The sequence below is a fragment of the Veillonella sp. 3310 genome (assembly GCF_003999875.1).
Taxonomy (GTDB): domain Bacteria; phylum Bacillota; class Negativicutes; order Veillonellales; family Veillonellaceae; genus F0422.
Map to the genome: position 1 here is coordinate 1 of NZ_RQVJ01000003.1, position 57,671 is coordinate 57,671.

Genomic DNA, 57,671 nt, shown 5'->3' on the forward strand with positions numbered 1-57,671 from the left:
AAAGACATCGAACGTGGTCAAGTATTGGCTAAACCAGGTTCCATCAAACCTCACACTAAATTCAAAGCAGAAGTATATGTGTTGACAAAAGAAGAAGGTGGCCGTCATACTCCATTTTTCTCCAACTACCGTCCACAATTCTACTTCCGTACAACCGACGTAACTGGCGTTATCAACTTACCAGAAGGTACAGAAATGTGTATGCCTGGTGATAACATCACTATGAACATCGAGCTTATCACTCCAATCGCTATCGAAGAAGGTTTACGTTTCGCGATCCGCGAAGGTGGCCATACAGTAGGTGCTGGTGTTGTTACAGCTATCGAAGCATAATTGAATCCTAGATTCTAAATATGAAAAGCGACCGTAAGGTCGCTTTTTTGTGTGTTAATGATCTTTATATAGATATGATTCCAAAAGCGTGCAACTAGTCCAGCAACGCATGTATCTTTATCATATTATATGTATTTACACTTACGATAGTTATATCTTATCACATGGTGTTTGTTGTTATAATGATAGAATAGATGTATAGAATACTAGAATCATAAGTAAGTATAAGCGTTTAAGATGTATAGTTTTATAGATTTTGTTGCCATAGGCACAGCATAGGAGCTTATTGTATAGTATAATTAAAATATATGAATTGATAATTTATATCATATATAATTTTAGGAATATCATATATAATAATAGTAGTCATATACATGTAAATTATATCTAGCCTACTAGGTATACAGTTACAAGGAGGTTTTCATGAGTACAATCACAACAATGCCTGTTTCTATGGAAGGTTGGCAAGAAGAGCAACAATCTTGGAATCAAACGTCTAAGTTCTTCGTCAATATGCACAAGCGCGAGGATCGTGTGGCGCAAGTGGTGGATTTTGTAGCACGATTACAAGAGTTAGGCATCCATCCAACAGAAGGAGAAACTGCACTTGATGTAGGTTGCGGCACTGGTGACTATGCTATGGGACTCGCTCGTAATGGGGTGAAAGTAACTGGCGTCGATCTGTCCACGGGCATGCTAGAAGGTGGTAAAGCAATTAGTGAAAGTGAAGGGCTTTCACTAGATTTATGGTTAGGACCATGGTCCGAAGAGGCACGGCAAGCCTTGGGATGGGATAAGCAATTCGATTTGGTATACAGCATTTTCTGTCCTATCATGTCGGACACAGCGAACCTACATGCCTTGCATAGAGCTAGCCGTAAATATTGTTTGTGTATCATGTTCGCCGATAGAAAAGATGAATATTTAGATGCTATCTATTCTGAGCGATATGGTGTAAGTGGAAGTCCTTGGGAATCCATGCTACAAGATTGCTTGGGCACAGTTAACAAAATTGGAAAAGATGTAAACATTACTTACAAAACGGTGGAAGAAGTAGAAACTTTAACCGTCGATGAGGCGGTGGATTATTTCTGTTTACGAGTACATCGCAAAGTGGGCGGTGATTTAGAAGTTATCAAACAAGAAATTCGTAAATTTTTATCGGAGAAAGCTGTAGATGGCAAATTAGAAAACCATACAACAGATACCATTGCATGGATTTCGTGGCGTATCTAATTTTCTGCACTTGTAAGATACAGAATTTATGGGGATATGATAGCATATGCATAATCTATAGGGATGTACGTACTTTAGCAGTATAAATATAGTGTTCAAGAATGCTAGCTCTATCGCCATAGACAGAATACATAATCATATAGTATCTATATAACAATAAAAGACTGTAAACACATGGGAATATAGCCCTGAGTTTACAGTCTTTTGTGTTGTCAGTTACGATGAACTGTAGTCGTAAAATGATATTGGACATATGCCAATCTATTGTATGGTAATATTCTTAAGAATCTTGAGATAAAGCTTCGCTACGTTCTACGAACTTACGCAAACTACCATATCCTTCTTCCTCAAGTTTTTCTAAAGGGATAAAGCGCAATGCAGCGCCGTTGATACAATAGCGGAGGCCGCCCATAGATTGGGGCCCATCTTCAAAGACATGTCCTAAATGAGCATCGCCAATGCGACTGCGCACTTCGATGCGACGATGTCCTAAACTATCATCTTGATAGTAACGAATCACATCGCTGTTGATAGGCTGCGCAAAGCTAGGCCAACCGCAACCGGAGTCAAACTTTTGAGCAGAGATAAAAAGAGGCTCTCCAGAGGTAACATCTACATAGATACCGGGACGAAACTCATCTGTATATCCATGAGAGAAAGGTCGTTCTGTAGCACTCTGTTGTGTTACAGAATAGGCTAAGTCGCTGAGTTCTTCTCGTAAAACAGAGTCAGATTTTCGTTCGTAGTCGCTTTCATCAACCAAAGGTTCATAAGCTTTGGACACATTAATGTGACAATAGCCGTTTGGATTTTTGTCTAAATAATCTTGGTGATAGGTTTCAGCTGGATAAAAGGAGGCTAGCGGTAAGACTTCGATGGCAAAAGGCTCTTTGTAGTGGCTGTTAGCACGTCCCAAAGTAGCTTCGATGATGGCTTTGTCATCAGGAGTTTCATAATATACACCGCTGCGATATTGTACACCCACATCGTTACCTTGTTTATTGATGCTGAAAGGATCGATGATGCGCAAGAAATACTGTAGAATTTTAGGGAGGGAGATCACGGATGTATCATAGGTGACTTTTACAGTTTCTACGTGACCACTGCCACGGCATACGTCCTCATAACTTGGATTTGGCTGAGTGCCGTTGCTGTAACCTACCTCAGTATCTACAACACCTGGAATGCGTTGAAAGTAGCTTTCAACACCCCAGAAACAACCGCCGCCTAGGTAAATAATTTTGTTCATACTATCACTCCTTTTTGTTGTCTATATTAGTGATGATGCATATGATGTATTATTTTTATATTACTAGAGAAAATAATGTGATGTTATTGATTAGATAGCATTAGTATATACTTGATTTTAATTATAGCATGCGTTTGTATAAAAGCGTGTATAAAATAATGTTATTACAGGTATAAGATATATGATGCAATGATGAACAGAGTAATAACATTCCTCATAAGATTGTTTATAAAGGTGAAAGCCACCTAACTCGTATGGGGCCGAGTAGGTGGCTTGTTTGTGATAACTATAGGTGTGTATGGGAAGTCACCGTTATCACATATGTAAGTAGTTTGAAAGGCTGGAACTTATGAGGTTTCATAGTTCCTGTCGAGTATCACATCGACAAATATAGTATAGCAAATAGGTAGGAATAAGTAAAATAAGAATAAAATGTAACGGCTTATAGCAGAGAACTATTAAATACACTGATGTTTATCAAGAGGGTGTATAAGTATGAATAATTATACTATACTATACTATACTATACTATACATACTGTTTATAAAGAATGGTTATTAAGTGGTTTTTTGCTAGTGTGGGGAGATAGTTATTTTCATGAAGCTTCATGAAAAATTCGTTTGACATTTATAAGTAAGAATTGTATAATTGTGGCATAAATTGAGATGCATAGTGAAATTATATGAATTATAGTGCAACTATGTGGTAGGTTATGAAAAAAATTTTCGTTTAAATTTGCACCTATCAAGTGCATTTTGTTCACTCATATGTCATCTTAATCGTGTAGTATAGTAAGTCAATAATGTGTTTCAATCTTTAAGGAAAAGGAGAATCATGAAAAAACGTAATGAAATTGTTCGAACAAATGCAGCACATGCACAAAGTCAACAAAAAGTAAATCGTTTAGCTGCTATGGCTGCTATTTTAGGTGTGACGGCATTTAGCGTAGCTGGTATGACTACTACATTCGCTGTAGATAATGTAGCAGGTACAGGTGAAGGTACTGCGTTTGGCACCAATAGTAAGGCTGTACAAGAAGGGTCTATTGCTGTAGGTCATTTAGCAGTGACTAATGCCAAAGCTGGTGTGGCGCTTGGTAAATCTAGCTTAGCCGGTGTCAGTGAATCAGCTATCCCAGAAGCAGATCAAGAAAAGCATACAGCAAATACAGTGGCTATTGGTAGGAATGCCTATGCGTCCTATACTGATACGGTTGTTATTGGTACAAATGCATCTTCGTTACGTGACCATGGTGGCGTGACATACCAATCGGGTACTGGTGCGATTGCTATCGGTAGAAATGCAAAAAGTGATTATAAAGAATCTGTAGCCATTGGTCCAGAAGCTCGTACGAATTTCACTCAATCCGTAGCGGTAGGTTACCAAGCGGAAACAACAGGTCAACAAGGTGCGGCTACGGCAGTAGGTCCAATTGCAAAAGCCTATGAAGTAGGGGCAGCTGCCATTGGTAATATTTCAAGAGCAAGTGGGGCTTACTCTACGGCAGTAGGTACTACATCAGCTACTTATAATCCATTTGCTACAGCAGTAGGTAATAATGCAACTACGCGAGCAGCAAGTGATACGATTGTAGGTACAGAGTCTGGTACAGGTGTTAAAGCAGGACGTGCCGTAGCGGTAGGTTTTGGATCTCATGTAGCAGAAACGTCTGGCGTTGCTGTAGGTGACCGAGCTCGTGCGTTTACAGCAGGTGGAATGGCTATCGGTCGTGCTGCTACGTCTTATGGAGCACAAGCCATTGCAATTGGTAATGGCGGCAAAGCGGACGGCAAAGCTGGGGAAAATGCCTTTGCTACAGGACAAGGTGCGATTGCCTTAGGTACAACAGCTCGTGCTATGGGTACACATGGTTTTGCCTTTGGTAATGACTCTGTAGCAGGTGGTAATGCAGACTTAGCAACCACTGTATCTACAGCATTGAATACGTATAATACAGCGTATAGTACTTATATTACAGCTCAAGATGCGAAGTTAACAGCAGAAAGCGACAGTAAAGCAACTCAAAAACGTTTGGCTAGTGATGCTCGTGACTTTGGGATTTCTCTATATACATTAACTAATGAAGAAAAGCAATTGCTTCAAACATTAGGGGTAGATAATGCAGCTCTACAAGATGAGTTTTTTGGAAAAATACAGTCCAATAATAACTATGATAGTGCTAAACCAGTTGTAACAGCTCAATTGGCTGCGTTGAAAAAAATAGCGGCACTTGATGAAAATGCAGCTAGTACAACAACAGCGGATGTAACACGTTTGATTAAACGCGCTCAAGATTTGATTGCAGAAAATACAAGTGATGAAGCTTTAAAACAAAAAGTAACAGATACAACAGCTGCTGCAACAGCAGAAGAAACTAAGTTAAATACAGCTAAGGCAACATTAGAAGCGGCTTATAAAAGTGCGAAAGAATCTGCGTTAGCCATTGGTACACGGGCTGTGGCAGAAGGTAAAAAATCTATTGCCATCGGTACTGATGCAAATGCAACAAATGAAAACTCTGTAGCCATCGGTACACAAGCTAAATCTACTGCTGACCATGCGGTAGCCATCGGTGTAAAAGCACAAGCTACAGTGGATAATGGTGTTGGTTTAGGTTCCTACTCCGTAGCAGATACAGAAGCGCGTAAAGGCTATGATCTTAACGAAAACCGTATGAATACATATGCTGGTTTACGAGGTAATGCATTAACTGCATCTACAGCAGCTGTGGCTGTAGGTACGCCTCGCATGACTCGTCAAATTAATTATGTAGCAGCAGGTACAGATGATACTGATGCAGTAAACGTAGCGCAACTTCGCTCTGTGAATTTAAAAATCGCTGGTGATACAGTAGATCAAGCTGCACCGACAACTGATGGTACATCTAAAGCTGACGTATTATTAGATAGTCAAACATTAAAAGTGGTATCTGCTAACAAAGATGTATTGACAACAGATGCTACCAATAACACAATTACTATCACTCCTGTTACAGCTGAACTTGAAAAAGACCCAGCTACAGGTCAAGTAAAACCTAAAGATGAAGCGAAAGGCAATGCCTTAACAACAGCTCAAAACGTAGCTGATATGATCAACAATGCATCTCCAAAAATTGGCAACGGTTTAACTAATAGTGATGACGGTAAAATCGTAGTAAAACCTGCAGATAAATCTATTAGTGTAACAGCAGATGGTGTAAAAGTTAAAGCTGACGGCACTACAATCACTGTAGGAGACAAGGGTTTACAAGTTAACACTGGTAATATTACTAATGTAACAGAAGGCGACAAAGCTGGTACTGTATCTGTTCCTGAGGCAGATAAAGGTAAAGTTGCTACTATCGGTAATGTAGCAGAGGCTATCAACAGTGCAGCTTGGAAAGCAACAAGTGATAAAGAAGACTCTGGCGAAGTTGAAGGCACAACAGAAGAAAAAGTTAAAGCTGGTGACAAAGTTACGTTAAAAGCTGGTAATAACTTAAAACTTAAACAAGCTGGTAAAGAGTTCACATATTCCTTACAACCTGAGTTAAAAGGTATCAAATCTATCACTGGTGAAGGTGAAGGTGCTGGTAAAGTATCCTTTGGACCAAATGGTGTTGTTACTGTAGGTGGAGATAACCCTGTAGCAATCGATGGTAAAGATGGTAAAGTAACTGCAGGTGATGTAGTTCTTTCCAAAGATGGCTTAGACAATGGCAATAAAACAATCACTAATGTTAAAGCTGGTGAAAAAGATACTGATGCAGTTAACGTAAAACAATTAAAAGATGAACTCGGTAAATCCACTGTTAAAACAAGCGATGGATTGGAAAAAGATACAGATGGTAACATTAAGGTAAAACCAGCTGATAAATCTATCGAAGTAACAGCTGAAGGTGTGAAAGTTAAACCAGCTGATAAATCCTTAGAAACTACTGAGGAAGGCTTAAAAGTAAAAGCTGACGGCACTACAATCACTGTAGGAGACAAGGGTTTACAAGTTAACACTGGTTCTATTACTAATGTAACGGAAGGTGACAAAGCTGGTACAGTATCTGTTCCAGATACAGATAAAGGCAAAATTGCGACTATCGGTAATGTAGCAGAGGCGATTAACAATGCAGCTTGGAATGCAACAAGTGGTGAAGAGGGAACTGGCAAAGCTGAAGGCACAACGAAAGAAGCTGTAAAAGCTGGTGACACTGTTACTTTAAAAGCCGGTAATAACTTAAAACTTAAACAAGCTGGTAAAGACTTCACATATTCTCTAAATCCAGAATTGAAAGATTTAACAAGTGCATCTTTCAAAAATACTGCAGGTGATACAACTGTAATCAATGCAGATGGTATGACTATCACTCCTAAAGCAGCGGATAAAAAACCAGTTTCCTTGACAAAAGATGGCTTGGACAATGGTGGTAATCAAATTAAAAACGTTAAAGAAGGTACAGATGGTACAGATGGTGTTAACGTAAATCAATTAACTGGCGTTAAAAATGATGTACAAGATCTTAAAGATGAATTAGAGAAACATATTAATTCTTCTGGATTCTCCATTACATCTGATGTTGAAGGTACTGGTAAAAAAGCAAAAGGTAATACTACATCTACTGAAGAAGTTAAAGATGGCAACAAAATAACGCTTAAAGCTGGTAATAATCTTGAAATCAAACAAGATGGTACAAACTTCACATATTCCTTGAATCCAGAGTTGACAGGTATTACTTCTATCGCTGGTAAAGGTGCTGCACCTACTGTTATTACCTTAAAAGAGAGCGGAGACGTAACAATAGGTAAAAAAGATGAAGAAAAACCTGTTACTATTACTGCTGATAAACATATTACTAATGTTGCAAGCAACTTGCCTGAAACTAAAAATAAAGATGATAAAGGTGAAGCTACTAAATCTCAAGCAGCTCCAACAATGGGTACTGGTGAAAATGAGGTTAACCCAAATAACGCAGCTACTGTAGGTGATGTACTAAATGCAGGTTGGAACTTAAAAGGTAATGATAAGGATGTAGATTTTGTAAAACCATACGATACTGTAAACTTCGTAGATGGTGTTGGTACAACAGCTACTGTGGAAAGTAAAGATGGAAAAACATCTACTGTGAAATACAGTGTAAACATTGGTAATGGCTTAGAAGTAGGTAAGGACAACAAAATCACTGTTAAAGCAGATGGAGATACGATCACTGTAAGTGATAAGGGTATTAAAGTAAATCCTACATTTGTAAAACAAATAAAAGATGAAATCGCTAACTCTGCTGTAAAACCTGGTAAAGGTTTAGAAAAAGATAAGGCAGGCAACATCGATGTAAAACCAGCTGATAAATCTATTGATGTCTCTGAAGCTGGCGTGAAAGTTAACACTGGCACAATTACTGTTAACGCTAAAGACGGTAAAGATGCAGCTGGTAAGGATGTAAAAGCTGGTACTGTATCTGTTCCGGAAGCAGACAAAGGTAAAATTGCTACTATCGGTAATGTAGCTGATGCGATCAATAATGCAGCGTGGAACGCAACAAGCGGTGCAACTGGCACTGGTGAAGTGGAAGGTACAAGTAAACAAGCTGTTAAAGCTGGTAACACTGTTACTTTCAATGCTGGAAATAACTTAAAACTTACACAAGATGGTACAAACTTTACATACTCTTTAAAACCTGTATTGAAAGATATTACATCTATTTCTGGTAAAGGTGATACTGCTGGTAAAGTAACATTCGGTGATAACGGTGTTGTTACTGTAGGTACTCCTAATGATGCTAATGCTATCTCCTTAAATGGAAAAGAAGGAAAAATTAGCATGGGTGAAGTATCTCTTTCCAAAGAGGGCTTGAACAACGGTGGTAAAAAAATCACTAATGTAGCTCCTGGTGAAAAAGATACTGATGCAGTTAATGTAAGCCAATTACGTGATGCAGCAGGCAATATGCAAGCAATTACTAACCAATTACAAGGTCAAGTGAACCGTGTTGGTTCTCAAGCAGCTGCGTTATCTGCCTTGAAACCTATCCAATACGATCCATTAGAACCAACTCAAATCATGGCTGGTGTAGGTCACTACCAAGGTCAAAACTCCTTAGCATTAGGTGTGGCACATTATAAAAATGAATCTTTGATGTTCCATGCAGGTGCTGCTATTGGTGGTAACCGTAGCCAAGTGATGGCAAATGCTGGTATTACTTGGAAAGTAGGATCTAAAGCAGACGAAACAGCTGTAGCAGATGTATACAGACAAGGTCCAATTAGCTCCGCATACGTATTGCAAGATAAAATGGGCGCTTTAGAAGCTCAAAACCTTGAACAAAAAGGTGAAATCAATGCATTACGTGAAGAAAACAAATCTCAACGTGCAGAACTTGATGCTGTAAAAGCTCAATTAGCAACAGTATTAAGCCGTTTACAAGGTTAATATAGACTCGTAAGCGTAATCTAAGCGTTATATAGAAAAGACTGTAATCAAATGAATCCTATCATTCTGATTACAGTCTTTTTTTGTATTTGGTTGACAACTCTTCTTTTTTTGAATGTATCTAAGTGTAAGCACTTGGTACTAGGAAAGGAGAACATTATGGCAGCAAGTACAGTAGTGAAAAAAGAATTACATTTGGTTTTTACCGACACATCTAAAGAAGAAGTGAATATTGTGGTAGCATTCCCTAAAGAAGGTATTACAAAAACTGAAATTGACACAGTAGGTCAACTGATGGTGGAGAAAGATGTACTTCGTGGTCGTAAAGATCAACGTTTGACTAACTTTCAACATGGTGCATTAGTAACTACAGAGTCTACAGTGGTAGAATAAGGAGGATATAGACTATGACAACAACAATGGTAACCAAATTACAATTGCAATTTAAAAAAGGTGAAGGCATTCATAATCTAAAAGTGGCTAATTTTGCTTATGTCAATGAAAGCGCCACCGATGAGGATGTAAAAGCTGTAGGTGATGCATTAGGTAAGTTATATGCCTATCCATTGGTAGGGGTTGTGCGTAATAATGCCATCGCTTTAGAGGCGTAATATGGAAAAGCTTGAAAAAGCATTAAAAATTATTAGAATCACCCTTTGGGTATTAAAGTGGTTGAAACGATAAGGTAGGATAGACCTTTAGACAGAAATGAACCACATATCTCAGAGGGACATGTAAATCAATCGTATATATGACCTTAGTGCCGAGGATTACCGTAGCCATCTTGCTAATGCATAGCAGGATGGCTATTGTTATGCTATATGTAAAAAACATACCTAGAAAGCAGGGTGTTGATGATGACAAAGCTATATCATAGAAACGGAAAAACCTGAATCTCGAAAGTGGAGATTCAGGTTTTTTATGATAAGTCCTTAGTCCTTAGTTAAATTAATCTTTAGATCGTTCTAACTCTTGTTGTACCAAAGCGATAGCTTTTTTATATTTTTTGTGCATTCCTTGGCGGCTCATTCCATATGATTCAGCCATATCACTAATGGATTTACCTTGAAATAAAATCTGCTCTAATAGGGCGGCATGCACGGTATCAATCCGTGAAAGTGCCTCTTTCAACGCTGCCATTTGTAAGTGAGCAAGGGCCTCCTGCTCTGTATCATCTTCGGCAGGGATGTGGATAATTGGATTCGATTCATCCTCTTCATGAAGTAAAGATTCATGATTCCATTGATGAACGCTTTTACGGAAAAGATTCATTTCCGTATAATGGATGCGAGATTTTACAAACCCTGCAAAGGGGACCTTCCCGTTCAGATCGTACGTTTGGATAGAGACTAAGAACGTCTCCCATAATGTAGCTTCTAAATCGCTTTCCATACTGCGAAGTTGACGCACATGAGAATAGCGGCTGATAAGTGGTACGTAGCGATGACATAGAATAACAGTAGCCGATGTATGCCCTGCTTGGGCTAAGGCGACCAGTTCTTCATCGGTATAATAATCGTCCCCGCAATCGGGACATACATCTTGAAGGCCTTTCGAAATATAAGATTTTGTCATAGTAATCTCCTTTTTGAAAGGACTTATCATTGTTGTACTTCTGAATACGTTATCTGTCCGCAAGTTCTGGAATCACCTCCTTGTTCCTACGTATTTAAATTGAGAACTCGATTCTGTTACAAGCGCTTGTGCTATTAATTAGAATTATAAATCAAAAATTGAGAAAAGTCATCATTAAAATGGTCAAAATTGCTCATATATGCCAAATTAGCATATAGAATTTAAAATTTATAATCAATATGCTTGTTGTTTCTAATAGAATATAAAAGGATCAAAAAGTGGCTATAACTAAAAGATACTCACTTGTTATATTATGCAGCCTTGTGGCGGTCTTAATTGAATATGATAAAGGGAAGCCCATGGCATACTCCTTCACAAACGGTATTTAATAATGTTTGTTCAGGAGCACGCCATGGGCTTCTTGCTTTTGTTTGATTTAGTCAGTAAGAAGCGCCACAAAGGCTGCTACGCTTAACGGCGTTTTTTAGGGATAATTATATCCAATTATATTTTTTTAAGTAGTTGGTAATTATTATCAACGATATGTGTGATTTGTACTATAATAAAATTAAAGAGTCATCAACGTGAGTTGGGCTCATCTCTTCCCAATAAGGGAGGGGGTGGTTTCTATGAAATTTTTGAAAAAATTACTTGTATTAGTAAAATTTTTAAAATTAATTATAGATTTGTATCGTTTCTTTAACTAGAAATGATAAAGCCTAACGTAAAAGATAAGTGTTGGCAACACTTATACACGTTAGGCATCATCAAATTTTTAAACTTTTGAGATGAGCCTAACGCCGTTCACACGTTGATGGCTCTTCTTTTTATGTCTATATTCTAGCACAGTTCCAGAAAAAATACTACTTATTTTACTAAGGTATATATAATTGTGATATGAGTAAATGTGACAAAGGATTAGTACGCGCTGGGGTATTTGCAATTTTAAGGACTTGCTATTTCGTTATAGGTAATGGCTATATATGATAATATGTATCCTATATAAGGATAAATGTACGTATATTGTTGACATATGATGGACATCCTAGTATACTTAATTCATCGTTAATCGATAGGTTTTACTGGAAAGAGAGGTGGATTGAATGCCTATACGAGTAGTGAAAGGATTACCAGCCATAGGGAAACTTTCAGAAGAGAATATATTCGTCATGGATTCGGAACGGGCAGAGTCACAAGATATTCGGCCACTCCACATTGTGGTTGTGAACTTGATGCCACGGAAAGAAACGACGGAAATTCAACTGCTTCGTGCTTTGAGTAACACACCGTTACAAACAAAGGTCACCTTTCTTTACACGGCGTCTTATACAGCGAGTAACACAAGCCAAGAATATTTGGAAACCTTTTACAGGACTTTCGAGGAAATCAAAGATCAATACTTTGATGGCTTGATTATCACAGGTGCTCCGGTAGAGCAAATGCCCTTTGAGGAAGTGAACTACTGGGATGAGCTTTCAGAAATTATGGAATGGAGCAAAACCCATGTGTGTTCTACTCTCTATATTTGTTGGGGAGCTCAAGCTGGGATTTATAAGCACTTCGGTATCCACAAGGAAGATTTGCCTACCAAGTTATTCGGTGTATATGAACAAGAAGTGCAGAACAGTAAGCCCATGCTTATGCGTGGTCTAGATGAACTCTTCTATATGCCTCATTCACGGCATACGACGGTGAGTGAAAGCGAAATCAACGCTCACCCTCAGTTAGAAGTACTAGCCCGCGCGGATAAGACAGGTGTTGGTATCGCCCGGTCCTATGATAATAAACATGTGTTTATCTTTGGACATCCAGAATATGATCGAGATACTTTATACCAAGAGTATGATAGGGATAGAAAGTTAGGATTAGAGATTGAAATTCCAGAAAATTATTTCCCTGATGATGATCCGACGAAAGAGCCCATCATTCGATGGCGATCTGCATCGACCATACTCTATTCAAACTGGTTAAACTATTATGTGTACCAAGAAACACCGTATGAGGTCAGTGAATTACAATCGAGACCGATTGAAGAAGCATATATACAAGACTGGGTCATTTAATCCTAGTCAATAGATAGTAAAGATTTAAGAATGATGAGGAGTTTAACATGAGCAATTACAAATTTGAAACATTACAATTACACGCAGGACATACAGTAGACGCAACAGGTTCCCGTGCGGTGCCAATTTATCAAACAACTTCCTATGTATTCAAAGATGCAGAGCAAGCGGCAGGCCGTTTTGCCTTAACGGATGCAGGCCCTATCTACACTCGTTTGGGTAACCCTACGCAAGACGTATTGGAAAGCCGTGTGGCACAATTAGAAGGCGGTGCTGGTGCGATTGCTGTGGCATCCGGTTCTGCAGCGGTTACGTACGCCATCCAAAACGTAGCGTCCGCTGGTGACAACATCGTGGCGGCATCCACATTGTACGGTGGTACCTACAACTTGTTCAGTGCAACATTGCCACGTTTCGGCATCACTACAAAATTTGTGAACCCAGACAACTTAGATGAGTTCAAAGCAGCCATCGACGACAACACGAAAGCTGTTTATGTAGAATCCGTTGGTAACCCTGGTGCGAACCTTGTGGACTTAGAGGCTATCGCTGAAATCGCCCACGCACATGGTATCATCGTCATCGTGGACAACACATTCGGCACTCCGTACTTGTTCCGTCCATTCGAGCACGGCGCAGACGTGGTGGTGCACTCCGCAACGAAATACTTAGGCGGTCATGGTACAACGATCGCAGGTGTTATCGTTGAAAGTGGTAAGTTCGACTACAAAGCAAGCGGCCGTTATCCTGGATTCGTAGAAGGCGACGTACATTACAATGGTTTAGTATACGGCGATCTTCCAATTCCTTTCACTGTGAAAGTACGTGCTCAATTATTGCGTGACACTGGGGCAGCCATTACTCCACTAGCAGCATGGTTGATTATTCAAGGCATTGAAACATTGTCCTTGCGTGTAGAACGCCATGTAGAAAACACTCGTAAAGTAGTAGATTTCTTGGTAAACCATCCAAAAATTGCTTATGTAAATTATCCTGAATTGCCAAACAGCCCATATAAAGCGTTGGCTGACAAATACTTCCCAAATGGTGTTGGCGCAGTGTTTACATTTGGTGTGAAAGGTGGCAAAGAGGAAGGTATCAAATTCGTTGATGCTCTTGAAATCTTCTCTAACCTTGCAAACGTGGCGGATGCTAAATCCTTGGTTATCCACCCAGCAAGTACAACACATGCCCAATTGAGCCCAGAGGAACAATTGACAGCAGGTGTAAAACCAGAACAATTACGTGTATCTATCGGTATCGAAAATGTAGATGATATCATTGCTGACTTAGCACAAGCATTGGATAAACTGTAAGATATAGCAACTGTATAGTAGTATATAAGGGAACTCACAATAGTGGGTTCTCTTTTTGTTGTGCGGATAGTAATGAACACGTTTTATGGTTATGGGACAAAATAATCTTTAGATAGGGTGTGATAAGAATTATGACCAATGTAATAGTGGAAAGTTGATTAAAGACGCCAATTTTCCTATATGTTAGGGTTTTATCATATATGATTTTATACTATATTTTGCGATATCTATGATGATAGTCACTCCTAAGTATATTTATATAGTGATTATGAGAGTATCCTCGGAACCAGTGCCGATATGCATGAATGGCAGTTTGGGTATATACAATGCAAGCTATGGTATACTAGATATATAGTTATATTAGATAAAAGCACGATGATACGGTAATAACCTATTAGGTGGTTATCTAGATATCGAGATGGAGTCAACTATAGACATATATAGAAATTGCATAGGGTGTATAAAGGAATTAGTAAGAAAGGAAATCAACGAATGAAAAGCAAACTAGTTAAAAATACGTGGTGGAAATCTGTGGTATGTGGCATGGCGATGGTTACTTTCACCGGTTTTGTAGGTATGGCGTATACTATAGAGGGAACACCGGTGAGGACTTTCACAAAGGAGTTAGATAGTGTACAAACAGTAGATGCTCAAGGAATAGATGGGGAACACTTCGTATTACAAAAGGAGAATGCTGCACCAGAGAAGAGGGGGCTCTATATTAGCCACCGACCAGCTCATTTTCGGGTGTCTATGTTTGGCACTGTGAAAGATATTCATTGGATTGATAAGGTTGTTCCTACAGATAGCGGACATATAGAGGGATTTTTGCTAGATTTTGACGAGAATACGACTATGATGATCACGAGACGAGATAATACACCAACGCAAGGTGTTTCTCAGGAGAGATGGAATACGACCTGGTATGACCAACCAATCCAAGGGATGACGGATGAGGAGTATATGGCAATTTGGCGACGTGAAGATCCACATTTATCTGAAAAATATACACAGCTTGAAGGGGGCTTGTTGTGGAGAGAAGAGATGACGGCGGCTCGTTGGGACCGATCTGTGCAAATGACAGCAGAAGGTTCGAAAGTACGTTTTACGGTAGACATGATTTTGAAAGACGACCCTACGCATCGGTATGTGATTACTTTCACCTATGATGATATCCAAAAGTATAGTATAGAATCATTGAAACACTTAGTGGATATTCTGGAGTATTTGCCAGATGAAAGTGATGCAGATGCTCAGCAAAACGAAAAACAACAGACTAAGAAGCAGAGAGCCCCTTTACTGGCAGGCGAAGAGTATAACCTACCATCTGCGTTGCTGTCAGACATGTGGATGGAAACGAAGGATGTAACGGATCTTGAAGATTTATACCATCAGGAGTTAAGCCAAAACAAGCCATCGGTGCGCAAAGAGCAGGAATTAAGAATTACAGAAGAAGGGATTACGTCCCAATCCACCTGGGAAGATACGAGTAAGACGAAGGCTACCATCCAACGGTCTGGTCGAATAGGGCTAGAGAAAGAATGAGTTAGCGAAAATAGTTGGTGAAAATTGGCATAGACTAAGGGAGAACATTACTAGGAAGAGAAAAGAGGGAGGAATGATGCAACAATGGGTAAGACATTTTGGAAGGCTTTAGCATGTGGCATAGCGATTGCAACTTTCACAAGCACTGTAAGTCTAGCAAATGATATACAGGTAAAGCCTATGGTTACAGTCATAGACCAGGGAAGAATGAAAAAAGGAGTACCATTTTTTATAGGAGACCACTATTTAAAAAATAGTTTGATAGAAAACAATAAAGAAACAAAAAATATACCACATTATACGTACATCAATAGTCGTGAAGGGCATTTTCGCTTTGCGATTCCTTGGGCAATACAAACGATGGTATGGATTGATACGACCGAACTTAAAGGTAAGGGACATACAGTAGGAGTTCTGTTGCATTTGGATAAAGATGTAAATATGACGGTAACTCGTATAGATAATGTAGCACCGAAAGGAGAATCCCAGGAACAGTGGAATACTACATGGTATGACACACCAATTCAAGGAATGACGGATGCGGACTATATAGAAGTTTTGCGTCGAAAAAGTCCCGAAGTTTTTAAAGAGTTCACAGTAGTAGAAGTGGGGGCATTATCTCGAGATGATATGACAATGGCTCGCTGGGAGCGATTCGAACAGCCTACACCAGATGGACCCTATGTAACGTTTACCTTGGATATGATTATGAAAGCTGATCCTACGCATCGATATTTGATAGAGATTGAATATGATGATATTCATAGATATGATTTGCAGACTTTGTTGCACTTATTAGATAATTTTGTGTATACAGGGGCTGATGAAAGTCGAGATGCATCTGTCTCATTATTTTAGAATGATATTTTAGAAAACCAGCGTATCAGATATGTTCTTGATTTATGAATTTCACCTGTATATAATGTGAGTAGAGCAGTTCGGTCGTATACTTTTGGAATGAGGTGTATAGATATGGGAACGCATTTACAATCGATGGAATCAATGCCAGAGTATGAAGAGTTTTGTATTTGTTTAGGCAGAAAAATTGCTTGGGTTAGACGTTGTCAGGGACTTTCACAAAAAGAGTTATCTAAACGATGTGGTATTAGTCCAAGTTATTTAGCAAAAATTGAAGGTGCTAAAGGTTCCTTAGGGACATCTGTGCAGGTATTGTATTTGATCGCCAAGACTTTGCAGGTTGATGTGGCAACTTTGGTGTGTCATGATGAAATCGATCACCAGCGGGTACGGATGTATAAGATTAAGCAACGAGTCATGGGATATGAATCGAATCAGTTGCACTAACTGGATGGAAACTAGTTTGTGTTCTTAGATATCTAATTGATAATATAATTATTATCAAAAACTATATTGAGAAGTAATAATTGAGAATATAGGCGTCTATAGTTATTTTTTGTATATATAGCTAAATACAAATGATAAATTCTATCAAATAGCGTAATATATAGGTTCAGCGATACAAAAAATGCAACATCAATTGTAAAAATTGGATACAAAAAGTATAGACAAGTATTTGACAAGACAAAAAAAACGTGCAATAATGAGAATGTAAAAAAGGTAAGTACCTTAGTAAATGATAATCATAAAGTTAGCGAATTTCTATTTTTTATGGAGGTGTCTCATGCGCGTTATTGGTGATGCATGCATTAAATGTGGTTCTTGTGCTTCTGTTTGTCCAGTAGGAGCAATTGCTGAAGGCGAAGTTAAATACGAAATCAATGAAACTTGCATTGATTGCGGTTCTTGCGAATCCGTTTGCCCAGTAGCAACAATCACAGCTGAATAATTTAAGCTAATAAAAAACCCCGTAAACATACGTGTTTACGGGGTTTTCTCGTTTTCTATTTACTCTAATTTTAGGCGTTTTCGATTCGGTTGCTCAACCGTTGCTCAACCTTTTTGAGGCTCTCATCATGTTACTCGTTTTGCTTGTGTATGATTCTGTCAAAATCAGAGAATACTTTCTGCGTACGATTAAATTCTTTATACTCAGTAACTGCTTTCTTATCAGCTTGTAGTTTTGATATATGCCCTTTATTAGTGAGCACTTCGTATTCGTTGAAAGATAGGAATTTATCTACGCTTTCAGCAAAGGCTTTCATGGTGAAAGTATGTTTCGAGTTCTTTGAAATAGTTTTGACCGAAGGGAGTTCCGTTCTTTAACATATCGTCATTAAGGGCAAAACCTTTCACAATATATTCACGCAATACCTTGGTAGCCCAAATACGGAATTGTGTAGCTTCTTTTGAGTTTACACGGTAGCCAACAGCGATGATGGCGTCTAGGTTGTAGAAGTTAGTGCTATAGATTTTTCCATCTCTGGCAGTTATTTCCATTTTGGAAATAACTGAATTTTCTGAGAGCTCTTGTTCAGCAAAGATATTTTTTAAATGCTTGTTGATAGCTGGTACTTGGACGGAAAATAACGTCGCCATATCTTTTTGTGTCATCCAAAATATTTCGTCTTTAAATAGAACATTGGTAGAAATATTTTCTTGTCCTGATTGGTAGATGATTACATCTTATAAGAGGGGCAAAGTCAAGAAGAAATGGGATAACATTTATATAGAGGCAGAGATATCTAAAGTATTAGGGGGTAGAGTGATATTGAAAATCTATTAAATCTATGGGATAATAGAGTAAATAAAAAATCGCTGTTGGTCTACTGGCACGATGATAGCATATTGTTATAAAGGTGCGGTTCAAATCAGTATACAGCACTTTTTAGCACTTTAGTTTATAGGGTGCTTTTATATTATAATTCATAAGGAGATACGATGGAACGCATTTTTAAACTACAAAATTTGAATTGTGCCAATTGCGCTAGCGTGATTGAAACAAAATTAAATCAACTAGAATCTGTGTCAGCAGCAACTTTCACGCTTGGCACCCAGCAATTGCGCATTACCTCTAGTATAGAAGATACAGATATGTTACGAGATCAAATCCAAGCGGTGTGCGATGCTACGGAAGATGGCGTAGTAGTGGTACCATTTGTGCGTGCACCTAAAAAAGCACAACAAGTAGAGGATGACCATGAGCATAATTCTAGTTTAACGGGGATTATTATAGGCGCTATCGTGATAGTGGTAGCAGAGTTTACAAATTGGGTGCCAGAGCAATACCTGACCCCATTATTAATTGTAACCTTTATTGTACTAGGTTGGCGCATTGCATGGGCAGCGATTAAAAATGTTATGAAAGGTAAATTATTCGATGAAAACTTCTTGATGTCTGTTGCTACTATTGGTGCGTTAATCATCGGTGAATATGTAGAGGCTGTTTGGGTTATGTTGTTCTTCCAAATGGGTATTTATTTTGAGGAACGTGCTACAGAACGCAGTCGTAATGCGGTTATGGATGCAGTGGATCTTCGTCCAGAAGAAGTGCGTTTAATCGTTTGTGATGGTAGCGTGCAGGTGGTGAATCCAGAAGATGTACAAGTAGGGTCTCATATCGAAATTCGTCCTGGTGATCGTATTCCATTGGATGGTCGTATAGTAGAAGGTACTACGCGTATCGATACAGCAGCGGTAACTGGTGAACCAGTTCCAGTGAGCGCTACCGTAGGTACAGAAGTGATGTCTGGGTGCATCAATGTGGATGGGCGTATTGTCTTAGAAGTAACGCATGAATTAAAAGATTCCATGGTTATGCGCATTCTTGATGCTGTAGAACATGCAGCGGCATCGAAACCAAAGATTGATCGTTTCATTACTCGTTTCTCTCGCGTATATACTCCAATCGTAGTGGCATTGGCGATTATCGTTGCCGTAGTACCTCCTCTATTCACAGGAGAATGGCAATATTGGATTTATACAGCGTTAACATTCTTAGTAGTGTCTTGCCCATGTGCTCTTGTATTGTCTGTGCCTTTGGCATTCTTCTCTGGTATCGGTGCTGGTTCTAAACAAGGTATCTTGTTCAAAGGTGGTAAAGCGATCGAGGCTATGAGTCGTGTGAAAGCGATTGCTTTCGACAAAACTGGTACTATCACAACAGGTACTTTCAACGTACAAACAGTAGAAGTAGCTGGTACTTATACAGATAATGAAGTGTTGCAATATGCAGCGGCTCTAGAAGCTGGTTCTACACACCCGATTGCTATGTCCATTGTAGAAGAAGTACAGCGTAGAGGAGTAGAGTTTAATACGGCTAAGGATGTAAAAGAAATCTCTGGTCATGGTATGGTAGGCATTGTAGAAGGCCATACCGTATTGGTTGGTAATGGTCGTTTATTAGAAACAGAACATGTAACGGTACCAACTATTGAACATGTATATGGTAGTGAAGTATTCGTAGCTATTGATGGTCAATATATAGGTCGTATCGTCATTGCCGATGCTGTGAAAGCAGATTCTAAAGAGGCTATCCGTCGTATGAATGGAAAAGGATATCATACAGTGATGCTCACAGGTGATGTGGCATCCAGTGCGAACCATATTGCCCAAGAAGTAGGTATCCAAGGTGTGCGTGCCGAGTTGTTACCACAAGATAAACTGGAGGTTGTCCAATCTCTTCGTAATGACTATGGCTCTGTCATGTTCGTAGGTGATGGTATCAATGACGCGCCTGTGTTGACAGGTGCTGATGTAGGCGGGGCTATGGGTAGTGGTGCAGATTCTGCCATCGAAGCAGCAGATGTAGTATACATGAACTCTAACCTAGATTCCGTATGGCGTTCCTTAAGTATTGCAGAACGTACCTTGTCCATTGCATGGCAAAATATTTTCTTCGCTATTGCTGTAAAAATTATCGTTATGGTGGCTGGTGTATTTGGCTTTGCAAATATGTGGGTGGCAGTTTTTGCAGATACAGGGGTATCCATTCTTTGCATCTTTAACTCTGTCCGTATTTTCTACAGTAAATAATATACGTCCTCCTACTAGCATGTACGTCCAACTATGTAGCGGGAGGCATTGTGATATCTTCCCCCTTTTTTTGTAGTTATACAAGGTATATATCACTACATAACAACTATACAGCGAAGAGGACTTGGCCATTAGGCTAAGTCCTCTTTGTCGTGTAGGGACATAGTCTACCAACTCATTTTGTCCTATAACCCTGAAAGCCAGCAGAACATAGGGACTGCTGGCTTTTGTGTATAGATCTACTTGTGTTGCTTTAGAAGTAATTTATCGTTTTGTGTCATCCAAAATGTTTCGTCTTTAAATAAAACGTTAGTTGAAATATTTTCTTGTCCTGATTGGTAGATTTGGTTATAAAAACGATTTATTTGCAAGTCTATTAAATCTATAAGATAATAGAATAAATAAAAAATCGCTGTTGGTCTACTGGCACGACGATAACATATTGTTATAAAGATGCGGTTCGAATCCGCATACAGCGCTCTAAGTACTAGGGTGCTTTTTTATTATCGAAATGAGATAAAACTAGGGAGATAAAAAAATAAATGAATATGTAATCATATGTTGACAAAATAGAATTTTGTAGATATAATAAATGTATGAATGAATACTCAAGTACAAAATATATGTAATATATCAATAAAAAGGAGTTACTATGGAACGCATTTTTACATTACAAAATTTGAACTGTGCAAATTGCGCTAGTGTCATTGAAGAAAAATTAATTCAACTAGAATCTGTGTCGGCAGCGACTTTCACAATTGGTACGAAACAATTGCGTATTACATCTACCGTAGAAGATACGGATGTTTTGCAAGAACAAATCCAAGCGGTTTGTGATGCTACGGAGGATGGTGTGGTAGTTGTACCATTTGTACGAGTAGCGAAAAAAGCAAAGCAAGATGACCATGACCATGAGCATAACGCAAGCTTATCTGCCATAATCGTCGGAGCCATCGTGATGGCAGTAGCAGAGCTTACGGATTGGGTACCAGATCAATATATGATACCATTGTTGCTGGTAACCTTTGTTGTATTAGGTTGGCGTATTGTATGGGCTGCTATTAAAAATGGCATGAAAGGCAAATTCTTTGATGAAAACTTCTTGATGTCTATTGCTACCATCGGTGCTTTAATCATTGGTGAATACGCAGAGGCTGTAGGCGTTATGTTGTTCTTCCAAGTAGGGATTTATTTTGAAGAACGTGCTACAGAACGCAGCCGTAATGCCGTAATGGATGCAGTAGATCTTCGTCCAGAAGAAGTACGTTTAATCGTTTGTGACGGCAGTGTGCATGTGGTGAATCCAGAAGATGTACAAGTAGGATCTCATATCGAAATTCGTCCTGGGGACCGTATTCCATTGGATGGTCGTGTAGTAGAAGGGACCACGCGCATCGATACAGCAGCGGTGACAGGGGAACCTGTACCTGTAAGTGCTACAGTAGGTACTGAAGTGATGTCTGGTTGTATCAATGTGGATGGACGCATTGTCTTAGAAGTGACACATGAATTAAAAGATTCCATGGTTATGCGTATTCTAGACGCTGTGGAAAATGCAGCGGCATCGAAACCAAAAATCGACCGATTCATTACTCGTTTCTCTCGCGTATATACGCCAATCGTAGTGGCATTGGCGATTATCGTTGCCATAGTACCTCCTCTATTCACAGGAGAATGGCAATATTGGATTTACACAGCTTTAACATTCTTAGTAGTATCTTGTCCATGCGCCTTAGTATTATCTGTGCCATTGGCATTCTTCTCTGGCATTGGTGCTGGTTCTCGACAAGGTATCTTATTCAAAGGTGGTAAAGCAATCGAGGCTATGAGCCGTGTGAAAGCTATTGCATTTGATAAAACTGGTACCATCACAACTGGTACTTTCAACGTACAAACAGTAGAAGTAGCTAGTGGCTATACAGAAAACGAAGTGTTGGAATATGCAGCAGCCTTAGAAGCCGTATCTACACACCCAATTGCGATGTCTATCGTAGAAGAAGTAAAACGTAGAGGGGTAGAGTTTACTACAGCCAAGGATGTAAAAGAAATTTCCGGTCACGGCATGGTAGGCACCGTAGAAGGTCATACTGTATTAGTCGGCAATGGTCGTTTGTTGGCGAAAGAAAATATTGCAACGCCATTGATTGATTATGTGTATGGTAGTGAAGTATTCGTAGCTGTTGACGGTCAATACGTAGGCCGTATCATCATCGCTGACGCTTTAAAAGCTGATTCTAAGGAAGCCATTCGTCGCATGAACGGCAAAGGATATCAAACAGTGATGCTTACAGGTGATGTGGCAGCTAGTGCGAAGTACATTGCTCAACAAGTAGGTATTCAAGGAGTACGTGCTGAGTTATTACCACAAGATAAATTAGAAGTGGTACAGTCTCTACGTAATGATCATGGTTCTGTCATGTTCGTAGGTGACGGCATCAACGATGCGCCTGTATTAACTGGTGCCGATGTAGGTGGTGCTATGGGTAGTGGTGCAGACTCTGCTATCGAAGCGGCAGACGTAGTGTACATGAACTCTAACCTAGATTCTGTATGGCGTTCTTTGAGCATTGCAGACCGTACATTATCCATTGCATGGCAAAATATTTTCTTTGCCATAGCTGTGAAAATCATCGTTATGGTAGCAGGTGTATTTGGTTTTGCAAATATGTGGGTAGCTATCTTTGCAGATACAGGGGTATCCATTCTTTGTATCTTGAACTCTATCCGTATTTTCTACAGTAAGTAAGACATGCTCTCCTGCTAGCATGTACGCCCTACTATGTAGCAGGAGGATCGTGATATCTTCCCTCCTTGTAGTTATACAAGGCATATCACTCATAACAACTATACACAACAAAGAGGACTTAGCAAGTGAGCTAGGTCCTTTTTGTTGTGTAAAGGTATGTATGTACTCCTATACATTGAGGGAGGGGAAATAGAAATATTGTTAGAAACTTTCATAATAAATCATAAAAAAATTGACGAATTGACGTTGATTGATTAAGATAAAGGGTAGGGTTATTAAGACGTTAAGGAGGTGTCACATGTTAACGGTACACAAACACGTAGAGGGGGAGCTATTTACGGATTCCACTGTACAAGATGCGACAAAAGGTTCATGGATAAATTTGGTGAACCCAGACCCCGATGAGTTGGCTATCGTCAATATGATGACACAGATTCCAACGGATGTACTGAAAGCAGCTTTGGATACGGAAGAACGGTCTCACGTAGAAATTGAAGATGAATACATTTTCGTCGTTATTAACATTCCAGTACTGCGTGGTTCTGATGTATATGATGCAGTACCTTTGGGTGTATTTGTGACAGAAGATTTCTTTATTACCATCTGTTTAGAAGAAGCAGAAGTGCTCTATCCGTTCTTGAGCAATCAAATGCCAACCTTCTATACTTTTAAAAAGACAAGATTTCTGTTCCAAATCATGTATCGCACAGCGGTACTATATTTGCGATACTTACAACAAATCGACCGCCGTACGGATGACATTGAAAAAACATTACGACATACGACACGGAATAAAGATTTGTTCCAATTGTTGGAATTACAAAAATCCATGACCTATTTTACCTCTGCACTGCGTGGTAATGGTACGGTAATGGAACGTATTTTGCGCATTCGTCGTCATGATGATGTACGCTATTTGTTGAAAATCTATGAAGAAGATGAGGATCTATTAGAAGATGTGATCATTGAGAACAAGCAGGCTGTGGAAATGGTTGAAATGTATTCTAATATTTTGATGAATATGATGAATGCCTTTACATCCATTATTTCTAACAATTTAAACTTAGTTATGAAATTATTGGCAGCCATGACAATTATGCTAGCGGTACCAACGGCCATCTTTAGCTTGTGGGGTATCAATGTACCGGTACCATTTGCTGATACGGAATATGGCTTTGAGTATGTGATTGGTATTGGCATAAGCTTTGCAGCGCTGGCAGGCTATTGGCTTTGGAAAAACGATTTCTTTTAATTGCATAGTAAAATGGAACACACCTAAGGGGACTCCCGGGGGTGTGTTTTCTTATGTCACGATTCAGGTTAATTATGAAAGTTTCTTATATCTATCTTTAAAAGTCATGAATATTATACAAAATGAATAAAATTACTATATAGATATTTTTCAATTTGTGTAAAAATAATGATTTAAAATGATATAAATCACAGATAAATAGCTAGAAATGTACACTTTCAAACAAGTATGCATTCCGTGTCTTGCAATATTCACATTAGTCATTTGACTTTTTTGATAAAAGAAATTAACATATTTATGTAATATCTATAATATAGTTGGGCGTAGATATTGACTATGAATACCTTAAATAAGGGAAGAATATTTTGGGGGAGATATTGCTAAAAGTTGTATAGGGTTATGGGCAAGATGGAGCAAGGTTGTCTAAGCTGTAGCCCTTGCTGACTTTGTGTAGCAGATCCACCTCAAAGGTGGCTTTTTTTATGACTTGATGTTTCATAGCGGTAGAGGGTAGGCCCAAAGTCTATTTAGAAGGGATGTGGATGATTGAAAACTATACTGAGTAAGGTGTCACAACTGTTAATCACATTAATTGGGGTTACGTTTTTGACGTTTTGCTTGACCTACATTGCTCCTGGTGATCCAGCTTTGATGGTATTGGAAGCAGGAGACACCATTGTGTCACAGGAAATGATTGATGCTACACGAAAAGAGATGGGCTTGGATCGTCCATTTATGGAACAGTATGTGCGATGGGTATCAGGTGCTGTACAAGGTGATCTAGGAACGTCCTATTCAGGGAAAAAACCAGTGACTGACAAATTATTGGAAGGCTTGGGCGGTACAGCTTTATTAGCAGTGTCAGCATTCTTGTTGAATGTGTTGCTGTCGATTCCATTAGGGATTTATTCGGCGGTAAAAGCCAATAAGCTACCAGACTTTATTATTCGATTCTTCGCATTCATTAATGTGTCCATGCCAAGTTTCTGGTTAGGTATGCTGCTGCTATATATCTTCGGACTGAAATTGCACTGGGTACCGATTGCGACCTCTGTGATTAGCTTCAAAGCACTCATTTTACCGGCTATCACATTGTCACTAGTGATGGCTGCCAAGTTTACACGCCAAGTACGGACGGTGATCATCGAAGAATTGCACCAAGACTACGTGATGGGTGCCAGAGCTCGTGGCATGAGTGAATCTCAAATTTTATGGAAACATGTCTTACCAAATGCCTTATTACCTTTGATTACCATCATGGGTATGGGTATCGGTTGGCTCTTAGCAGGGGCTGCGGTTATCGAAATCGTATTCTCTTGGCCAGGGATGGGTAAAATGGCGGTCTATGCCATTGCTATGCGTGACTATCCACTCATCGAGGGCTTTGTATTGTGGGTAGCCCTCATCTATACAGCTATCAACTTCTTGGTAGACCTGTCCTACTCTATATTAGATCCACGATTGAAAGCGAGGGGATAAGATGAAAGAATTTATTCTGCAACACAAGCGCTTTTCTTTCTACTCCCTTTTAGTGGCTATCGTAGTAGGAATTGCTATATTTGCTCCCTATATCACACCGCATGATGCGTTCAATGCAGATATGTCAAAAGCTTTCTTAAAACCGTCTGCACAGCATTTAATGGGGACAGATAAATTGGGACGTGATACGTTTTCTCGTATTATTTACGGCACACAAACTTCCTTGTTCATGACCATCATCCTTGTTATCTTAACCGCTGTTGTTGGTACAGTAGTAGGGATTTTGTCTGGTTTCTTTGGAGGTAAAGTAGAGCTGGTATTGATGCGCTTTACAGATATTATGTTATCTTTCCCAGGGGTGGTATTGGCCATTGCCATTGCCGGTATCTTGGGTGGTAGTGCCATCAATGCGATCTTGGCTCTCGTTGTGGTGAGCTGGGCTAAGTATGCACGATTGATACGGTCTGCGGTGATTAAACTTCGCCATAATGACTTTATAGCGGCAGCCAGAGTGAATGGAACAAAACAAATGACCATTTTATGGCGCCACATTTTACCGAATGTATTGCCTTTGATTGTCATTACAGGGGCGATGGATATCGGTACTATGATGATGGAAATTGCGGGACTTTCCTTCTTGGGATTTGGTGCACAGCCGCCAACGCCAGAATGGGGCTTAATGCTCAATGAGAACCGTCAATATATTTTATCGTCTCCAGAATTGATGTTATATCCAGGGATGGCCATTTTCATTGTGGTTACCATCTTCAATTTATGGGGAGATTCACTACGGGATATTCTAGATCCACGTAGTACAGATTCACATTAATAGCGTAGTAAGTTTTGTAGAAAGGAACTTAAGATGAAACAAAGTTGGAAAAAATGGCTTCGTAATGCTACATTTGGTGTTATGGCAGTAGCGGCATTAGGCGTGATTGCAGGTTGTAGTAGCGATAATGCAGGCCCAGCTGACAAAAGTGTAGTAAAATTTGGTGTTACAAACTTTGCAGACACATTAGAGCCAACACAAAACTATTTCGGTTGGGTAGTTATGCGTTACGGTATTGGCGAAACATTAGCTAAATTCGACGAAAAAATGAACACGCAACCTTGGTTGGCAGAAAGTTGGTCTGTATCTGCAGATAAATTGACTTGGACTTTCAAAATTAACGACAAAGCGAAATTCTCCAATGGCAATAAAGTGACCGCAGAAGCAGTAAAAGAATCCATTGAGCGTGCCTTCGAGAAAAATAAACGGGCCGCTACATTCTTCAAATACACAGATATCAAAGCAGATGGTCAAAATTTGATTATCACTACTGATAAACCATATCCAAACGTGCCTGGTTTCTTGGCTGACCCATTATTCATCATCGTAGATGTAGCTGCTGAAAAAGCTGGCCGTGACTTCGCTAAAGAAGGCCCTATCGGTACTGGCCCGTACAAAGTGAAATCTTTCACGAAAGAAAAAGCAGTCGTAGAAGCGAATGAAAACTACTGGGATGGAGAAGTTCCTTTTAAAACAGTAGAAATCCCATCTATCGATGACCCGACAACTCGTGCGTTGGCATTGCAAAATGGTGATGTAGACTTCGCTGTTAACATTGGCGCTGGCGACCTTGAGTCCATGCGTAATGACAGCAAATTCAAAGTAGATGAAATCGCATCTTTACGTACTGTATTAGCTCGTATTAACCAAAAAGGTGTATTAGGTGATGAAAAAGTTCGTGCTGCATTCATTAGCGGTACTGACCGTGAATCCTACAACAAAGTATTGTTAAAAGGCACTTTCATTCCAGGTAAAGCACCAATTCCACCAAGCTTGGATTATGGTTTTGATGGCTTGAAAGACCCTAATGCGTATAATCCTGAGCGTTCCAAACAATTATTGGCGGAAGCAGGTTGGAAAGATACTGATGGAGATGGTTACGTAGATAAAGATGGCAAAAACTTAGAAGTACGTTTCGTAGTATACAATAGCCGTCAAGAGCTTCCTATCTATGCAGAAGCTGTACAATCCGACATGAAAAAAATCGGTATCAAAGTAAATATCGAGTCCGTTGACTATAACTTAATCGACAAAATGGGTATCGATGGCGACTATGACTTGTTGATCTCCAACATCGTAACAGCGAACACTGGTGACCCAGAAATCTTCTTAAAATGGTACTGGAAAACTAACTTAAACGGTGAAAACCCTCAAAATGGTTCTGGTTACAGCAACCCTAAATATGATGCCATCATGGATCAATTGGCAGTTGAATTCGACAAATCTAAACGTCAAAGCTTAATTATCGAAGCACAACAAATCTTATTGAATGATGGTGCTGCATTGTTCTTAGGTTACCCTAAAACAAATATCGTTAATAACACTTGGTTAACAAATGTAGTAATGTACCCAACAGACTACTACTGGTTGACTAAAGACGTAAAACCAGCAAAATAATCCTTTGCAGATGTCCGCAACAATCGGGAGGCACTTGGCCTCCCCTTGTTGTATATATGAAGATAGTAACTTTCAGTGCAGTAGTTACAAAATAGGCAGAAAGGATAGTTATGTTACTTAGTATTAAAAATTTAGCTGTTACCTACGGCAACAATCCAAACCCTACTATTGCAGGGGTTAACTTGGATTTGGCAGAAGGGGAGATTGTCTCCATCGTAGGGGAATCTGGTAGCGGTAAGACTACCGTTATCCGTGCCCTTTTGGGAGTGCTGCCTAATACAGGTCGCGTATCGGAAGGAAGCATTACCTTCGATGGAAAGGATTTGCTAGCATTTTCTACAAAAGATTGGTTGGATTTACGGGGGAATCATATTGCTATGATCTTCCAAGATAGTGGTAACATGATGAACCCTATTCAAACCATAGGTAAGCAATTTGTAGAATTTATTCAGTTGCATAGTACTATGTCGAAACAAGAGGCAGAGGCGAAGGCTATCGAAATGTTGGCACTTACAAATTTGCCACACCCAGAGGCGATTATGAAGTCCTATCCATTTGAACTCAGTGGTGGTATGCGCCAACGTGTAGGCATTGCCATGGCGATTACATTCTCTCCGAAATTATTATTGGGGGATGAACCTACATCGGCTCTAGACGTAACGACGCAAGCACAAATTGTAGAAGAATTATTACGTATCAATCGTGAAAAGAAAACATCTATGATTATCGTAACGCACAATATCGGGGTCGCAGCGCATATGTCTGACAAAATTGTAGTCATGAAACAAGGGGCTGTGGTGGAATATGGTCCAGCAGAAGAAGTGATTCGCAATCCACAAGCGGACTATACGAAGCAATTACTCGATGCAGTGCCGGAAATCGGAGGAAAACGCTATGTCTGATATTATTATGCAAATTCAAGATATTGTGAAAGAATTTCCTCTCGGTGACGGTTCTACCTTGCGTGCTTGTAATGGCATTTCCATTGATGTAGAGCGAGGAGAAACCTTAGCCATCGTAGGGGAGTCTGGTTGTGGTAAATCCACCTTGGTGAAAACCATCATGAACATGCATGAACCTACATCTGGATCTGTTATCTTCCGTGGGAAAGATATTACGAAATTGAAAGGTGAAGAAAAGCGCCAAAATTATCGTCATATTCAAATGGTATTCCAAGATCCTACGGCGGCTTTCAATCCGAAGATGAAAGTGCGAGATATCATTTGTGAACCGTTACGCAATTTCGGATTGATTAACAAAGCTGATGTGGATGCAAAAGCTCGTGAACTTTTACAAATGGTTGATTTACCTGAAGATTTTGCTGGCCGCTATCCAAATAACATGAGTGGTGGTCAACGTCAGCGTGTGGCTATCGCAAGAGCCTTGGCGTTGGAGCCGGAAATCATTGTTTGTGATGAAGCGACGAGTGCTCTGGACGTATCTGTGCAAGATACGATTATTGAGTTATTAGTGCGTCTGCAAAAAGAAAAAGGCATTACCTACTTATTTATCTGCCACGACTTGGCATTAGTCCATTTATTCTGCCATAAAGTTGTGGTCATGTATAAAGGGGAAGTAGTGGAACGTCTGAACGGAGATGCCTTAGCAGAAGCTCAGCATCCGTATACGAAACAATTATTGAGTGCTGTCTATAACTTAGATCGCTAATCGGTTTGTAGTTGTATTTTTCAATAGCTGAATACATTGTTTTGCAACGTAACACAAATTGTATGAATAAGATATATTTGTGTTATATGAACAAACTTTGATACAATGTTTGTATCAAATGGTGTATGAAAATGTTTCAAGGGGAGCACCTCAGGGGGCTCCTCTTTTTTGTGAGGGTAAGATGGAAGAACGATTGACCTACAAAGACTATTTAAAAGTGACAATTCCATTTATGATTTCTACGGTGACCCAGCCTTTATTGGGGGCTGTGAATACTGCGATTATGGGACATATGGATAATGCTATGTACATCGCTGCCGTAGCACTAGGGGTTATCTTATTCAACAATATGTATTGGCTTTTTGGATTTTTGCGGGTGGCAACGACGGTATTTTCCGCACAAGCTTTGGGGGCACAATCGAAGGAAAGTACATCCTTAAGTTTCTTCCGACCTCTCATCATTGCCTTACTGATTAGCGCAGCCTTTATCGTGGGATACCCTTGGATATTTGATTACTATGCAAGCTTTATGCATCCCGATCCAGAGGTGATTGCTTTGATGGCGGACTATACAGATATTTTAATCTGGGGCGCGCCTTTCGTATTGGTCAATTACGTCACCTTAGGGTGGCTCATGGGGCAGATGATGATTCGTGCTACTATGATTATGCAAATCTCCATGAACTTGCTGAATATTGCTTTGTCCTTCCTCTTTGTGTTTGGCTTTGATTTTGGTGTAAAAGGTGTGGCTTGGGCCTCTCTGATTTCTCAAATCTATGCGTCCTTAGTCGGACTAGGGGCTATGTACTTAGTGCGTGAGCGATTAGATCTAACACAACAGATATGGGCTACGTTGAAACAGGTGAAACCATTTCTATCCATTATGAAAGTCAACACGGACCTTATGCTTCGGACCTTGTGCTTGCTGACTATTAATAATTTGTTTGCCAAAGCAGGCAGCGCTATGGGCAGTGATGTATTAGCGACGAATGCGGTGATTTTGGAGATTATTTTCATTATGGCATACTTCACAGATGGACAGGCTAACGGAGTCAGTGTATTTACAGGAAAAGCATTTGGCAAACGAGACTTGGTGCTTTGGAAAGATACTTTGAAAATTTCTTTAGTCTGCTTAGCTGTATTTGTCGTGATAGTAGAAGTTGTACTAGGTCTATTCCGAAATGATTTAATTATGGTTATGACTTCGGTACCAGCGATTTATACGATGGCTATGGAATACTCTCATTATTTGCTCTTCTATCCTATTTGTGCAGCCGTAGGCTTACTCCTCTACGGTATGTATAATGGCATTGGTCAAACCGCATCTATTCGAAACATGATGTTCATTGCAGTGGTCTTCTTTGTAGGCATGCAAGAATTGCTCATCCCTCCATTCGGTAATGATGGCGTGTGGATGACCTATGTGCTTACGTACCTATTAGAATCCATCATCTTAGTGTTGTTCCTGCCATTGGCAAAGAAACGGTTTTCCTTAGCGGTCTAATATGTTTCTAATGAAAATTGCTGTTTTACAAAATAGCGTAATCGATAGTAGATTGAGATTTTACATTCTAGGCGGCACACAATATGCCATAAAGAATATCTTAATGATATTTAAAAACATATACAGTTGATGTTACTATAAAAAGGCGCTACCGATGAGCGAGTATGCTCAAGGTAGCGCCTTATTGTATCTGTACAATTATCAGTGTTGATGTTCCAAAATCAATGGTTCTGTAATGTGGTAAAAGTATCGTGACATATCTTCGATGGAGTATTGACGATCATTTTCTAACCACCACAGTACCATTTCTACAAAAGATCCGGCAATGTGATTAGAAATAAAATCGTGAGGGATATTATTGTGAGGACAAGTTTGATTGTTTAAGAAATGGCTTTGGATAAGTTCTTTCAAACTGTTTTTAAAGTGTCGAAGAAAAAGTTCGTTACTTTCACAGGAAAGAAGACCTAAAATATTATTGTCGTTATCCTCTAAATGCTGCAAGATGTGAAGGAAGATGGCTTCCTTGATGTGACTGTTTTTATATAAGCCATGAGCATGGGAAAAGTCCGAGGCAGTATCGATAATGTGCGAGAACAATTCTTGACATAGAGCCTCTAATAAATCCTCTTTTGTTTCAAAATGAGCGTAAAATGTGCTGCGACCGATGAGAGCCTCATCGATAATATCTTGCACAATGATAGAGTTATAATTTTTATGTTCTAAGAGCCTTACAAAGGCGTCGAAAATCGCTTTTCTAGTTTTCACTTGTCGTTTGTCCATAGGTCCTCCTTACTGTTATGAATCAGACAAAATGAGATATTTGTTCAATATTGGATACTTTTCTATATATGTTTCGTAAATAACAAAATAGAAAAAGTGATTCTTGTAAAATCTCTCAATTTCACTATACTAATAGTATATCATAAGTTACAAAGTGTTTCATATCTTTGTATACGTGGATATATTATAGAATGGTACATTGAAAGATTCCATTGTTAGTTTGTATACCTATGGAATCTATCAATTGTATATAGATTAGAAATAAGAGAGGATGTGTTCTTATGTTAGAACGAATTGATGCAATGTTAAGCAGTACTGCTACGACAATTATTACAGGAGCTATGTTTTTAGCTATTGTGTTACACACTACATTTGATGTACCTAGCTGGGTTCATACATCATGGATTACAGTATTGCAATACCAAGCAGGTTTATAGTATAAAAAAGCTGACGTATTGTAGAGGGAATGATAGATTGCACTGTTTTAGTTGTAACATGAATTTCCTTGTGGTATACTAGTCTTATAATTGAATAAATTCGATATAACACATCGATTGTAGGAAAGGAGTATACCATGAAAGAAATTTTAGGTTTCCATTTACACCATTGTCCATATTGCGCTAACGCGTTCCGTGCTATTGAAGAGTTGCAAGTAGAAAACCCTGCTTTCAAAGATATCAAAATTAACTGGGTAGAAGATCAAGATGCTGTGGAATTGTTCAAAACACATCCATACGAATACTATCCAAACTTATGGTTTGGTTTGGATAAACAATATGAAGCACAACCAGGTGAAAGCTACGAGCAAACAAAAGCTTTAATCAAAGCTGTGTTCGAGAAAGCGATTCAATAATCGATTTTACTTTCATTGAAAATACTATATAATAAGAGCAGATGCTATGGATGCATCTGCTTTTTTCTTGAGATAGTCGCAGATTTTTTAGTTTGCCTGAGGAGGATATATGTTAAATTTTGTGGCCTTAGATTTTGAAACGGCTAATGAAAGTAAGAATAGTGCTATTTCCTTAGCGGTAGTAACCGTGGAAGATGGTCGAATTACGAAACGTGGCTATAGCTTAATCAAGCCCCCAGTGATGCAGTTTAACCAAGAGTTTATCGGTATCCATGGTATCCAACCAGAAGAAGTTTTGAATAAACCTACCTTTGACCAATTGTGGCCTGCCATATACAATAATCATTTAAAAGGGAAACTATTGGTGGCTCATAATGCAAAATTTGATATCGATGTGTTGCGAGCCACACTGGACCACTACAATATTGAATGGCCTGATTTGGAATATACTTGTACCGTTCGTATTACCCGAAAAGTATGGCCTGATTTGGTGAACCATAAGTTGAATACCTTAGGTGGATTCTTAGGTATCAAATTTAACCATCACAACGCGCTGGACGACTCTGAAGTATGCGCTAAAGTAGCCATAGCAGCAGCCAAAGAAAAAGGCGTAGACTCCATGCGAGGCTTGTTACATGTAATTAATATGAAAACAGATTCTTTCATCACCGACGAACGACGAGCCCAAATGGAAGTCAAACAAAGTGGCACACAAGATACATTCTTCTAGTGAGCCATAATATCTACTAGGGCTTTTATAGGTAAGGCGGATTTTATGTAGCTTTTAATAGATACCTGTGTTTAATAGATCTATACATGAGTAAGAGTACTCCACATAGTTATTACATTTAGTCATACTAGCAACAGTGTAACTTCTCCTCTCTGAATAAGCCCCCATATGATTTACTCATAATTTGTCCGTATTACAGAAGTTCAAATATATATTGATATGACAAAATAAAGAAAAAACAATGCCATATTCCCCTGAACGAACATTCAGAATGCAGTGAGAGAAGGGGGATGTGGCATTGTTTTGTATCATAGGGTATCAAAAAAGTGGAAAAACATGAAAAAAGATTAAATTATGAGTAAATCATATAACTTATTATTTAATTAAGTATTGAAAAAAATCTTAAAATATGAAAGAATAGAACTATATAAAAAATTATCTTTATTTATTAACATGATATAGCTATAGATTGGAGGTATTCCATGTCGGAATTACGATGGAATCCTTTATTGCGGACTTGGACAATGGTCGCTTCAAACCGTAAAGCACGCCCAACGATGCCAAAGGATTGGTGCCCATTCTGCCCAGGTATTAACAAAAAAGTCCCAGCAGATTATGATGTGTTGAAATACGATAATGATTTTCCAGCCTTAACGCAAACGCCAGAGGCTCCTTATGAGGATGGTAATGACTTTTATAAAAGCCAAGAAAACTATGGAAAATGTGAAGTTATCTTATATTCTCCAGAGCATACTGCTAAATTTTACGAATTATCGGAAGAACATATTGTTAAATTGCTAAACCTTATTAAAGAGCGTCATAGCGAATTAGCAAAGGATGAAAAAATCAAATACATCTATCCTTTTGAAAATAAAGGCGAAGCGGTAGGTGTAACGATGCCACATCCACATGGTCAATTGTATGGCTACTCCTTTGTACCACAAAAATTACAAGTAGAGTTAGACAGTGCGAAAGACCATCATCATGAACATGGTGAATGCTTATTCTGTAAAATGAATCAAGTGGAGAAAGAAAAAGATGCCCGTATTGTGGGAGAAAATGACTCTTTCTTAGCTTATATTCCATTCTTCACAGATTATCCATATGGTGTATTTGTAGTGCCGAAGCGCCATATGAACTACATTACAGATTGCACGGAACAAGAAACCAAAGATTTAGCGCATATGTTAAAAATATTAACAGAAGCCTTTGATCGTTTATTTAATATGCCATTCCCATATATGATGGTATATCATCAAAATCCTGTAAATAGCCCTGAATATGCAGGACATGAAGAATATTATCACTTTAATATTCAATTCTATCCTCCGTTCAGAGAGGCCAATAAAATTAAATACTATGCATCCTCTGAAATGGGGGCATGGGCAGCAGCGAATACGAGTGCCGTAGAAGAAACAGCGCCGGAATTACGCAAACTATATAGTGAGGTTGAACAAGAACATGAATAAAGAAGAATTACAACAGCGTTTTCTGTCCTTCTTTGGTGAAGGCGCAGGAGATGTGCATTGTTATTTTGCTCCAGGTCGTGTCAATGTGATTGGCGAGCATCAGGACTACAATGGTGGTCATGTGTTCCCAGCAGCATTGAAAGTGGGCATTTACGGAGCCATTCGTTTACGTGAAGATAGCAAGGTACGTTTACATTCCGATAATATGGAAAAAACCGTGGTGGTCGATGTAAATGAACCTTTCCAATATAATGTTGAGCACGATTGGGCTAATTATCCCTTAGGTGTGATTCAATTCTTAAAAGATAAGGGTCACAAAGTGCCAGGTATGGACATTTATTTTAATGGTAATTTACCAGCTGGCGCAGGGTTGTCCTCTTCTGCTTGTATGCTAGATTTAACTGGGTATATGTTGCTTTCAGAATTGGGTTTAACCCCAATTGACCGCACGGAACTGGCAAAAATGGCGATGCATGTAGAATACCACTTCGTAGGTGTAAAAGTAGGCATCATGGATATGTATGCTATTGCACATGGTAAAGAAGGCCATGGTGTATTGTTAGATTGTACAAAAATGGAACGCAAATTAGTTCCATTAAACTGGCATGGATATACATTGGTTATCATGAATACGAATAAACAAAGAGGTCTTGTGGATTCTAAATTTAATGAGCGTAAAGGACAATGTGATGCGGCTCATGAGATTATCCGTAAACACAAAGATGTATCGGGTTTATCATTGGCGACATTGGATGATCTAGGATATATTTCAGATGATGTCTTACTACGCCGAGCTCGTCACGTTATCACTGAAAATTTACGTGTATTAGATTTTATGAAAGCTTTGGAAGCTGCTGATTTAACAGGCATTGCACATTGCTTGAATGAATCCCATAGATCTTTACAGGTTGATTTTGAAGTAACAGGTAAAGAATTAGATACGATTGTTGATTTAGCGCGATCTCAAGAAGGCTGTATTGCATCCCGTATGACAGGTGCAGGTTTTGGTGGTTGTGCCATTGCCCTTGTAAAAGATGAGAATGTTGATGCTTTTATGAGAGCTATTCCGGAAGAGTACGAAAAACAAATAGGTGTTACCCCTAGTCTATATATCGCAGAAATCGGTGATGGGGTGTATTCGCTGTAAAGGAGATAGAATCATGATAAAGCCACAAATAAGCAATGATGAAATTATTTTGAATTACATCAGGCGTCATGGCCCCGTATCAAAGGCATTGATTGCAAGACAAACAAAAATAACGCCTCCCACAGTGACTAATATTTGTACGAGTTTAATTCGTAAAGGATTGGTCTACGAAGATCGTCAAGAACGGTCTGCATTGGGACGCCCATCAATGTTATTAGACTTTAATCATGATATTGAAACCTATCTTATCGTTCATGTAAGAACACATGCCATTGTGTTTTATGTGGCTACGGTAGGACGGCAAATCCTACATCAAGAGGAAACATCGATTATTGGTTGCAGTGCTGATGAAATTATGCAGCATATGTACCGAGGCATACAGGATATCTTTAAACAAGAGTATAAGATAAAAAGTATAGGGCTTATTTTACGGGGCCCTGTAGATTCTGGAAAAGGAATTTCCATTTATTCTCCAAATGGGAAGTGGAATAATATTCCTTTTAAATATATCTTAGAAGAACGATTCCATGTGCCTGTTTCTGTAGAAAATGATGTTCGTTGTTTATCGACGGGTGAATATTATTATGGTAGTGGTAAGGAAATGGATAATCTCATAGTCCTTAAATTCAGTTATGGACTGGGTATATCCTTGATTTATCACGGTGAACTCTATCGCGGATTCAACGATAGTGCCGGTGAAATTGGATATGGTGTGATTCGACTGGATGAAGCGGGCAACGAAGTGCGCTTGGAAGATATCGCATCAGAAACATCGATTCATACGTATGTATTAGAACAAATGGAAAAAGGCCGATATACATCGGTACAAGATAATCCATTGGTTGTGAGCAAAGCATTTCGGGTAGAGCCTATTTATGAGGCCGCAGTAGAAGGTGATGAAGTGTGTTTAGAGGCGCTTTCACGAGTAGGTCACTATTTAGGAATTGCCTTAGCCAATATAGCTAACTTATTTAATCCAGAGCGGATTATTTTAAGTAGTGCTATGGGGAATGCAGTGGGTGTGATGGATCCGATTCTTCGAGGCGTATTAGAACGCAATTCATACAAAGCACATACGATTAATCTAGAATATTCCGGCAATGGTTCCTATTATACATTGCTAGGGATGATTGATATTGTCAGTGCGAAACGAGCTGAAGAAGCTTGGTTACGGTAGGTACCACGACTAGAAAGACTAGTCTTATAGGTATATAGGATATCTAAAAGGAGGATATTATTATGAAACGATCTTGGAAAGCAGCGTTGCTTGCATCAGCAGCAGTAGGTGCACTTGTGTTAGGTGGTTGCGGAAGCGATCAAGGAGCAAGCGGTGACAAACCTCAAATTGGGGTTGCTATTTACAAATTTGATGACACTTTCATGAGTGGCGTGCGTGCAGAAATTGACAAAGCCGCTAAAGACAAAGCGAAAGTGGATATCGTAGATAGCCAAAACTCTCAACCAACACAAAATGAAAAGATTGACTTATTCATCAATAAAAAGTACAAAGCAATCGGCGTTAACGTAGTAGACCGTACAGCAGCAGGCGTTATCATTGATAAAGCAAAAGCAGCGAACATTCCATTGGTATTCTTGAACCGTGAACCATTAAAAGAAGATATGGCAAAATGGGATAAAGTATACTATGTAGGTGCAAAAGCTGAACAAAGTGGTGAAATGCAAGGTAAAATCTTGGCAGATTACTTCAAAAAACATCCTGAAGCATACCATAGCAATGATGGTGTAATCCACTATGTTATGATCACTGGTGAACCAGGTCACCAAGATGCTGTACTTCGTACACAATACTCTGTAGAATCCCTTAAAAAAGAAGGTATGAAAGTAGAAGAGTTAGCTAGCGATACAGGTATGTGGGACCGCGTTAAAGGTCAAGAAAAAATGGCAGCGTTCTTGAGCCGTTACGGCGACAAAATCGATGCTGTTATCTGTAACAATGACGACATGGCATTAGGTGCTATCGAAGCGTTGAAAGCAGCAGGCTACTTCACAAATGGTAAATACATTCCAGTAGTAGGCGTTGACGCTACAACTCCAGCAGTACAAGCGTTGAAAGACGGCACATTATTGGGTACAGTATTGAACAATGCAAAAAAACAAGGTCAAGCAGTATTTAATCTTTCCTACGTGCTAGCGAAAGGCGAAACACCTAACAAAGATAATGTAGGCTTTGACATTGTAGATGGTAAATATATTTGGGTACCTTACGAAATCGTAACAAAAGAAAATGCGGATAAGATTTTAGGTGACAAATAATAGAATGCAGTAAGGGGGCATTTGCCCCCTTCATTATCTGATTAGCAGGAGGAAAATGTATGGGCGAGTACATATTAGAAATGCGCCAAATTACGAAGGAATTTCCTGGCGTAAAGGCCTTGGATAATGTCACTTTCAAAGTCCGACCAGGCACCGTACATGCTCTGATGGGAGAGAATGGCGCAGGGAAGTCGACTCTTATGAAATGCCTGTTCGGTATTTATAAGCAAGATCAAGGGGATGTTGTGATTGATGGCGAAGTTGTTGACATGACGGATTCCCGTAAAGCTCTTGGAATGGGAATTTCTATGATTCACCAAGAGTTATACCCAGTATTACAAAGAAATGTTATGGAAAACTTGTGGTTAGGCCGGTTTCCAACTAAAAAAATTGGTCCCTTCACATTTGTGGATCATAAAAAAATGAAAGAAGATACATTAGCGTTGTTTAATGAAATCGATGTAGATATCGATCCAGAACAATTAGCTGGTGACTTATCTGTTTCTAAATTACAAAATATTGAAATTGCTAAGGCAGTTTCGCATCAAGCGCGTATTATTGTAATGGATGAACCTACCTCTTCTCTTACGAGTGATGAAGTAGAACATCTATTTAAAATTATTAACTCCTTACGAAAAAAAGGGGTTGCAATTATATATATTTCTCATAAAATGGAAGAAATCCTACGCATATCTGACGAAGTAACGATCATGCGTGATGGTCAATATATAGGCACTTGGCATGCTGATGAGTTAACAACAGATCTTATCATTCAACGAATGGTAGGGCGTGAGATGACTCAGTTATTCCCTGAAAAAACCAATACTCCTAGTGAGGAAGTGTTACGTGTGGAAAACTTAACATCTATTAATCCACATTCTTTCAAAGATGTAAGCTTTTCCCTTCGTAAAGGTGAAGTTCTTGGTGTAGGTGGTCTTGTAGGAGCACAGCGTACAGAGGTAATCGAAGCCTTATTTGGTCTTCGAGGTATCGAGTCTGGCAAAATTTACTTGCATGATAAAGAAGTTCGCATTCGTCATCCACGAGATGCGAAAAAATTAGGGATGGCACTACTCACAGAAGAGCGTCGTACTACGGGAATTTTCCCGATGCTTACCATTGTAGATAATACAACGATGGCAGCACTGCCAAAATATGAAAATAAGTTCAAATTGTTAAATGACAACAAACGACTAGACGATACAAAAGAGGGTGTGGCTTCCTTACGAGTGAAAACACCGTCTACAGAAACAAAAATTCAAAGTCTTTCTGGTGGTAACCAACAAAAAGTACTCATTGCTCGTTGGTTGAATACGAACCCAGAAATCCTACTCTTAGATGAACCGACACGGGGCATCGACGTAGGAGCGAAATACGAAATTTATTCCATTATTAATGAACTTGCTAGTGCTGGTAAAAGTATCATTATGATTTCCTCGGAAATGCCTGAATTATTAGGAATGAGTGACCGCATTATGGTCATGAGTAATGGATATATGAGCGGAATCTTGGATGCTCATGAAGCGACTGAAGAAAAAATTATGGAACTAGCAACAGCTGGTTTAGTCTAGGAGGTATTGTATGAGCCAAGGTAAGTTAGGAAAGTTTCTTTCCCAAAATATTATCTATTTGGTACTAGTAGTACTAGTAGCGGCTATTTCAATTTATAGCCCGAACTTTTTATCCGTCACAAGTTTTCGTGATATTTTAATTCAATCTTCTCCACGTGTTATCATTGCGTTAGGTTCTGCTATGATTTTGATCACCGCAGGTTGTGACTTGTCCGCAGGGCGTGTAGTAGGGTTGACAGCGGTTGTATCTGCATCTTTAACACAGTTGCCAGATTATCCTCGTCCATTCTTTGAACATTTACCAGAATTACCATTGATTTTACCAATCGTGATTGCTATTGTAGTAGGTGCTATCATCGGTTTAGTATCGGGTGTGATCGTAGCGTATTTAAAAATCGTACCATTCATTTCCACACTAGGTACTATGGTTATTACCTATGGTATTTGTTCCTTGTACTTTGATATGGAACCTAATAACTCTCAACCAATCGGCGGTTTACGTCCAGAGTTTACGCAAATTGGTACAGGTTCTTTAGACCTAGGATTTATGACGATTCCATACATTGTTATTATCGCTGCAGTAATTTCCTTGATCATGTATGTGGTATATAACAAAACCATTCTTGGTAAAAACATGTTTGCCATCGGTGGTAATCCACAAGCCGCTGTAGTATCCGGTATCAATGTAGCAGTCACATTAGTGATTATCTACGTGATCGCTGGTGCTTTGTATGGCGTAGGTGGTATTTTGGAAGCAGCTCGTACTGGTGGTGCTACTAACAACTATGGTAACATGTACGAGTTAGATGCCATCGCGGCATCTGTTGTAGGTGGTGTATCCATCACTGGTGGTATCGGTACTGTACCTGGTATCATCGCAGGTGTGTTGATCTTCACTGTTATCAACTATGGTTTAACATTCGTTGGAATGGGACCATACTGGCAATTGATTATTAAAGGTTTAATCATTGTTGTAGCAGTTGCCTTTGACGTACGTAAATCTATGGCACGCAAATAATTTAGCGTATTAAAATATTAGCCTCTGGCTTTTGCATACTTGTAAAAGTCAGAGGCTTTTTTATATGTTAAAATTCAAGAAAATGTTTAAAAAATTCGATTTGAATAGTATACAAAAAAGGTCTATAATCAATATTAATTAGAAATGTTTCAACTTGATTCAGTGCGATTTATTAGCATGAATTGAGACTTTTATCAAACTATAAGGGGTGTAGTATGAGAAAACATAATGCCGCAGTATATGCAGCGAGTATATTGATCTTAGGAAGCCATATAGCAGGCTATGCAGCTAGTACAGAATATACTGTAACTGGTGGTCAGGTAGATGGCGCGAATGCTATTGCTATAGGAGCTAGTTCTAGTGTGAATGCAGTGGATGGTTTAGCAGTAGGATATGAGGCAACTACTAGTGCAGCAAGTGGTGTAGCATTAGGTAGTGGTTCTATTGCAGATCGTGTTGGTAAAAGTGATGCTTACATTGGATATAATCCAATGAGTAACACACATTATAAAGTAGGCGAAGCAGGAGCAGATAATCCAGCCCTAGAAACTTTGTATGAAAAAATTCGTCAAGCTAATTATGAAGTGTTAAAAGCAGAAGAAGAAATTGAACGAGCTGAGAGTAAAAAAGAAAAAAAAGAGAGTGATGCAGATGCTGCAATAGCAGCTGCGAATGCGCAAAAGGCAAAAGCAGATCAAGATTTAGTAGATGCAGAAAAGGCCTATGAAGATGCTATAAAAGAAGCGAACAAAGCTGGCAATGAGTCTATTAGCAGTGTTTGGAATCCTACAGATGGAGCTGTATCTGTAGGTGGTAGTAAAGCTGGTGTACAACATACTCGTCAGATTACTAATGTAGCAGCAGGCTATGAAGATACTGATGCAGCGACAGTAGGACAATTACGAGTGCTTCGTAATCGTTTAGAACGTGAAAAGCCACGTTATATTTCCATTAAAAGTCGTGACTTAGGCCAAGATAGTAATGAGATAAATAATGGAGCTACCAAAGAGGGGGCTATTGCCATTGGTCCAAGGGCAAAATCAGAAAGTGAAAATGCCATTGCCATTGGCCGGAATGTACAAGTCGGTAAAAACTCTAAAAATACAGTAGCTATTGGTAAAGGAATTAGTGAAACTGGTATTTATAGTGTCAACATTGGTGAAGGCACAAGAACAGCAGGAGTACATAGTACAGCGGTGGGTACTCGTGCGTGGGCTGCAAACTCCTCCTTGGCTATTGGTGCTTCATCAACAGCAAGTGCAGACAATACAGTCGCTGTAGGTCGGACAACAACTGCGATTGGAGTAGGTGCAACAGCGATAGGTGATTCCGCACATGCACAGGGAAGCCAATCCGTAAGTGTGGGGTATACTGCCTATGCAAATGACTTTGCAGCCATTGCAGTAGGTGGCAATACAGAGACTCATGGAAATGGAGCTGTCGCTATTGGTCATGGCAGTAAGGTTGGAGAATCAGGAAAAAATAATGAGGCTTATGCTGGTGTTAGTCTTGGGTTAAGTGCGAAGACAACTGTAAGACATGGTGTTGCATTAGGTGGAGAGTCCTATGCAGATCGTGGGACGAAAGATGCTTCTAATAATGGTTATGATGCAGCTTTACATGGCCCACATTTTGCCAGTTCTGCATTTGCGAACGCAAACGATCCTACGTGGAAAGCAACTAATTCGGCTGTGTCTGTAGGTGATAGCCGCTCAGCTTATCGTAAAACACGCCAAATTATTAATGTAGCAGCTGGTGGAGAAGATACTGATGCTGTCAATGTGGCGCAATTAAAAGCCTTAGAAAAACGCAATACAATTTTGGCAGGTAATGATGTGCCATTTAATGCAGATGGCACGGTAGCTACTACGACACCTGATACACGTGTGTATACGCCAGGGGATAAAGAAATTAAGATTCAAGGTAAGGCGAATACTGTGTATGGAGTGGCGCCACAAGCTGGTGCAAAAGCTCCTGATGGTAAAAGTGTGTATGCAGCACCAACATTATATAGTTCTGATAATCTAATTACTTATAAAGACCCAACAGACTCTATCTTGCGTATTGGTATGCTTAACATGCCAACGTTTACAGGTGTTAACTTTGCTCATCCTACTATGAATATTACCTTGGGTGGAAACGATAAAGGTCAATTAACTTTGACTACAGGCGGTAAAGATGGGTCTACATCTACTACAAGCCCTGTATTGACTGTAGATTCTTTGAAAGAAGTATTAAAACCAGGTAAAGGCATCTCTATTGCTACGAATGATGGTGGGGAATATGGTAAAACATATACTATTAGCTTAGATAAAGATCAACTAAAAGGTGACCCAGACTTTAAAGGTGACAAAGGTGATAAAGGCGATCCGGGTGCTAAAGGTGACCAAGGCATTCAAGGCGAAAAAGGTGAAACTGGAGCCAAAGGTGATACTGGGGCTGACGGAAAGTCTGCTTTTGAAGTATGGAAAGAAATGCCAGGTAATGGAAGCAAGACAAAAGATGACTTTATCAAAGCTATTACTGGTCCGCAAGGTGAAACCGGTGCAGTAGGCCCACAAGGTCCTCAAGGCCCACAAGGACCACAGGGGCCAGGTGGTACTGGTGGTGGTACTGGTGGAGTAGGTCCACAAGGCCCGCAAGGTATTCAGGGTCCTAAAGGCGATAAGGGTGATACAGGTGCCGTAGGTCCTAAAGGTGATCAAGGGATACAAGGTGAAGTAGGGCCTAAAGGTAAATCTGCTTTCGAAGTGTGGAAAGACATGCCAGGTAACGGAAGCAAGACAGAAGACGACTTTATCAAAGCTATTACAGGTGCAAAAGGTGACACTGGTGCAGTAGGTCCTAAAGGTGAAACCGGAGCAACAGGCTCAGTAGGACCTAAAGGTGATAAAGGTGATGTTGGCACAGCTGGTAAAGATGGAGCTGAAGGTAAGTCTGCTTTCGAAGTGTGGAAAGGATTACCAGGTAACGAAAGTAAGACAAAAGACGACTTTATCAAGGCCATTACAGGTGAAAAAGGTAAAGACGGTGCAGTAGGACCTAAAGGTGAAAAAGGTGAAGCCGGAGCAACAGGTGCAGCAGGACCTAAAGGCGATAAAGGTGAATCTGGCGTAGTAGGCCCTAAAGGCGACAAAGGTGATGCTGGGAAAGCCGGTAAAGATGGGGCTAAAGGCAAATCTGCTTATGAATACTGGAAAGAAATCAAAGGTAATGAAAATAAAACAGAAGATGATTTCCGCAAATCTTTAGAAGGTGGCTTTAAAGGAGATAATCATAACTATGAAAAATTAGAGCGCCAAATTGGTGAACTTGGTAGTGATTTACAAGAATTACGCAAGGAAAGTCGTAGAGGCGATGCCCTAGGTGCTGCATTATCTGCATTAAAACCAATTCAATATGATCCATTAGAACCAACACAAATTATGGCTGGCGTTGGACATTATAAAAATGTGAATGCCGTAGCATTAGGTGTGGCTCATTATACTAAAGAATCTACTATGTTCCATGCGGGTGTATCTATGGTACGTGGTGGCACTATGGTTAATGGCGGTGCAACGTTCAAATTTGGTAATAGTCCAGAGAAAAAAGCTGTACCAGAACGCTATCGTAATGGTCCTATTTCTTCTGTGCTAGTATTGCATGACGAAATGGTAGCTCTGAAAGAAGCTTATGGTCGTGAACTTACAGTTCTAACAGCGGAAAATAATAACTTACGTCAAGATATTGTGACATTACAACAAGAAATGCAAGAATTACGAGCTATGGTTCGTAAATAGAAAAAGGGTCCTTCGGGATCCTTTTTCTATTTTGAACAGATGTTTAAACCTATTATATATTAGTATGTGTTATTTTTCTGTTATATTTACATATACACTTACCAGTTATGAAAGCTGATATAGTGGGTTACAGTTATATTGTATTATACATAAAAACAACAAAGGCAAGTTGATTCACTCAACTTGCCTTTGTTGCTGTATAGTTTAAGTATGTATGATAGTTGTTAGTGTTTTTTTATTTGGAGGAGTCTATTCTAAGTGATTCGATTAGAATGCTGGAAGAATAGCACCTTTGTATTTGTCTTCGATGAATTTTTTGATTTCTGGGCTTTGTAACGCTTTGATCAATTTTTGGATATCTTCACGTTTTTCATCGCCTTCACGAACGGATACGATGTTTACATATGGGGAATCTTTAGATTCTAAGAACAATGCATCTTTTGTTGGGTTCAAGTTAGCACCTAATGCAAAGTTTGTATTGATCACAGAGATTGTGGAATCATCCAATGTACGAGGTAATTGAGCAGCCTCTAATTCAACGAATTTCAAGTGTTTAGGATTGTCTTTGATGTCTTGTACTGTAGCAGAGATGCTGTTAGGATCGTTCAATGTGATTAAACCAGCTTTGGAAAGCAATAGTAATGCACGACCGCCATTTGTTGCATCAGATGGGATAGCTACTTGAGCACCATCTTGTACTTCTTTCAAATCTTTTACTTTTTTAGAGTAAATGCCCATTGGCTCTATGTGTACGGCACCTGCTGTTGCAATGTGAGTACCTTTTTCTTTGTTAAAGTTTTCTTGGTAAGGAATGTGAGCGAAGAAGTTCGCATCAATTTCTTTGTCGTTCAAGGAAACGTTAGGTTGTACATAATCGCTGAATTCGATAATTTCCAATTTGATGCCTTCTTTAGCAAGGATTGGTTTCACTTGTTCTAAAATTTCAGCGTGAGGTACTGGAGAAGCACCAATTTTTAATGTTTTACCTGTATCGGAACCAGTAGAGCTAGTGCCAGTGGAACCACAGCCACCTAATAACAAGGCAGCGCCTAATACAGCTGTAGCTGCTAAACTAAATAATTTCTTCATGTCTTATCTCCTTTTCTTTGTGTACTTACATAGTGAATTTCTACTTGCTTAGTATACCAATAGTTCTGTTATAAGTAAAATATGTTATATATCTAAGTTGTTATAATTATAGGCTATTATTTAGGGGATACTATATAAAGAAATTATGAATATAGCACTGGTACATACTAGGTGGGACTAAAGAATATATAAAATAGGCTGTAACAAAATCGCTCCTAACAAAATAGAGGAAAGTTGATCAAAAAAGTAGCAACTTTCCTCTGTTTATATATGTATTTCCATATAGTAAGTAGATATACTTATGTGATAAAAAGTAATAACTCTATTATATGATTGTATTCAGTAGTAACCCTATAGCCCATAAGAAGTGATATAGTGTACAAGAAATAGAAGTAAATTTCATAGCCTCGTTTAAGCGTACAGGATCAGCATAGGTGTTGAAGATTGTGATGACTTTCATAGCCGGCACAAGAGAGAGTAATGCCAATAGGGATGTCCAAGGGATAGTACCGCATGCCGCCCAGAGGACTAGCCATAGGGAGCTAATGAGGAAGAGTCCTCGCAAGAGTTGGATTCCTCTTTCATGTCCCAAGGTAATCACTAAGGTGCGACGACCATGGTTAGCATCGTTGGTAAAGTCTCGTAAATTGTTGGTCATCATAATAGCACCGATTAAGATGGTGGAAGGTACCGCTGGAATCAGGAAAATCCAGTGCAAGGTATAAGTCCAAGCGTAGAGGGTAATACCCACAATGGCAAAGCCCATGGCAAGACCAGAGGCAAGTTCACCAAAAGGGGTGCGAGAAATAGGATTAGGTCCACCAGAGTATAAGATGCTAGTGAGAATGCAAAGCATACCTACAGGAATATACCACCAAGTGACAGCATTAGCGAGGGCAATGCCTAAGATGAGGGGAAGTATAGTTGTAATATATCCCCAACGTTTAATCACAGAAGGGTCGATGCCATCACGGACGATGGATCCGCTGTTGCCCGCAGCTTGTGTGAGATCAAGACCAGATTTAAAATCAAAATATTCATTCCAAATATTGGCTGCCATTTGTGCACTTAATACACAAATTAGAATGCCTAGAGTATAGACCAAGGATAGCCAAATTGGTTGTATGGTTTCAAATTGCGTAGCCCCCATGGCAGCTCCTACGATAACGGGACTGAAAGCAGCCGTTAAGGTACGGGGGCGAATTAATGCAAAAAATTGTGACAGATTCATAGTTATCCTTTCATCATTGGAAGTTATATAATATATGGTATCATTCTAACCTAAATAAAAGATTATGACAAATTATAAGGTGAAAACCAATTGTACATGAAATATAATAGTAGAGTATAATAGAAAGAAGGAGATGATAGGCATAGTATTAAAACCGTCATAGAAAAGTGCTTAGTATGCTATAGGGTAGACCTATAAGAATAGGAGTTATTCATGATTACACATGCTCTATTAACAGATATGTATCAATTTACCATGATGCAAGGTTTATTTACACAAAATAAACATCGTACTCGTTGCGTGTTCGATCGCTTTTATCGAACGAATCCATTTCAAGGTGCTTACACGGTGGTAGCAGGTCTGGAACAAGTTATCGAGTATGTGAAAGGCTTGCGTTTCTCTGAGGAAGATATTACCTATTTACGTCAAACCGGGGTGTTCACAGAAGAGTTCTTGACGTATTTAAGTACATTTCACTTTACTGGCACCATCTATGCAGCTCCAGAAGGATCCGTCGTATTCCCAGGGGAAGTATTACTCCGTGTAGAGGCTGCCAAGGATGAGGCTATTTTATTAGAAACAGCATTATCTATGTTTTTAAATCATGAGTCCTTGATTGCGACCAAAGCCCGTCGTATCCGATCTGTTATCGGCAAGGATGGGGTAGCAGAATTTGGCATGCGAAGAGCCCAAGGGGTGAGCGCTGCTGTACAAGGGGCTCGGGCGGCTTTTATTGGTGGTTTTGATAGCACTAGCGATGTATACAGTGCCGCTTTGTATGGGATGCGACCGGTAGGGACTATGGCACATAGTTGGGTGATGAGTTTTTCAAGTGAAATCGATGCATTCCGTGCCTATGCAGACCAATACGAAAATAATTTAGTGTTTTTAGTGGATACCTATAATACACTACATAAAGGTGTACCTGCAGCGATTCAAGTGTTCCAAGAAATTCGTGAACGCCGGGGTGGTACGATGCCGCCTGTGTATGGCATTCGTTTGGACAGTGGTGATTTAGCGTACTTATCCATTGAGGCACGTAAGATGCTGGATGAGGCAGGATTTAAAGAGGCATTGATTTTTGCTACAAATGATCTCGATGAATATAAAATTGCGGACTTGAAACAGCAAGGAGCTGCTATTACTGCTTGGGGTGTGGGCACAAAATTGATTACTGCCGATGAAACACCAGCTCTAGGTGGAGTCTATAAATTAGCGGGCCAATGGGAAGGGGACACCTTTATGCCGGCTATGAAATTCTCCGATAATATTGAAAAGGTAACAAACCCTGGTAAGAAAAAGGTATTGCGTCTCATCAACGTCAGAAATAACAAGCTCATTGGCGATTTAATTTGTTTGGACCATGAAACAGTGGACACCACAGAGGATTATGTGTTTAAAAATCCATTATACCCATGGAAACAAACTGTGTTAAAGGCAAATAGCTTTAAAATACAAGAACTATTAGTGCCTATTTTTGTAGATGGAGAATTAGTGTACAATGTACCTTCCTTGGCACAAGTCAAAGCCTATGGAGAAGAGCAAATTCAATTGCTATGGCCTGAATTTTTACGACTTCGTAGAGCACCAGAGGTGAAAGTCAACATCAGCGAAGAGTTGCATCAATTAAAATCTAAATTATTATTGGAAAAAGTGGGGAATCCTAGTTAGGAAGGAGTTTGTATGAATTGGAAATATGTGATGGCCAGTATGGCCTTGGTAGGGACGATGCTTTCAGAATGTGTAGCATTAATTGCATTGAACATATCAAGTAAACCTACTTGTCTATAAAATCGATATGTTCAATGGATAGCAAAGCTCGCTTAATAGACAGCCCTCCGGTATACCCCGTGAGAGCTTTTCCTTTGCCTAGGACACGGTGGCAGGGGATAATAATAGAAATAGGATTAGCGCCAACGGCGGATCCGATGGCTTGGGCTCCTTTAGGAATAGGTGAGTTAAACACTCGTTGGCTCAGTTCGCCATAGGTAAGGGATGTGCCGTAGGGAATATGCTCTAATTGGGACCAGACGTTTTGTTGAAACTTTGTGCCTTGTGGTGCTAAAGGGATGGTTATGGTTGGGACTTGTCCATGGAAGTATTGATCTAGCCATTGGATAGTTTGTCGTAAAATGGGGGAAGACATAGTTTCGTCTGTGACTACTGGTTCTTGGAATGTGATAGATTGCGTAGGAAAGGTGAGCCCAACTAATGCTGCTGCGGTGGCATATAGCGTGAGTGTGCCCAAAGGGCTTTCATAAGTAGTATAATTAATGGACATATAGGTACTCCTTATAGAGGTATGCAAATAAAGTACAATAGAAGTATGAAAAATAGCTACACTTCGATATCATTACATGCTATACTAGTGGTATGTTATAAATGTCTTATTGGTAATGAAAGGGGACAACTATGAAACAAGTGTATACAGAGCAAGCACCAGCAGCATTAGGACCATACTCTCAAGCATATGTAGCTAATGGATTTGTGTTCATTTCTGGTCAAGGCGGTATTGATCCAGCACAAGGCGCTCTAGTAGAAGGTGGCGTAGAAGCACAAACATTGCAAGCGATGAAAAACATCGAAGCTATCTTAAAAGAAGCAGGCACTGATTTTTCTAAAGTTGTAAAAACAACATGCTTTTTAGCAGACATGGGTGATTTTGCTAAATTTAATGCGATTTATGCTGAGTATTTTACATCTAAACCAGCTCGTAGTTGTGTGGCAGTCAAAACATTACCAGCTAACTTCTTAGTAGAAGTAGAAGTGATTGCCCTAGCAGAATAGTATATCGTATTATACCATAAGCGGGCTAATACATACTAAAAAGCTGTTACATTATCCTTGTAATGTGGCAGCTTTTTGCTTATGGTTAAATAGTGATGAAAGTAGTGATAGAATAGGTGGAATTATGTTAAACAAACCCAAATATTTAAGTACGGTGAAAGCCATTATACATATTATTCTTGGCTCTACTGTGTTTGCAGTAGGGGTGCAGGGATTCATTGTACCTCACAAATTATTGAGTGGAGGTATTAGCGGTCTTAGCTTGATTATTTATTATGTGACACAAGGTATATTAAGTTTAGGTTCTATTAACTTTCTTTTGAATATACCAGTACTGTACGCGGCATGGAGATGGTTAGGACGGTGGCATCTAGGAATTACCATATTAGGGACTATCATTATGTCGACCTTGATTAATCTATTGGCTCCATTAGAAACATTGGAATTAACTCATAATCCAATTATTGGCGGTATACTAGGGGGGTTATTTTCTGGATTAGGACTTGGTATCGTCTATCGTGGCGGTGGTAATACAGGTGGTATGGATCCCATTGCTATGATTATTCGAAATCGCTTTGGACTACAAATTGGAAGCATCTTATTCGGCATCAATATGATGATTCTTATTGTTGGCGCTATTGTTATCAATATTGAGGCGGCAGCCACTACTTTGATTAGTACCTATTTAGCAGCGATGGTAACCAATAAGGTAATTACTGGATTTAACCAACGGAAGGCGATGTTTATCATTTCCTATAAACCAGTGACGATTTGTAATTTAATCATTGATAAAATTGGTCGTGGTGCTACGATTTTGAACGGAGAAGGCGCCTATACACATCAGCCTAAACAGGTTATTATGGTAGTAGTTAGTTTATTGCAAGTGGCTCGACTAAAAGCGGCCGTAGAAGCAGAAGACCCAACAGCATTTATGGTCATTACCGATGCGGCAGAAGTTATCGGCACAGGGTTCTCTGCTCGATCTACGAATGGTGCTGTAGAACGAGTATTGCAAACTTGTGACCCTGTAAAAGCCGCTGAAGCGGAACAAATGATTCATGAAGTGCAAATGGCAAGAAATGAAATCCCTTCCAAAGAGAGTAAGGAGGAACAATAATATGGTACATCCATTGGCAGGACAACCTGTAAAAAAAGAAGATTTGATTCATGTAGATACAGTAGTGAAAGATTTTTTTCGGATTATTCCGAGGTATGATGCACCAGAAGAACGAGTAAGTTTTGGTACGTCTGGACATCGTGGGATTGCCTCTAAAGGGACTTTCAATGAGCTTCATGTAGCAGCCATTGTACAAGCGATTTGCGATGTGCGACAAGAATTTGGCGCTACAGGTCCTTGTTACATTGGACAAGATACACATGCCTTATCGCAACCAGCCTTGCAAGTAGCCATTGAAGTTCTGTTGGGAAATCGTGTGAAAACTCGTGTGGATGCGCATCGTGAATTTGTACCTACTCCAAGTGTATCTCGTGCTATTTTGCGACACAATGCAAATACACCGGAAGATAATGTAGCAGATGGGATTATTATTACGCCATCCCATAATCCACCAGAACATGGTGGTATTAAATACAATCCGCCTCACGGGGGACCAGCAGATACAGCCGTAACCAAACGGATTGAGGCGTTAGCTAATGAATATTTGCAAAAAGGGTTAGATAGTATTCAACGATTCTCCTTTCATCATCTAGTGGGGACTCATGAAAGTGCACATTGTGGTTGCTGTCATCATGAAGAAGAGAAACCAGTAGCACCGGCTGCGATTTCCGTAGAGGAAGCGGGACAATATTTAGAACCCTATGATTTCAAAATGGCCTATGTAAAAGAATTGCCTCAGATTATCAATATGAAGGCGATTCAACAAGCCAATCCGAAAGTATTAATTAATGCCTTAGGTGGTAGTGGTGGAGCCTATTGGCATGCTATTGCTGAAGAATATAATCTAAACTTTACCATTATTAATAGTGACTATGATCCAACATTTAGCTTCATGTCCTACGACCATGATGGAGCGATTCGTATGGACTGTTCTTCCCCCTATGCTATGGCAGAAGTGGCGAAACATTTAGGGGACCATGTACTAGCTATTGGAAATGATCCGGATTATGATCGTCATGGCATTGTGACTAAAGAAGGTTTGTTAGCACCAAATCAATATTTAGTAGTAGCTGCTAAATATTTGAATGAAACTCGTCCGTGGGAAGGGAAAGGTGTTGGTAAAACAGCCGTTGTTACTGGCTTGATGGATGCCTATTGCAAAGATTCTAATCATCCAGTGTATGAAGTGCCAGTAGGTTTTAAATATTTTGCACCTTTATTATTTGATGGACGCATTGGACTAGGAGCTGAGGAAAGTGCGGGAGCGTCCTTCTTGCAACACGATGGATCTGTGTGGACTACTGACAAAGATGGTATCATTTTAGGCTTGTTAGCGATAGAGATGGTGGCAACGACGGGAAAAACTCCAGCACAACATTATGCAGATATGACAGACCAATGGGGAACACCTGTGTTCCAACGGGTTGATATGCCTTGTACAGCAGAGATTAAAAGGGCTTTAAAAGGCATGAAACCGAGTGACGTGACTATGACAGAATTAGGGGGCAGTCCAATTTTGGACATTCGTACGACCTCGTTGTTTGAAGATCAACCCATTGATGGGGTTAAAATTGTGACGGACACAGGTTGGTTTGTAGCACGCCCATCAGGAACAGAAAATTTATATAAAATGTACGCAGAGTCCTACTTAGGTGAAGACGGATTGACACGTCTAATGGAGGATGGTAAACGCATCATTGAAGGCTTAGTAAGAATAACTGACTAATTCGAAACGGTCTGAAACAAGTCTATGAAGAGCAAAGGATTCTATAAGTTTATTACGCCTGTTCTTGTATGTGCTGTGTGTAACTGATATAATTAATAAATATGGTCTATATACAATGAACTTAGTATTCTAATGACAGACTATTGACAATCACTTGTTATAATCATGAAATACCACGTATGGAGGTGGTGGAATGACAGTATATTTATGGGCCTTTGTCATTGCTCTCGTAGTAACATATATTTGCACGCCTTTAGTGAAACAATTCGCCGTTAAGGTAGGTGCTATTGATAAACCAGATGCACGTAAGGTGCATCAAGTGTCGATTCCGCGATTAGGGGGATTGGCTATCTATATTGGCTATATGGTATCTTTGCTGTATAGTGTGAAAGATATATCTTCTGTGAAAGGATTGATTGTAGGTTCTATTATCCTAGTAGCAGTAGGTATTTGGGACGATATTAAGCAAATCGGACCGAAAACGAAATTGATGGGACAAATTTTGGCGGCTCTTATGTTGCCACTATTTGGTAATGCTGTGCATTTCATTAGCATTGGTGACCATTTATTGTACTTAGAGTATCTTAGCATTCCTTTGACGGTATTTTGGATTGTAGGATTTACGAATATTGTGAATCTCATAGATGGTTTAGATGGATTGGCAGCAGGGATTTCTCTCATTGCATGTATTACGATTTGTATCGTGACTTTGCAAATGGGACAAATTGAATTGGCATGCATTACCTTGGCATTGGCTGGGGCGGCTTGTGGATTCTTGCGCTATAATTTTAATCCTGCCAAAATATTCATGGGTGATACAGGCAGTATGTTATTGGGCTATACTATGGCGGCTATTTCCGTCATGGGTAGTGTGAAAACGGCAGCAACTGTAGCATTGGTGGTGCCTGTTATCGTATTGGGGTTGCCTATTTTAGATACTTTATTTGCCATTGTACGTCGACGTATTAATGGACGTCCAGTATTCCAACCAGATAAAGGACATTTGCATCATCGTCTATTGGCGATGGGGCTCACACAAAAACAAGCGGTGTTGTTGATGTATGCTATCACTGCACTCTTAGGTTGTGTGTCTATCGTAGCAGCGAAAGCCAATTTTGTTATCGGAGTCTTGCTAGTGCTTGTAATACTCTGTGCATGCGTGTGGACAGCAACGAAAATTGGGATTATATCCAAAGACAACGACGTTCGTAAATAGCTATGCAAAACGCCAGGAGCTCATGCTTCATGGCGTTTTTTATTTTTAGGCAAAGGGAAAGCGTGGCACATTCCTTCACAAACGGTATTTCATAATGTTTGTTCAGGAACATGCCACGCTTTCTAGGGTTTGTAGAATTAAGTATATTACGCCATGTTGCTTACGCTTATGGCGTTTTGTCTAGTGTTTGCTCACTCTGTGAGGGGAGGCGTGGGAACATACCGCGGTCTTTTTGCATTTGCGTAATGCTAGCAATACAATGCCATATGCCTTTAGCAATCTGCTCTGTGGCTCATGGCGTTTTGCTTCGTAGGTGCTCACTCTGTAGGGAGGGGCAGGAACATGCCACGTTTTTTAGGGCTTGTAGAATTAAGTATATTACGCCATGTAGCCTACGCTTATGGCGTTTTGCCTAGTGTTTGCTCACTCTGTGAGGGGAGGAGTGCGAACATACCACGGTCTTTTTGCATTTGTTTAATACTAGTAATAAAATGCCATATGCCTTTGGCAATCTGCTTTGTGGCTCATGGCGTTTTGCCTTGTAGTTGCTCACTCTGTAGGGGAGGGATGTCATAGCGCTTTGCTTATGGCATTTTGGTTGGGTGTACTTCTTTATAGTTTCTACTAGTATGGAAGGCTTGTACATGATACAATAGAGATAATTGAAAAAGCTTAATAAAGTGATTTAGGAAAGTTTGTATATGACGGCTTTCATGGTAAAGGAAGTAAACGAAATATGTGGGAGGTACTATGTTAAAAGTCATGACCATATTTGGGACACGTCCTGAGGCAATTAAGATGGCGCCTGTTGTTAAGGCTTTGGAAGCAGCGCCTGATATGGAGTCTATTGTAACGGTAACGGCACAGCATAGAGAGATGTTAGATCAGGTGTTGCATTTGTTTTCTATCACTCCAGATTATGATTTAAATATTATGAGTCAAGGGCAAACCTTGTATGATGTTACATGTCGTGCTTTGATGGGTTTACAAGAGGTATTGAAAGAAGCGAAGCCCGATGTAGTGCTTGTTCATGGAGATACGACAACTACTTTTGTGGGGGCGCTAGCGGCGTTTTATGAAGGGATTCCTGTTGGGCATGTGGAGGCAGGTCTTCGGACGGGTAATATTTACTCTCCCTTCCCTGAGGAGATGAATCGCAAGTTGACCGGTGCTATTGGGACATACCATTTTGCACCCACCACTACATCGGAAGCGAATTTATTGAAAGAAAATATAAATCCAGATCACTTGTATGTAACAGGGAATACGGTTATCGATGCGCTGCAAACTACAGTAAAGGAAGACTACACATTTACTGAAGAGTTGCTGAACAAAATTGATTACGTGAACCAAAAGGTTATTTTGGTGACCACTCATCGCCGTGAAAATTTAGGCGATCCAATGCGCAATGTGTATGAGGCAATTCGTGATATTATTGGAGAATATGAAGATGTAGAAGTGATCTTCCCTATGCATCGAAATCCAAAGGTGCGTAGTATTGTACAAGAGGTACTAGGTGATATGCCACGTGTACATTTGATTGAGCCATTAGAATATGAACCATTTGCAAATTTAATGGCTCGCACCTACCTCATTATGACAGACTCTGGTGGCATTCAAGAGGAAGCACCGTCCTTGGGAAAACCCGTACTAGTTCTTCGCGATACGACAGAGCGACCTGAAGCAGTCCAAGCAGGTACAGTAAAATTAGTGGGCACTGATAAAGCAACTGTATACTCCACAGCTAAAGAGTTAATTACGAATGCAGAAATGTATACTGCTATGTCAAATGCAGTGAACCCTTATGGGGATGGATTAGCATCAGAACGAATTGTACAAGCCTTACGGCATGAATTTTTTGAGCATCAAGAAAAACCATCGTCCTTTGGAAAATAATAGTCGATATATGCATTCTAGTTATAATTAAGTTGATAGCTACTTTCATTGACTGTGTAATTGAGGAATGTACACGGTTTTGAATCAAATCGTATGGAAAGTTTTGATAGATATAAAATTTATATATTGTTAAAATTGTTTTCATTGGTGGTATAATCTACGATGTTAGAGGTATAGGAGGTATGTCTATGGGGAAAGAAAAATCAGATCTATGGATGGCTATCTCCAAAGCATCAACTACGGGATTTACCATACTTTGTTCTATCGGTATCTGTATGGGTCTTGGTTATGCCTTTGATCACTATATGGGCACCAACCCATGGGGGTTGCTCATAGGTGGTATCTTCGGTGGGTTTCTAGGCCTTTACGGTGTCATACGTCAGTGTATGTAAGGAGACTGTATGAAAGAATATATAACCTATATCAAAAGTCATTGCCGATGGATACTGTCAGTGGCTATACTAGGTGTAGTCGTGTTATGGATACTGGACTGGACTCAGCACATCACGGGTTGGCTATGGGGCATGATGACATATGTTGTATATTTCTTGTATTTAGCCTTTCAAACCTACAAGATGAAAGAGGCCACCTTAGACGATGTGAAACGTCGAGTTTGGATTGGTGTTATGAGTCGGTTTAGCTTAATCGTATTGTTAGTAGGCATAAGCACGCAGATCCCTTCTATTTCCATGAAAGGTGTACTAGGCGGAATCTGTGTGTTTGTTCCTATGCAATATGTTGAGTATAGTATGTATGTACGTCAACGTAATAGGGAATCATCTATGTGAAAGGGGGTGGGAATATGGAGTTACATGCAGGGCATCATCATGTTGTTCAATGGATGGGCATATCCTTTAATATGGATACGCTATACATGACGTGGTTAGTGATGGCAATCATTATTGTAGTCACACTATTAGCTACACGGTCACGGGCCATGGTACCACAGGGGATTCAAAATGTGATGGAAGGCGTGCTAGAAGGATTGACTGGTCAGTTTAAAACGAACCTAGGCAATCAGTGGAAGTTTTTAAGCTCCATCCTATTTACGTATTTTCTGTTTATTTTGGTGAGTAATGAATTGGGCTTGATTCCAAGTCCGCATATCTTGGCATCGCCAACAAATGACATTAACACCACCTTGGGATTAGCCATTTCAAGCTCAATTCTTGTATGGATTGTAGGCTTGAAAGTAAAAGGAATTGGCTATTTTAAGCATTTTGTACAGCCATTTAAATTATTTATCATCATCAACTTAATGGAAGAAATAGCGAAACCTGTCAC

At 39.6% G+C, this 57,671-nt stretch carries 46 protein-coding genes and 1 pseudogene (1 of these 47 running past the window's edge); 39 read left to right on the forward strand and 8 right to left on the reverse strand.

Annotated elements, in window-relative coordinates:
* Together tuf and EO127_RS05030 are read left to right on the forward strand one after the other, a co-directional pair.
* Positions 1-333: pseudogene (gene tuf, locus EO127_RS05025) on the forward strand (elongation factor Tu); the annotation flags it as partial.
* A 423-nt stretch (positions 334-756) separates the two neighbouring features.
* A complete protein-coding gene (locus EO127_RS05030) occupies positions 757-1,569 on the forward strand; it encodes a class I SAM-dependent methyltransferase (RefSeq protein ID WP_127448268.1) in 813 nt (270 codons plus the stop codon).
* Between the two features lie 280 nt (positions 1,570-1,849).
* Here the strand turns inward: EO127_RS05030 and msrB are convergent, their stop codons facing one another.
* Entirely contained in the window at positions 1,850-2,818 is a 969-nt protein-coding gene (gene msrB / locus EO127_RS05035) for a peptide-methionine (R)-S-oxide reductase MsrB (RefSeq protein WP_127068397.1), read from the reverse strand.
* Positions 2,819-3,652: 834 nt separating this feature from the next.
* Here msrB and EO127_RS05040 point away from each other — a divergent pair.
* The 3 genes from EO127_RS05040 to EO127_RS05050 all read left to right on the forward strand — a co-directional run bounded on the left by EO127_RS05040 (position 3,653) and on the right by EO127_RS05050 (position 9,828).
* Positions 3,653-9,217: a YadA-like family protein gene (locus EO127_RS05040; protein WP_127448269.1), complete on the forward strand. Its 5,565-nt coding sequence runs from the start codon at positions 3,653-3,655 to the stop codon at positions 9,215-9,217.
* A gap of 159 nt (positions 9,218-9,376) precedes the next feature.
* Positions 9,377-9,610, forward strand: a complete 234-nt coding sequence (locus EO127_RS05045; protein WP_164742293.1) for a DUF2922 family protein — start codon at positions 9,377-9,379, stop codon at positions 9,608-9,610.
* Between the two features lie 14 nt (positions 9,611-9,624).
* Positions 9,625-9,828, forward strand: coding sequence for a DUF1659 domain-containing protein (locus EO127_RS05050; protein WP_127448271.1), 204 nt, complete (start codon positions 9,625-9,627; stop codon positions 9,826-9,828).
* 337 nt (positions 9,829-10,165) lie between these two features.
* On the opposite strand, the gene EO127_RS05055 is transcribed toward EO127_RS05050, so the two are convergent.
* Positions 10,166-10,792, reverse strand: a complete 627-nt coding sequence (locus EO127_RS05055) for an RNA polymerase sigma factor (RefSeq protein ID WP_127448272.1) — start codon at positions 10,790-10,792, stop codon at positions 10,166-10,168.
* A 1,103-nt stretch (positions 10,793-11,895) separates the two neighbouring features.
* Between EO127_RS05055 and metA the strand changes: the two genes are divergently transcribed.
* From metA to EO127_RS05085, 6 genes are all read left to right on the forward strand, one after another.
* The gene (metA, locus tag EO127_RS05060; RefSeq protein ID WP_127448273.1) at positions 11,896-12,855 is read left to right on the forward strand and encodes a homoserine O-succinyltransferase; all 960 of its coding nucleotides are present in this window, start codon (positions 11,896-11,898) and stop codon (positions 12,853-12,855) included.
* A 47-nt stretch (positions 12,856-12,902) separates the two neighbouring features.
* Positions 12,903-14,171, forward strand: a complete 1,269-nt coding sequence (locus tag EO127_RS05065) for an O-acetylhomoserine aminocarboxypropyltransferase/cysteine synthase family protein (RefSeq protein WP_127448274.1) — start codon at positions 12,903-12,905, stop codon at positions 14,169-14,171.
* 492 nt (positions 14,172-14,663) lie between these two features.
* Positions 14,664-15,716, forward strand: coding sequence for a hypothetical protein (locus EO127_RS05070; RefSeq protein ID WP_127448275.1), 1,053 nt, complete (start codon positions 14,664-14,666; stop codon positions 15,714-15,716).
* Positions 15,717-15,800: 84 nt separating this feature from the next.
* Positions 15,801-16,574, forward strand: coding sequence for a hypothetical protein (locus EO127_RS05075; protein ID WP_127448276.1), 774 nt, complete (start codon positions 15,801-15,803; stop codon positions 16,572-16,574).
* Positions 16,575-16,688: 114 nt separating this feature from the next.
* Complete coding sequence (locus EO127_RS05080) at positions 16,689-17,021, forward strand: helix-turn-helix domain-containing protein (protein WP_062401468.1); 333 nt, start codon at positions 16,689-16,691, stop codon at positions 17,019-17,021.
* A gap of 337 nt (positions 17,022-17,358) precedes the next feature.
* Entirely contained in the window at positions 17,359-17,523 is a 165-nt protein-coding gene (locus EO127_RS05085; RefSeq protein WP_127068391.1) for a 4Fe-4S binding protein, read from the forward strand.
* A gap of 130 nt (positions 17,524-17,653) precedes the next feature.
* On the opposite strand, the gene rhuM is transcribed toward EO127_RS05085, so the two are convergent.
* The gene (gene rhuM / locus EO127_RS05090) at positions 17,654-17,839 is read right to left on the reverse strand and encodes a RhuM family protein (protein WP_127448277.1); all 186 of its coding nucleotides are present in this window, start codon (positions 17,837-17,839) and stop codon (positions 17,654-17,656) included.
* The gene (locus EO127_RS05095) at positions 17,823-18,188 is read right to left on the reverse strand and encodes a virulence RhuM family protein (RefSeq protein WP_127448278.1); all 366 of its coding nucleotides are present in this window, start codon (positions 18,186-18,188) and stop codon (positions 17,823-17,825) included. The genes rhuM and EO127_RS05095 overlap by 17 nt, the downstream gene beginning before the upstream one ends.
* A gap of 327 nt (positions 18,189-18,515) precedes the next feature.
* On the opposite strand from EO127_RS05095, the gene EO127_RS05100 reads away from it, so the two are divergent.
* The 9 genes from EO127_RS05100 to EO127_RS05140 all read left to right on the forward strand — a co-directional run bounded on the left by EO127_RS05100 (position 18,516) and on the right by EO127_RS05140 (position 31,704).
* Positions 18,516-20,609: a heavy metal translocating P-type ATPase gene (locus tag EO127_RS05100; protein WP_127448279.1), complete on the forward strand. Its 2,094-nt coding sequence runs from the start codon at positions 18,516-18,518 to the stop codon at positions 20,607-20,609.
* A 652-nt stretch (positions 20,610-21,261) separates the two neighbouring features.
* The gene (locus tag EO127_RS05105) at positions 21,262-23,355 is read left to right on the forward strand and encodes a heavy metal translocating P-type ATPase (RefSeq protein ID WP_127448280.1); all 2,094 of its coding nucleotides are present in this window, start codon (positions 21,262-21,264) and stop codon (positions 23,353-23,355) included.
* 298 nt (positions 23,356-23,653) lie between these two features.
* Positions 23,654-24,607: a magnesium transporter CorA family protein gene (locus EO127_RS05110; RefSeq protein ID WP_127010992.1), complete on the forward strand. Its 954-nt coding sequence runs from the start codon at positions 23,654-23,656 to the stop codon at positions 24,605-24,607.
* A 546-nt stretch (positions 24,608-25,153) separates the two neighbouring features.
* Positions 25,154-26,086: a nickel ABC transporter permease gene (gene nikB / locus EO127_RS05115; RefSeq protein WP_127448281.1), complete on the forward strand. Its 933-nt coding sequence runs from the start codon at positions 25,154-25,156 to the stop codon at positions 26,084-26,086.
* Position 26,087: 1 nt separating this feature from the next.
* Positions 26,088-26,915, forward strand: a complete 828-nt coding sequence (nikC, locus tag EO127_RS05120) for a nickel transporter permease (protein ID WP_127068386.1) — start codon at positions 26,088-26,090, stop codon at positions 26,913-26,915.
* A gap of 33 nt (positions 26,916-26,948) precedes the next feature.
* A complete protein-coding gene (locus EO127_RS05125; protein WP_127448282.1) occupies positions 26,949-28,532 on the forward strand; it encodes an ABC transporter substrate-binding protein in 1,584 nt (527 codons plus the stop codon).
* Between the two features lie 110 nt (positions 28,533-28,642).
* On the forward strand, positions 28,643-29,434 hold the full coding sequence (locus tag EO127_RS05130) for an ABC transporter ATP-binding protein (RefSeq protein WP_127448283.1): 792 nt from the start codon (positions 28,643-28,645) through the stop codon (positions 29,432-29,434).
* Entirely contained in the window at positions 29,427-30,200 is a 774-nt protein-coding gene (locus tag EO127_RS05135) for an ABC transporter ATP-binding protein (RefSeq protein WP_127448284.1), read from the forward strand. The genes EO127_RS05130 and EO127_RS05135 overlap by 8 nt, the downstream gene beginning before the upstream one ends.
* 181 nt (positions 30,201-30,381) lie before the next feature.
* Positions 30,382-31,704 carry an MATE family efflux transporter gene (locus tag EO127_RS05140; RefSeq protein WP_127448285.1) on the forward strand — a complete coding sequence of 441 codons (1,323 nt, stop codon included), beginning with the start codon at positions 30,382-30,384 and terminating at the stop codon, positions 31,702-31,704.
* Positions 31,705-31,905: 201 nt separating this feature from the next.
* Here the strand turns inward: EO127_RS05140 and EO127_RS05145 are convergent, their stop codons facing one another.
* Positions 31,906-32,484 carry a TetR/AcrR family transcriptional regulator gene (locus EO127_RS05145; RefSeq protein WP_127448286.1) on the reverse strand — a complete coding sequence of 193 codons (579 nt, stop codon included), beginning with the start codon at positions 32,482-32,484 and terminating at the stop codon, positions 31,906-31,908.
* 281 nt (positions 32,485-32,765) lie between these two features.
* Between EO127_RS05145 and EO127_RS08725 the strand changes: the two genes are divergently transcribed.
* The 10 genes from EO127_RS08725 to EO127_RS05190 all read left to right on the forward strand — a co-directional run bounded on the left by EO127_RS08725 (position 32,766) and on the right by EO127_RS05190 (position 45,325).
* Positions 32,766-32,921, forward strand: coding sequence for a hypothetical protein (locus EO127_RS08725; RefSeq protein ID WP_156439333.1), 156 nt, complete (start codon positions 32,766-32,768; stop codon positions 32,919-32,921).
* A gap of 137 nt (positions 32,922-33,058) precedes the next feature.
* A complete protein-coding gene (locus EO127_RS05150) occupies positions 33,059-33,337 on the forward strand; it encodes a glutaredoxin (protein WP_127448287.1) in 279 nt (92 codons plus the stop codon).
* Positions 33,338-33,446: 109 nt separating this feature from the next.
* The gene (locus EO127_RS05155) at positions 33,447-34,067 is read left to right on the forward strand and encodes a 3'-5' exonuclease (RefSeq protein WP_126940502.1); all 621 of its coding nucleotides are present in this window, start codon (positions 33,447-33,449) and stop codon (positions 34,065-34,067) included.
* 482 nt (positions 34,068-34,549) lie between these two features.
* On the forward strand, positions 34,550-35,536 hold the full coding sequence (gene galT / locus EO127_RS05160; protein WP_127448288.1) for a galactose-1-phosphate uridylyltransferase: 987 nt from the start codon (positions 34,550-34,552) through the stop codon (positions 35,534-35,536).
* A complete protein-coding gene (locus EO127_RS05165) occupies positions 35,529-36,683 on the forward strand; it encodes a galactokinase (RefSeq protein WP_127448289.1) in 1,155 nt (384 codons plus the stop codon). Before galT ends, EO127_RS05165 begins: the two co-directional genes overlap by 8 nt.
* A gap of 13 nt (positions 36,684-36,696) precedes the next feature.
* On the forward strand, positions 36,697-37,860 hold the full coding sequence (locus tag EO127_RS05170) for an ROK family transcriptional regulator (protein ID WP_240646016.1): 1,164 nt from the start codon (positions 36,697-36,699) through the stop codon (positions 37,858-37,860).
* A gap of 62 nt (positions 37,861-37,922) precedes the next feature.
* A complete protein-coding gene (locus tag EO127_RS05175) occupies positions 37,923-38,957 on the forward strand; it encodes a galactose ABC transporter substrate-binding protein (protein ID WP_127448291.1) in 1,035 nt (344 codons plus the stop codon).
* A 59-nt stretch (positions 38,958-39,016) separates the two neighbouring features.
* Positions 39,017-40,528 (forward strand): sugar ABC transporter ATP-binding protein, encoded by a 1,512-nt coding sequence (locus EO127_RS05180; protein ID WP_127448292.1) that lies wholly within the window; start codon positions 39,017-39,019, stop codon positions 40,526-40,528.
* Positions 40,529-40,538: 10 nt separating this feature from the next.
* Positions 40,539-41,546, forward strand: a complete 1,008-nt coding sequence (gene mglC, locus EO127_RS05185; protein ID WP_127448293.1) for a galactose/methyl galactoside ABC transporter permease MglC — start codon at positions 40,539-40,541, stop codon at positions 41,544-41,546.
* A gap of 215 nt (positions 41,547-41,761) precedes the next feature.
* A complete protein-coding gene (locus tag EO127_RS05190; RefSeq protein ID WP_127448294.1) occupies positions 41,762-45,325 on the forward strand; it encodes a YadA-like family protein in 3,564 nt (1,187 codons plus the stop codon).
* Positions 45,326-45,592: 267 nt separating this feature from the next.
* On the opposite strand, the gene EO127_RS05195 is transcribed toward EO127_RS05190, so the two are convergent.
* Together EO127_RS05195 and menA are read right to left on the reverse strand one after the other, a co-directional pair.
* Positions 45,593-46,414 carry a MetQ/NlpA family ABC transporter substrate-binding protein gene (locus tag EO127_RS05195; RefSeq protein ID WP_127448295.1) on the reverse strand — a complete coding sequence of 274 codons (822 nt, stop codon included), beginning with the start codon at positions 46,412-46,414 and terminating at the stop codon, positions 45,593-45,595.
* 325 nt (positions 46,415-46,739) lie between these two features.
* Positions 46,740-47,645 (reverse strand): 1,4-dihydroxy-2-naphthoate octaprenyltransferase, encoded by a 906-nt coding sequence (gene menA / locus EO127_RS05200; RefSeq protein ID WP_127448296.1) that lies wholly within the window; start codon positions 47,643-47,645, stop codon positions 46,740-46,742.
* A 213-nt stretch (positions 47,646-47,858) separates the two neighbouring features.
* Between menA and EO127_RS05205 the strand changes: the two genes are divergently transcribed.
* Positions 47,859-49,316, forward strand: coding sequence for a nicotinate phosphoribosyltransferase (locus EO127_RS05205; protein ID WP_127448297.1), 1,458 nt, complete (start codon positions 47,859-47,861; stop codon positions 49,314-49,316).
* A gap of 106 nt (positions 49,317-49,422) precedes the next feature.
* Here the strand turns inward: EO127_RS05205 and EO127_RS05210 are convergent, their stop codons facing one another.
* Positions 49,423-49,926 carry a methylated-DNA--[protein]-cysteine S-methyltransferase gene (locus tag EO127_RS05210; RefSeq protein ID WP_127448298.1) on the reverse strand — a complete coding sequence of 168 codons (504 nt, stop codon included), beginning with the start codon at positions 49,924-49,926 and terminating at the stop codon, positions 49,423-49,425.
* 131 nt (positions 49,927-50,057) lie between these two features.
* Between EO127_RS05210 and EO127_RS05215 the strand changes: the two genes are divergently transcribed.
* The 8 genes from EO127_RS05215 to atpB form a co-directional block, all read left to right on the forward strand.
* Positions 50,058-50,432, forward strand: coding sequence for a RidA family protein (locus tag EO127_RS05215; protein ID WP_127448299.1), 375 nt, complete (start codon positions 50,058-50,060; stop codon positions 50,430-50,432).
* 124 nt (positions 50,433-50,556) lie between these two features.
* The gene (locus EO127_RS05220; protein WP_127448300.1) at positions 50,557-51,549 is read left to right on the forward strand and encodes a YitT family protein; all 993 of its coding nucleotides are present in this window, start codon (positions 50,557-50,559) and stop codon (positions 51,547-51,549) included.
* 1 nt (position 51,550) lies between these two features.
* Positions 51,551-53,275: a phosphoglucomutase gene (locus EO127_RS05225; protein WP_164742294.1), complete on the forward strand. Its 1,725-nt coding sequence runs from the start codon at positions 51,551-51,553 to the stop codon at positions 53,273-53,275.
* A 193-nt stretch (positions 53,276-53,468) separates the two neighbouring features.
* A complete protein-coding gene (locus EO127_RS05230) occupies positions 53,469-54,491 on the forward strand; it encodes a glycosyltransferase family 4 protein (RefSeq protein ID WP_127448301.1) in 1,023 nt (340 codons plus the stop codon).
* Positions 54,492-55,241: 750 nt separating this feature from the next.
* A complete protein-coding gene (gene wecB / locus EO127_RS05235; protein ID WP_127448302.1) occupies positions 55,242-56,387 on the forward strand; it encodes a non-hydrolyzing UDP-N-acetylglucosamine 2-epimerase in 1,146 nt (381 codons plus the stop codon).
* A gap of 188 nt (positions 56,388-56,575) precedes the next feature.
* Entirely contained in the window at positions 56,576-56,779 is a 204-nt protein-coding gene (locus EO127_RS05240) for an AtpZ/AtpI family protein (RefSeq protein WP_164742295.1), read from the forward strand.
* Between the two features lie 9 nt (positions 56,780-56,788).
* Positions 56,789-57,175, forward strand: coding sequence for an ATP synthase subunit I (locus EO127_RS05245; protein WP_127448304.1), 387 nt, complete (start codon positions 56,789-56,791; stop codon positions 57,173-57,175).
* Between the two features lie 14 nt (positions 57,176-57,189).
* A protein-coding gene (gene atpB, locus EO127_RS05250; RefSeq protein ID WP_009353413.1) for a F0F1 ATP synthase subunit A crosses the window boundary here: on the forward strand, positions 57,190-57,671 show its 5' portion. 190 nt of this gene lie beyond the right edge of the window; 482 of the gene's 672 nt are visible here — the first part of the coding sequence; the start codon lies at positions 57,190-57,192; its stop codon lies off the right edge, out of view.

Coding starts and splice junctions, on each gene's coding strand:
- nikC (WP_127068386.1), top strand. CDS start 26,088: ATGAAAGAATTTATTCTGCAACACAAGCGCTTTTCTTTCTACTCCCTT.
- wecB (WP_127448302.1), top strand. CDS start 55,242: ATGTTAAAAGTCATGACCATATTTGGGACACGTCCTGAGGCAATTAAG.
- EO127_RS05175 (WP_127448291.1), top strand. CDS start 37,923: ATGAAACGATCTTGGAAAGCAGCGTTGCTTGCATCAGCAGCAGTAGGT.
- EO127_RS05220 (WP_127448300.1), top strand. CDS start 50,557: ATGTTAAACAAACCCAAATATTTAAGTACGGTGAAAGCCATTATACAT.
- EO127_RS05125 (WP_127448282.1), top strand. CDS start 26,949: ATGAAACAAAGTTGGAAAAAATGGCTTCGTAATGCTACATTTGGTGTT.
- EO127_RS05170 (WP_240646016.1), top strand. CDS start 36,697: ATGATAAAGCCACAAATAAGCAATGATGAAATTATTTTGAATTACATC.
- EO127_RS05045 (WP_164742293.1), top strand. CDS start 9,377: ATGGCAGCAAGTACAGTAGTGAAAAAAGAATTACATTTGGTTTTTACC.
- EO127_RS05095 (WP_127448278.1), bottom strand. CDS start 18,188: ATGACACAAAAAGATATGGCGACGTTATTTTCCGTCCAAGTACCAGCT.
- EO127_RS05230 (WP_127448301.1), top strand. CDS start 53,469: ATGACAGTATATTTATGGGCCTTTGTCATTGCTCTCGTAGTAACATAT.
- EO127_RS05080 (WP_062401468.1), top strand. CDS start 16,689: ATGGGAACGCATTTACAATCGATGGAATCAATGCCAGAGTATGAAGAG.
- EO127_RS05050 (WP_127448271.1), top strand. CDS start 9,625: ATGACAACAACAATGGTAACCAAATTACAATTGCAATTTAAAAAAGGT.
- mglC (WP_127448293.1), top strand. CDS start 40,539: ATGAGCCAAGGTAAGTTAGGAAAGTTTCTTTCCCAAAATATTATCTAT.
- metA (WP_127448273.1), top strand. CDS start 11,896: ATGCCTATACGAGTAGTGAAAGGATTACCAGCCATAGGGAAACTTTCA.
- rhuM (WP_127448277.1), bottom strand. CDS start 17,839: ATGAAAGCCTTTGCTGAAAGCGTAGATAAATTCCTATCTTTCAACGAA.
- EO127_RS05145 (WP_127448286.1), bottom strand. CDS start 32,484: ATGGACAAACGACAAGTGAAAACTAGAAAAGCGATTTTCGACGCCTTT.
- EO127_RS05030 (WP_127448268.1), top strand. CDS start 757: ATGAGTACAATCACAACAATGCCTGTTTCTATGGAAGGTTGGCAAGAA.
- EO127_RS05100 (WP_127448279.1), top strand. CDS start 18,516: ATGGAACGCATTTTTAAACTACAAAATTTGAATTGTGCCAATTGCGCT.
- EO127_RS05210 (WP_127448298.1), bottom strand. CDS start 49,926: ATGTCCATTAATTATACTACTTATGAAAGCCCTTTGGGCACACTCACG.
- EO127_RS05065 (WP_127448274.1), top strand. CDS start 12,903: ATGAGCAATTACAAATTTGAAACATTACAATTACACGCAGGACATACA.
- EO127_RS05140 (WP_127448285.1), top strand. CDS start 30,382: ATGGAAGAACGATTGACCTACAAAGACTATTTAAAAGTGACAATTCCA.
- EO127_RS05040 (WP_127448269.1), top strand. CDS start 3,653: ATGAAAAAACGTAATGAAATTGTTCGAACAAATGCAGCACATGCACAA.
- EO127_RS05165 (WP_127448289.1), top strand. CDS start 35,529: ATGAATAAAGAAGAATTACAACAGCGTTTTCTGTCCTTCTTTGGTGAA.
- EO127_RS05240 (WP_164742295.1), top strand. CDS start 56,576: ATGGGGAAAGAAAAATCAGATCTATGGATGGCTATCTCCAAAGCATCA.
- EO127_RS05055 (WP_127448272.1), bottom strand. CDS start 10,792: ATGACAAAATCTTATATTTCGAAAGGCCTTCAAGATGTATGTCCCGAT.
- EO127_RS05070 (WP_127448275.1), top strand. CDS start 14,664: ATGAAAAGCAAACTAGTTAAAAATACGTGGTGGAAATCTGTGGTATGT.
- EO127_RS05130 (WP_127448283.1), top strand. CDS start 28,643: ATGTTACTTAGTATTAAAAATTTAGCTGTTACCTACGGCAACAATCCA.
- EO127_RS05180 (WP_127448292.1), top strand. CDS start 39,017: ATGGGCGAGTACATATTAGAAATGCGCCAAATTACGAAGGAATTTCCT.
- EO127_RS05205 (WP_127448297.1), top strand. CDS start 47,859: ATGATTACACATGCTCTATTAACAGATATGTATCAATTTACCATGATG.
- EO127_RS05245 (WP_127448304.1), top strand. CDS start 56,789: ATGAAAGAATATATAACCTATATCAAAAGTCATTGCCGATGGATACTG.
- EO127_RS05135 (WP_127448284.1), top strand. CDS start 29,427: ATGTCTGATATTATTATGCAAATTCAAGATATTGTGAAAGAATTTCCT.
- EO127_RS05110 (WP_127010992.1), top strand. CDS start 23,654: ATGTTAACGGTACACAAACACGTAGAGGGGGAGCTATTTACGGATTCC.
- EO127_RS05195 (WP_127448295.1), bottom strand. CDS start 46,414: ATGAAGAAATTATTTAGTTTAGCAGCTACAGCTGTATTAGGCGCTGCC.
- EO127_RS05075 (WP_127448276.1), top strand. CDS start 15,801: ATGGGTAAGACATTTTGGAAGGCTTTAGCATGTGGCATAGCGATTGCA.
- EO127_RS05225 (WP_164742294.1), top strand. CDS start 51,551: ATGGTACATCCATTGGCAGGACAACCTGTAAAAAAAGAAGATTTGATT.
- EO127_RS05190 (WP_127448294.1), top strand. CDS start 41,762: ATGAGAAAACATAATGCCGCAGTATATGCAGCGAGTATATTGATCTTA.
- msrB (WP_127068397.1), bottom strand. CDS start 2,818: ATGAACAAAATTATTTACCTAGGCGGCGGTTGTTTCTGGGGTGTTGAA.
- menA (WP_127448296.1), bottom strand. CDS start 47,645: ATGAATCTGTCACAATTTTTTGCATTAATTCGCCCCCGTACCTTAACG.
- EO127_RS08725 (WP_156439333.1), top strand. CDS start 32,766: ATGTTAGAACGAATTGATGCAATGTTAAGCAGTACTGCTACGACAATT.
- EO127_RS05150 (WP_127448287.1), top strand. CDS start 33,059: ATGAAAGAAATTTTAGGTTTCCATTTACACCATTGTCCATATTGCGCT.
- EO127_RS05085 (WP_127068391.1), top strand. CDS start 17,359: ATGCGCGTTATTGGTGATGCATGCATTAAATGTGGTTCTTGTGCTTCT.
- EO127_RS05215 (WP_127448299.1), top strand. CDS start 50,058: ATGAAACAAGTGTATACAGAGCAAGCACCAGCAGCATTAGGACCATAC.
- EO127_RS05105 (WP_127448280.1), top strand. CDS start 21,262: ATGGAACGCATTTTTACATTACAAAATTTGAACTGTGCAAATTGCGCT.
- EO127_RS05155 (WP_126940502.1), top strand. CDS start 33,447: ATGTTAAATTTTGTGGCCTTAGATTTTGAAACGGCTAATGAAAGTAAG.
- galT (WP_127448288.1), top strand. CDS start 34,550: ATGTCGGAATTACGATGGAATCCTTTATTGCGGACTTGGACAATGGTC.